Genomic DNA, 55,568 nt, shown 5'->3' with positions numbered 1-55,568 from the left:
CTGCTCGCCCAGGACCCAGCCCTCACGGTCGTCGGCGAGGCCGCCGACGGGCTGCAGGCCGTCGAACTCGCCCGCCGCCGGCGCGTCGACGTCGCCCTGATGGACATCAGGATGCCCCGTCTCGACGGCATCGCTGCCACCCGTCGGCTGCGCGAGCTGCCGGACGCCCCGCGCGTCATCGCACTGACCACCTTCGACCTGGACGAGTACGTCTACCAGGCGCTCGCCGCCGGCGCCGACGGCTTCCTGCTCAAGGACACCCCGCCCGCCGAGATCGCCCGCGCCGTCCACATCGTGGCCGGCGGCCAGGGCATGCTGCACCCGGCCGCCGCCCGCCGCCTCATCGACCGCTACCACCGCACGGGCGCACCCCGCTCGGTCTCCGCCCGCAGCCGGACGGCCCGGCTGACCCCGCGGGAGGCGGACGTCCTGCGCGAACTGGCCCGCGGACTCTCCAACGCCGAGATCGGCGCCGTGCTCGGGATGCGCGAGAGCACCGTCAAGGCGCATGTCAGCCGGATCCTCTCCGAGCTCGGCGTCGGCAACCGCGTCCAGGCCGCATTGCTCGCCCGCGACGCCGGACTCACCGACGACCTCGGCTGAGGATCGGCGGCCCCAGAGCCCCCCGGAGCGAGACTGAACCGGCCAACCCTCCACCCCCGCGCTGCCCCCGCCACCTTCACCCCCGCCACCTTCACCGCAGCCGCCCTCACCGTCACCGCCCACATCGTGGATTCCGCCGTGCGCTCCGCCGCCGCCCACGGCTGTCGCTCCCCGCCGTCGCCGACGACCATCTTCCTGGTACCGAACGCTGAGCCGCTGTCACCCATCCGGCGTGGAAAACCCGCGCCTTGGCCGTTTGCGCTGCCGAACCCGGACGCGGGGTCCATGGTGGAGATGGGCGCGATCCGGCGACCGCGCTCGCGTGCCGATCCAGGCCCGCGCGCCGTGCGCCCGCCGCTGTTCTCCGACGGGCGCCCGAGGCAGGGCCCGGCCCCGGCGCGCTGGGAGCAGGGCCACCTCGCAGGAAACCGAACGGTTCTTCTAGGCTCACAACTCGGCTTCCCTGCGGCGGTGCCGTTGCTGCGCCCGCCGCATCGAAGCCGCCGTCCACGGGGGCTCCGGGCCGACCGGGGCCTCCGGATCGAGCGAGGAGGACGCAATGCCAAGCATGCCGCCCAGCCGTTCCACCGTACTTGGGCCAGACGGGCCGACCTGGCGGCCCGTACGCAGGGCCGGGGCCGCGCGTCCCGGCTGGTCCGGACACCCGGGCTGGTCCGGCCGGCCGGTCCGGCCGCTGAATACCGGCGGCGGCCGCGGAGGCGAGCGTTGAGTCCCCAAACCGTCCGGCCGTCCGCCGTGCCGACCGTGACCGCCGAAGCCGCAGGCACCCCCGCATCGGCCAACACCCCTGTGATTCTGGCCTCAGCCCCGGTTGTCGTGGAGGCCGTACAGGCCGATCCGGCCCGGGCCACGACACCGCTCTCGACATCGCTCACGGCACCGGTCGTGTCCGCCCCGCCGGCCCGCCCCGCCGCGCCCGCCCCGACGGCCACCGTGTCGTCGCGCGCCCCGGCGACCACCGACGGTGACCCCCAACCCGGCCCCACCGCCGCGCTTCCCGGACTGCCCCAGGCCCTCAGCTCCCGCGCCCGCACCTTGGCCGGAGCCGTACGGCGCCGCTGCGCCGACCTCGCCCGCATCGAGTCGCCCAGTGGCGACGCGCCCCGACTCAACGCCCTCGCCGAGGAGTTGAGCGCAGGATTCCGCGCCACGGGCGCCACCGCCCGGCGCGAGCCCGGCCCCGCCGGTGACCACCTGGTGCTCCAGTGGGAAGGCCAGGACGAGAGCCTGCCTCATCTTCTCGTGGTCGGCCACCACGACACCGTCTGGCCGGTCGGCATCCTCAACGACTGGCCGGTCACCGAACAGGACGGCACTCTCAGTGGCCCCGGCGTCGTCGACATGAAGGGCGGACTCGCCGTCCTGGAGGGTGCGTTCGCCCTGCTGGCCGACCTCGGCCAGCGCCCGCACCGCACCGTCCGGCTGGTCGTGGTCTCGGACGAGGAAGTCGGCAGTCCCGACGGCCGCCGCCTGGTTGAGCGCCAACTGCGCGGGGCGGCTGCCGTCCTGGGGCTCGAACCGCCGCACCCGGACGGTCGCCTCAAGACTGCCCGCCGGGGCAGCACCCGGGTGCGGCTGACCGTCACCGGGCGGGAGGCGCACGCCGGCAACGACGCGGGCGAGGGCGTCTCCGCGGTGGACGAGCTCGTCGACCAGCTGGTTGCGGTCCGCGCTCTCGCCCGCCAGCCCGGCACTGAGCTCAACGCCGGGAGGATCAGCGGCGGTACCCGCGCCAACGTGGTCGCCGGCGGGGCCGAGGCCGAGCTCGGCCTGCGCTTCTCCACCGGTGAGGCGCAGCGCCGCACGCTCGACAGCCTGGCCAGGCTCACCGCGCTGCGGCCCGGAGCTCGGGTGCGGACGGAGGTGCTGTCCAGCCGGCCGGCGTGGCCGGAGCGCACCGCCAACCCGTTGCTGCGGCACGTCCGATCGCTCGCGGCGGTGCTGGGACAGCAGCTGGACGGCGGTCCGGCCGGTGGCGCGGGGGACACCAATCTGCCGGGCTCGCGCGGCCTGCCCACGCTGGACGGCTTCGGCGCGGTCGGGGCCGGGGCGCACGCCCGGCACGAGCACATCCGGATCGATCAGCTGGCCCCCCGGATCGCGCTGCTGGCGGCGCTCCTCGCCGTACCGTTGCCGCGCCTGCGGGACCGGTCGGAAGGGTGAGCGCGCCGCTGCCGCGGTAGCGGCAGGCCAGGCCCCCTGGGCCCGTCGTCCGAGCTGGTTCGGGCGACGGGCCCACCGTCGGTCGGGACGGCTACTTTGCTCACTGTCTCCAGCACGAGACCGACCACCTCCACGGCGGCCTCTACATCGACCGGCTCTCGCACCGCGGCCGCCGTGCCGCGCTGCGGCGCATGGAGGAGCGCAAGGAGCAGGTCTTCGCCAAGCGGGCCACCCGCGCGGAGGAGCTGGGCCGCCTTCGGGCCGGTCGGTACGGCCGGCCGATAGCGGCGGTCGGTCCCGGTCGACGGAACCGCTGAGCGGTCGATCCGTCGGTCGGTCCGGCGCCCGAGCAGGCGGTCGAACCCACGAGTGAGCCCACCGTGGTCGCTTCCGGTCGGGGGCGGTCGCCCCCGGAAGCCGGAAGACCTGGCCCCGCGGACCTGCGGCGGCCCGGTTCCCTTGTCACGGCGCCGCCTCACCACGCACAATGGTACCGACCGAACGGTCAGTCGGTTGCCGTGAGGGCGGCGGCCGGGTCCGGCACGGCGCGCTGCCGGACGCCGGTGCGCCGGACACACCGGAGCACCGGCTGCCGGGCGCGCGACGCAGGGACAGGACGCGAGAGGGGTTCGTGGTGACAACAGAGGTGGCCGAACCGGTCCCCGCACAGACGCAGGAGGAGCGGTTCGAGGCGGTCGTCGCCGCCGAGCAGCGGATCGAGCCCCGGGACTGGATGCCCGACGCCTACCGGGCCACCCTGATCCGCCAGATCGCCCAGCACGCCCACTCCGAGATCATCGGCATGCAGCCCGAGGGCAACTGGCTCACCCGCGCCCCGTCGCTGCGCCGCAAGGCGATCCTGCTCGCCAAGGCCCAGGACGAGGCCGGCCACGGCCTCTACCTCTACGCCGCCGCCGAGACCCTCGGGGTGGACCGGGCGGAGCTGACCGAGAAGCTGATCTCCGGCCGCCAGAAGTACTCCTCGATCTTCAACTACCCGACCCTCACCTTCGCCGACGTCGGCGTGATCGGCTGGCTGGTCGACGGCGCCGCGATCTGCAACCAGGTGCCGCTCTGCCGGTGCAGCTACGGTCCGTACGCCCGCGCGATGGTCCGGATCTGCAAGGAGGAGTCCTTCCACCAGCGCCAGGGCTACGAACTGCTGATGACGCTGATGCGTGGCACCGAGGCCCAGCGGCGGATGGTCCAGGACGCGGTGGACCGCTGGTGGTGGCCGTCGCTGATGATGTTCGGCCCCTCGGACGCTGAGTCGCCGAACACCGCCCGCTCGATGGGCTGGCGGATCAAGCGGCACACCAACGACGAACTCCGTCGGCGCTTCGTCGACATGACCGTCCCGCAGGCGGAGCACCTCGGGGTCACCCTCCCCGATCCCGAGCTGAGCTGGAACGAGGAGCGGGGCGGCTGGGACTTCGGCGAGCCGGACTGGTCCGAGCTGACCCGGGTCATCCAGGGCCAGGGCCCGTGCAACGCCCAGCGGGTGGACCGACGCCGTGCCGCCCACGAGGACGGCGCCTGGGTCCGCGAGGCCGCCACCGCCTACGCGCAGAAGCGCCGGGCAGAGAGCAGCCTCCCGAGCCGGCCGCAGGAGCCCGCCCCGAGCCGGCCGCAGGACCACGCCCGCCCGCAGGACCACGCCCCGAGCAGGCAGACCGCGCCGAGCGCGCAGAGCGAGGAGAACGGAAAGTGACCGAGTCCAAGGCCGGCTGGCCGCTCTACGAGGTGTTCGTGCGCCCGCGGCGCGGGCTGAACCACGTCCACGTCGGTTCGCTGCACGCGCCCGACGACCGGATGGCCCTGCTCGCCGCCCGGGACCTCTACACCCGGCGCAACGAGGGTGTCAGCCTCTGGGTGGTCCCCTCCGTCGCGATCACCGCGTCCACTCCGGACGAGCGCGACCCGTTCTTCGCCCCCAGCGGCGACAAGGTCTACCGCCACCCGACCTTCTACGACATCCCCGAGGATGTCCCGCACATCTGACGGGGAGCAGCAGAACCATGACAGACGACCACGTCTACCTGAGCCTCTCCGAGGCGTCCGCCGAGCCCGAGGGCGAGGGCCGCTGGGCCTACGGGACGGGCTTCGCCGACCCGCTGCTCGGCGTGGACACCGCCGTGCCGCCCGGACTGGACGGCACCGACCTCGCGGCCTACTGCCTGATGCTGGGCGACGACGCCCTCGTCCTTGCCCAGCGGCTCACCGAGTGGTGCACCAGGGCGCCCGAGCTGGAGGAGGAGGTCGCGCTCGCCAACCTCGGCCTCGACCTGCTCGGCCAGGCCCGCCAGCTGCTCACCCGGGCCGGTCAGGCGGACGGCTCCGGCCGATCCGAGGACGACCTGGCGTACTGGCGCGAGGAGCACGACTTCCGCAATGTCCGCCTGGTCGAGGCGCCGAACGGGGACTTCGCGTTCTCGACCGCCCGGCTGCTGGTCTTCGCCACCGCGCGCGGCGCGCTGTACGAGGCACTGGCGGGGCACCGCGACCCGGTGCTGGCGGCGGTCGCGGCCCGGGGCGTGAAGGAGCTGGAGTACCACCGCGAGTACGCCACCGCCTGGACGTTGCGGCTCGGCGACGGGACGCCGTACTCGGCGCAGCGGATGCAGGCCGGTCTGGACGCGGTCTGGCCGCTGGTGGAGGAGTTGTTCACGGCGCATCCGGTGGAGCTGCGGGTCGGGGTGGATCCGGCCACGCTGCGCGAGCCGGTGCTGCGCTCGCTGGCCGCCGTTCTCGCCGAGGCCGGGCTGACCGTGCCCGAGGTGCCGGGGCTGGCCCCGGTCGGCGGGCGGGCCGGGCGGGACGGCGTGCACACCGAGGCGCTCGGCCCGCTGCTGGCCGAGTTCCAGGTGGTGGCCCGCGCGCACCCGGGGGCGACATGGTGACGACCACGGGCAGCCGGGCCTGGGAGGTCGCGGCGACCGTCCCGGATCCGGAGCTGCCCATGCTCACCCTCGCCGACCTCGGAGTGCTGGCCGGGGTCGAGGCGGACGGCCCGACGGTGACCGCCTGGCTGACCCCGACCTACTCCGGTTGCCCGGCCGTCGCCGAGATGGCGGCCGACGTGGACCGCCGGCTGCGGGCGGCGGGCTACCCGGACGTACGGGTCCGGCTGCGGCTGGATCCGCCGTGGTCCACCGACCTGATCACCGAGGAGGGCCGCCGCAAGCTGGCCGAGGCGGGCATCGCCCCGCCCGGTCCCGCGTCGGCGCGCCAGTCGTCCCCCGGCCTGCTGGCCCTCGGCCCGACCCGTCACCTGGTGACCTGCCCGCTCTGCGGCGGCACCGACACCGAGGAGCTGTCCCGCTTCGGCTCGACCGCCTGCAAGGCGCTGTGGCGCTGCCGCGAGTGCCGCGAGCCCTTCGAACGCGTCAAGGAGATCTGAATGGTCGCCCGCCCCGATCAGGCTGACCGCCCCGGTCAGGCCGCCGGCCCGGCTTCGCCCGCCCGCCCGGCCCCCGCGGTCGGTCCGGACGCGGCCGTGCGCCCCGCCCGCCGCCCGGTCTTCCACCACCTGCGGATCGCCGAGGTGGAGCGGCTCTGCGAGGACGCCGTCGCGGTGACCTTCGAGGTGCCGGACGGCCTCGCCGAGGAGTTCGCGTTCCGTCCGGGGCAGACGCTGACGCTGCGCCAGGTGGTGGACGGCGTCGACGAGCGCCGCTCGTACTCGATCTGCGCCCCCGTCGGCGGTCCACTGCGGATCGCCGTCCGCGAGGTGCCCGGCGGGCTGTTCTCCCGCCGGCTGGTGCGGGACGCGCGGGCGGGCGACGAGGTCGAGGTGCTGACCCCGTCGGGGCTCTTCACTCCCGCGCTGGGCGAGCCCGCCGACCACGTCCTGCTGGCGGCCGGCTCGGGCATCACCCCGATGCTCTCCATCGCCGCCTCCGTGCTGGCCGCCGACCGCACCTCCACCGTCACCCTGCTCTACGGCAACCGGCGCAGCGACACCGTGATGTTCGCCGACGAGCTGGCCGACCTCAAGGACCGCTACCTCGGCCGGTTCCAGCTGGTGCACGTGCTGTCCCGGGAGACCCGGGACGCCGAGCTGCTCAGCGGGCGGCTGGACCCGGAGCGGGTCGAGGCGCTGCTGACCGCGCTGGTGGACGTTCCGGCGGTCGGTCACTGGTGGCTCTGCGGGCCGTTCGGAATGGTCACCGGGGCCAAGGAGCTGCTGGCCGGGCTGGGTGTGCCGGCCGCGCGGGTGCACCAGGAGCTGTTCCACGCCGAGGACGAACCGGCCGCCGAGCGCGCCGAGCGGCCCGAGCGGGCGGACGGCGTCGCGCACAGCGAGGTCACCGTCGTCCTCGACGGGCGCGGCAGCACGCTCTCGCTGCCGCGCGACCGCTCCGTCCTGGACGGGGCCCAGCGTTCCCGCCCCGACCTGCCGTTCGCCTGCAAGGGCGGGGTCTGCGGCACCTGCCGCGCCCTGGTCACCGAGGGCGAGGTGGAGATGCGCCGCAACTTCGCGCTGGAGGAGAAGGAGCTGGCCGCCGGCTACGTGCTGACCTGCCAGGCCCGCCCGCTCACCGACCGGGTGACGGTCGACTACGACCGCTGAGCGGGCACCGCGGCCTCGCCGGCCGGGGATCCGAGCAGCGCGACGATCTCCCGGACGGCGGCCCGGCCCGCGCGGTTGGCGCCGACGGTGCTGGCGGACGGGCCGTAGCCGACCAGGTGGACGCGGGGGTCGGCGGTGGCGCGGGTGCCGGTGAGGGCGATGCCGCCGCCGGGGGAGCGCAGGCCGAGCGGTGCGAGGTGGCCGACCTCGGGGCGGAAGCCGGTGGCCCAGACGATGGCGTCGACCGGCAGCTCCTGCTCGCCCCAGGCGACCCCGTGCTCGGTCAGGCGGTCGAACATCGGGCGGCGGTGCAGCGCGCCCAGCTCCTCGGCGCGGCGGTAGGCGACCGAGGGGCCGAGCCCGGTGACGCTCACCACGCTGCGCACCGGCAGGCCCTGGCGCACCCGCTCCTCGACCTTGGCGACCACCGCGCGGCCGTACTCGGGGGTGAACGGGCCCTCGTGGTAGACGGGCGGGGTGCGGGTGACCCAGACCGTCTCGCCGACGGCGGCGACCTCGGACAGCACCTGGACCGCCGAGGCGCCGCCGCCGACCACCAGGACGCGCTCGCCGGTGAACTCCTCCGGCCCCCGGTACTCGGCGTAGTGCAGCTGCCGACCGGCGAAGTGGCCGGGGTAGTGCGGCAGGAAGGGGCGGGTCCAGGTGCCGGTGGCGTTGATCAGCGCCCGGGTGGACCAGGTACCGGTGTCGGTCTCGACCAGCAGGCGGGCGTCCGGCCGGTCGGACGCCGAGCGCACCGCGCGGACGTGGACGGGGCGCACCACCGGGAGCGCGTGCTTCGCCTCGTACGCCGTGAAGTACCCCGGCACCACCTCACGGGCGGGTGCGCCGGGGTCGGGCTCGGGCAGTTCGAAGTCGGGCAGGTCGTGGAAGCCGTGCACGGTGGCCATCCGCAGCGAGGGTGCGCGGTGCGCCCAGGCGCCGCCGGGTCCGGCGCCGGCATCGAGGACGACGAAGCCGCCGTCGGCGTCGGCCCGGTAGGGCGCGAAGCCGCGGCGGCGCAGGTGGTAGGCGGCGGAGAGGCCGGCCTGCCCGGCACCCACCACCAGGACGTCGACTCGCCGGGTACCGCCGGTGGCGCCGGCATCGAGCGGGGCGGTCTCGCGCGGCGTGGCGCCGGCCTCGGTGGCCCCGGCAGTGGTTGCACCGTAAACAGTCACGCCGGTGAAACATACGGCGGTGAGGGAGTGTTCCCGGTCCGGGCCGCGGACCACCGTCCACCGGCCATGATCACGGACCCACGGACCGCCGAGCACGGACCACGGACCACGGATCACAGACCACCGACCGTGGGCCCTACGCCGGGCCGGACTCCGGCGAGCGGCTCCGGCCGTCGGCTCAGGTGACCGGGGAGATCACCACGGCCGTGCCGTAGGCGCACACCTCGGTGCCGGCGTCCGCGGCCTCCGTGACATCGAATCGGAACATCAGCACCGCGTTGCCGCCGCGCGCCTTGGTCTGCTCGACCAGCCGCTCCATCGCCTCGTTGCGGCTCTCCACCAGGGTCTTCGTCAGACCCCGCAGCTCGCCGCCGACCAGTGACTTCAGGGAGGCGCCGATCTGGCTGCCGATGTGCCGGCTGCGGACCGTCAGGCCGAAGACCTCGCCGATGACGTGGTCGACCCGGAAGCCGGGGATGTCGTTGGTGGTCACGACCAGGACCTGGGCGTCCGGGCGCTGCCCGCCGCCGAATTCGTCGATGTTAGCCATGGGGCCATCCTGCGGGCTGCGCACTGCCGGTGGGCAGAGGCATGGCCGGGAACCGGCGGAGAAGGCGTCGAGATGCTGGACGGACCGGTGATCGGGCGACGGAAAGGCCGTACCGTAGCCCCATGGGCGAGCGAAGCGATCATCCACAGGGGCCGGGCGCGGCGGAGGACTCCGGCGCGCAGGAGATCGAGGCGACGGTGGTGCTGGGCCTGCGGATCACCGACTGGCCGGCGTTGCGTGCGGCTGCGATCGCGGCCGTCGAGGAGCTGGACTTCGAGGGCGTCGACCCGGCCGGCCAGCGCCGTGAGCTGCTGCGCGAGGTGTCCGAGGACGCCAATGCGGCGCTCGGCGCGCTGCTGCACCCGGACCGGCTGGTGGCCGCGATTCCGGGCGTCGAGGCGATCGGCGGGACGCTGGAGATCAGCGTCACCGAGGACTTCGCGCCGGATTTCGCCGAGTTGTTCCCGCTGGACGGCGGCGAGGACGAGGACGGCGGCGGCGGGACCGGCGACTGGACGCTGACCCCGCGCACCGCCTGTCTCCTCCACGCCCAGCTGCTCGGGCTGGCCGACGCCGCGTACGACGACCTGGAGGAGCACGAGGACGAGCCGGTCACCGACGGCGACGAGGCGGACTGGACGGTCTTCGCCCGGCTGCCGCAGCGCACCTGGCGCCAGCACCGGAGCTGGCGCCGGGCGATGGCCCGCGCCTTCGACGACCTCGCCGACGACCTCGCGCTCGGCGAGTGGCCTCTGCCGCGCTGCCTGGCCGAGGAGATCGCGCTGCGGATGGCCCTGGTGGACGCCCGTACGCTGCTCGGCGCACAGCCCGAGTCGGTCGCCGACATGATGGGCGACCTGCCGGCCGACCTCTACGACTACGACTGGGACGGCTGCCACGACGAGCTGTTCGGTGTCTTCGGGCCGGACGACGGCGATCCGGAGCTGAGCGCCGAGCAGCGCACCGAGCTGCTGCTCACGGCGACCCACCCGGAGGGCTGGTTCCTGGTGTACGAGGACGCCGAGGAACGGGACCCGCAGCGCGGCTACCGGCGCTGACGCGGCGTACCGCCGGCGGCTCCGGTCGGCTGCGCTCCCGGTCATCGGCGGTAGGGGCACGGCCCGGCGAGGTGTGCGGGTGGCGGCTAGGCTGCGGGTATGTCCGATATGTCTGACATTTCTGGCGGATCCGCTACCGGGGGCGGTGTCACCGACGTCTCCGCCGCGCCCCCTGGCGCGGACGCCTTCGCCGCCGCCGCGTCGGCTGCCGACGACCGGGTGCTGGCGCGGCTCACGCTGGGCCTCGAAGGCGTCGAGGCTGCCCAGCGCGGGCGGACGGCGCAGGCCAGGGAGAGCTTCGAGCGGCTCTGGGACGCGCTCGGCGAGCGCGGCGACGTGTTCCACCGCTGCGTGCTCGCCCACTATCTGGCGGATCTGCAGGACGATCCGCGCGCCGAGCTGGAGTGGGACATCCGGGCGCTGGAGGCCGCCGACTCGCTGACCGCCGAGCGTGCGCAGACCTACGCCTCGGCCCTGCAGGTCCGGGCGTTCTATCCGTCCCTGCACCTCAACCTGGCCTCCGACCACCTCAAGCTCGGTGAGCCGGAGCGGGCGCGCGAGCAACTGGAGCGCGCGGTGCGGAGCCTCGACGCGTTGCCGGAGGATGCCTACAGCGCGGGCATCCGGGCCGCCGTCGACGAACTGCGCCGGCGCCTGCGCTGACCGCCCGCCCCCTGTTCGCCGCTCACCGCTCGCCCTCCAATCGCCCGCCGCTCGCCGCCCGCCCTCCAAGCGCTCTCCTGGCCCCCAGCCCGGCGCCCGGCGCCGAACTCCGCATCCCGCGCCCGGCCCTGCGGACCGGACCGGCCGACCTGTCGTGATCGCCGCGCAGTGGGTGCTGGCATGCTGGACGGGTGACTTCTCCGTTCGACGCCCCCGTCCCCGCCCCTGCTCCCGAGGACCGCGACGCCCGACCGCAGTACGTGCTGCCGCTGGTCGTCCGGCTGGAGCGGGCCGAGCCGCCCGGGCGGACCGACGCACTGGAGACTTCGGCGCGGGCCGTGCTCACCCTGCTGTCCGACCCCCGGGTCACCGGGCCGGACGGCGAGTGGGCCGAGCGGGTCGAGGCCTGGGAGGACGCCCGGATCCGCAAGGTCGTCCGGCGGGCGCGGGGCGGCGAGTGGCGCCGGGCGGGCGAGCTGCCGGGCATCACGGTGGCCGGTCAGGAGGCCGAGGTGCGGGTCTTCCCGCCGGTTCCGCTCGACGGCTGGCCCAAGGAGCTCGCCAAGCTCCAGGTCTCCGGCACCGATCTGGAGGAGAGCGGCCCCGTCCCCGCCGCCGGGGACGGGCTGCCGGTGCTCTGGCTGAACCCGGAGCTGGAGATGAGCGCGGGCAAGACGATGGCCCAGACCGGGCACGCCGCCCAACTCGCCTGGTGGCGACTGGACGACGCGCAGCGTAAGGAGTGGGCCGAGTCCGGCTTCGCGCTGGCGGTCCGGACGGCCACCCCCGAGGCGTGGGCGGAGCTGGTGGCGAGCGGTCTGCCGCTGGTCCAGGACGCCGGGTTCACCGAGATCGCCCCGGGGAGCTGCACGGTGATCGCGGAGCACCCGGCACTGCGCGGCTGAGCGCGGGGCCGGGCGGGTGACGGGCACGGCCGCCGTCCGTCACCCGCTTCGGACCGCGTACCGCCGTACCGAGCGCAGGCCGGCGTACGCGGCCGCCCAGAGTGCCATGATCAGCAGGCCGGTCCAGTGGCCGTAGTGGACCGTCGGGTCCGCCTGGGTGCGCATCGCGTGGAAGCCGGCCCGGTCGGGCAGGAACTGGCCCGCCTCGCGCACCCCGGGGATCGCCGCCAGCAGAGTGGTGCCGAGGAAGAGCATCGGGGTGAGCAGACCGAGCGCGACACCGAGGTTGCGCAGTACGGCGGTCAGGCCGAGGCAGAGCACCACCAGCAGCGGGTGGTAGAGCACACCGGCGAGGAAGCTGCGCCCCGTGCCGAGGGCGGACAGGTCGACCCCCGCGGTGGCGGCGACGACCAGGAACGAGCCGACCGTGGAGACCAGCCCCAGCAGCAGCCCGACCCCGGCGCCGAGGGCCAGTTTCGCGCCGTAGAGCCGGCCGCGCCGGGGGACGGCGGTGAGCGAGGTGCCGATCATGCGGGTGTCGAACTCCTGTCCGATCAGCAGGATGCCCACGCAGGCCACGGCGACGTGGCCGAACTGCAGGCCGTAGTAGATCCCCTCGGACTGGTCCTCGCCCGGGGTGTGGTCCACCTGCCCGTACGCGGCATTGACGGCGGTGGTGATGCCGACGGTCAGCGCGAGGGCGACGAGCGGGGCGATCCACTGGGAGCGGAGGGTGGCGAACTTGATCCGTTCCGAACGGAGTGCGGCGACGATGGTCGTCGTCATCGGAGGGCCTCCTCAGGCGTCGGTGCGGCGCAGGGCGCGCAGGCCGGCGTACGCGGCCGCGCCCGCCCAGAGCGCCATGATCAGCAGGCCGGTCCAGTGGCCGTAGGCGACCTGCGGGTCGTCGCCGTAGTGCAGCGCGTACTGGCCGGCCCGGTCGGGAAGGAACTGCACCACGCGACGGACACCGGGCACGCCGCCGAGCAGCGGGGAGAGCAGGAAGACGGTCGGCACCAGCAGGCCCATCGCGGCGGTGAGGTTGCGCAGCACGGCGGTGAGGCCGAAGCAGAACACCACGAGCAGCACCGGGTACAGCACCCCGGCAGTGGCGCTGCGGAGCAGGGCGGGGCCGTGCCAGGCGCCGGGGGAGAAGGCCGCGTTGCCGGCGATGGAGCCGGCGGTCCCGAGCAGGCCGGCGGCGAGGGCGACGAGCGCGCCGAGGGCGAGCTTCCCGGTGTAGAGCCGGTCGCGGCGGGGGACGGCGGTGAGCGAGGTGCCGATCATGCGGGTGTTGAACTCCTGCCCGATCAGCAGGACGCCGAAGCAGGTCAGGGCGGCCTGACCGAAGTTGAGGCCGTAGTGGATCCCGAGGCCGGGATCGTCGGACAGGCCGGCGTCCCGGTCGCCGAACGCCGCGGCTGCGGCGGTGCCGAGCCCGGCGGTCAGCAGCACTGCGAGGACCGGGGTCAGCCAGAGCGAGCGGAGGGTGGTGAGCTTGATCCACTCGGACCGCAGGACGTGCGCGAGGCCCGCCCCGGTGGACTCCGGCGCGGCGGTGGCGGCGGCGGTGGCAACGGCAGTGGCAGTAGCGGTGCAGGCGTCGGTGCGGAGCGGGTGGCCGGTGCTGCTCATGCCGCCACCGCCCGGTACTCGACGCTGTCGGCGGTCATCCGCATGAACGCCTCCTCCAGTGAGTCCTGTCGGACGGTGATCTCGTACAGCACCACACCGTTGGCCGCCGCCAGTGCGGCGATCCGCTCCGGGGTGGCGCCGCTGACCTCCCAGGCGCCGCCGTCCACCGGTTCGGCGGCCAGGTCGGAGCCACCCAGCAGGGTGGCCAGCTTCGCCGGGTCCACCGCGCGGACCCGGACCCGGGTGCGGCCGTGGCGGTCGATGACGTCGGAGGTGGCCGCGTCCGCCAGTAGCCGGCCCCGGCCGATCACCACCAGATGGTCGGCGGTGAGCGCCATCTCGGTCATCAGGTGCGAGGAGACCAGGACCGACCGGCCTTCGGCGGCGAGCCCGCGCAACAGGGTGCGGATCCAGCGGATGCCCTCCGGATCGAGGCCGTTGACCGGCTCGTCGAGCATCAGCACCGGCGGATCGCCGAGCAGCGCGGCGGCGACGCCCAGGCGCTGGCGCATGCCGAGCGAGAATCCGCGGATCCGGCGGCCGGCCGCGTCGCCGAGGCCGACCTGGTCGAGTACCTCGGCCACCCGGCGCTCCGGCAGGCCGCCCGCGGCGGCCAGCCAGCGCAGGTGGCCGCGGGCGGTCCGGCCGCCGTGCAGGGCGTGGGCGTCGAGCAGTGCTCCGACCTGCCGCAGCGGATCGGCCAGTTCGGCGTAGTGGCGGCCGTTGACCAGGGCGCGGCCGGCGGTCGGCCGGTCCAGGCCGAGGACCATCCGCAGGGTGGTGCTCTTGCCCGCGCCGTTCGGCCCGAGGAAGCCCGTGACCACGCCGGGCCGGACCTCGAAGTCGAGGTCGTCGACCACGCGTGTGCCGTCGTACTCCTTGGTGAGGCCCTGAACCTGGATCACGGCTGCCTCCCTCTCTGTCGATGGCCCTATTCGACCGGAGCGGGCGGCCGCGACGGATCCCGCCGGGGAGTGGCGCGTCCTCCCTCTCGGGAGGGAGTCCCTCCAGCCCGCTGAGCTGGCAGGATGACCGAGTGTCCAGGATCCTCGCGCCCCTGCTGAGTGGTGCCACCTATGTGCGGTGGCTCCATCTGATGATCGGTCTGGTCTTCGCCGGGGCCGTCCTGACGGTCTACCCGGGGACGGACGGGTGGAGCCTCACCGAGGTGCTGGTGCGGGCCGTCCCGGTGGATGCCGGGCTGCTCGCGGTGGCTGCGCTGGTGCCCGCGATGCGCCGGGCCGAGGGCGTTCAGGCCCGGCTGCTGCTGATGCCCGCGCGGGAGCAGGACATCGCCGCCGAACCGGCCCGCACCTGGGCCGACCGGCGCCGGACGGCGGCGTGGCTGCTCGGGCGGGTGGCGCTCGGAGTGGCCGTCGGCAGCCTCTCCGTGCTGGTCCCGGCCGCCGCCTTCGACCTGCTCCTCCACCCCGCGCCGGAGGTGTTCGGCCACCGGCTGCCGGAGTCCGGGGGGATCCGCTGGTACCCGCTCATGGCGCCGCCGCTGCTGATCGCCCTGGGCTGGCTGATCGTCTGGGCCGGCCGCTTGCAACTCGTCATGGCGGTACGGTTGCTGGGGCCATCTCCGGCGGAACGGCTGGCCGCCGCCGAGCTGCGGGCCGAGCGGCTGCTGGAGCGCAACCGGTTGGCCCGTGAGCTGCACGACTCGATCGGCCACGCGCTGACGGTGACGGTCATTCAGGCGGGCGCGGCGCGGGTGGTCGACGATCCGCAGTTCGTCGCCAGGGCGCTCGAGGTCATCGAGGAGACCGGTCGGCAGGCGATGGAGGACCTGGAGCGCACCTCGTCCTGCTCCGCGAGACCCGTGACGGAGCCGGTGCGGACGGTGCTCCCGGGAGCGCGGACGCCGTGGCCACCGAGCGTCCCGGCATCGACCAGGTGCCCGCGCTCCTCGACACCGCGCGCTCGGCCGGCAGTCCGGTCGAGGCGTGGATCGACGTGCCGGCGGCGAACCTGCCCGGGGTGCTCTCCCGCGAGGGCTACCGCATCGTCCAGGAGGGCGTCACCAACGCCCTCAAGTACGCGCCCGGTGAGCCGATCACCGTCCGGATCGCCCTGCACGACGGACAGTTGGAACTGCGCTGCGTCAACGCGCTGGTGCCGGCCGCCGCCCGTGCGACACCGCGCCGGGGCGGCAAGGGGCTTCGTGGCATCCGCGAGCGGGCCGCGTTGCTCGGCGGCGAGGCCTCGGCCGGGGCCGAGTCCGGGCAGTGGGTGCTGGCCGTGCGGATGCCCCTACGCTTGGGCGCGTGATGATCGACATTCTGCTCGCCGACGACGAGGAGCTGGTCCGGGCCGGGCTGCGGGCCGTCCTGGAGGCGCAGGGCGACCTGCGGGTGGTCGGCGAGGCGGCGGACGGGGCCGAGGCGGTCGCCATGGCGCGCCGGCTGCGCCCGCACGTGGTGCTGATGGACGTGCGGATGCCGCGGCTGGACGGGCTCGCGGCGACCCGCGAGCTGGTGCGCCCAGTGGCACCCGAGGTACCCGAGGCACCCGAGGTACCGGACGCACCCGAGGCGCCCGGTGGGCAGCCGCCGAAGATCCTCGTCGTCACGACCTTCGAGAACGACGACTACGTCTACCAGGCCCTGCGGGCGGGTGCCGACGGCTTCCTGCTGAAGCGCTCCCGGCCCGCCGAGATCGCCCACGCCGTCCGTCTGGTCGCGGCGGGCGAGTCGCTGCTCTTCCCCACCGCGATCCGCCGCCTCGCCGCCGGTCAGGGCAACCGGGCGGCCCGGGACGCGATGGCCCGCGCCGCGCTGACCGAGCGCGAGAGCGAGGTGCTGCGCCTGGTGGCCCGGGGGCTGACCAACGCCGAGATCGCCGGGCAGCTGTTCCTCGGCGTGCAGACGGTGAAGACGCACGTCAGCAGCGTGCTGGCGAAGCTCGGGGCCCGGGACCGCACCCAGGCGGTGATCGCCGCGTACGAGTCCGGCTTCGTGGAACCCTCGGAGTAGCCCGCTGCGCCGGGCCGGGTCGGCGCGGGGCAGGGCAACCGGGCCGTGGTGGCTCAGGCCGGGTAGGCGTGGGTCTGGACGGCCTTGACCGAGGCCCAGACGGTCGTGCCGGTCGCCAGGTCCAGTTCGGCCGCGGCGGCGGGGGTGAGGTCGGCCGCCATCGGGAGGGCGCCGACCAGGTCGGCGCGGACCTGGTCGCCGTGCAGGTCCAGGCCCGCGACCTCCAGCTCCCACACGTTGCGCGCGCTGCCCTTGGGAGCCTCCCGGTGCAGCGTCACGGCGGCCGGTGGGAAGGCCACGAACGCCGGGCCGGTCAGCTCCTCGGAGGTGGCCAGCACGGCGCCGTCGGCCAGGGTGACCCGGTGGCCGTCCGCGCGGCCCTGGTAAAGGTTGAGGCCGACCAGGCGGGCGATGTAGTCGGTACGCGGCCGCCGGGCGATCTCGGCGGGGCTGCCGGACTGCACCTCGCGGCCGTCCTCGATCACCACCAACCGGTCGGCCAGCACCATCGCGTCCAGCGGATCGTGCGTCACCAGCACCGCCACCGCCTCGAACCCGGCCAGGTGGCGCCGCAGTTGCGAGCGGACGTCGAGGCGGGTACGGGCGTCCAGGGCGGCGAGCGGCTCGTCGAGCAACAGCAGCCGGGGCCGGACGGCCAGCGCCCGGGCCAGCGCGACCCGCTGCGCCTGGCCGCCGGAGAGCCGGCCGGGGCGGGTGCCCGCGTGCTCGGCCAGGCCCATCCGCTCCAGCCAGCCGGCGGCCTCGGCCCGGGCCTCGCGCTTGGGCCGGCCCTGGCAGCGCGGGCCGAACGCGACGTTGTCGAGCGCGCTGAGGTGCGGGAAGAGCAGGTAGTCCTGGAACACCACGCCGACCGGCCGCTCCTCGGCGGGGGTGTGCAGCCGCCGGGCCGGGTCCTCCAGCACGCGGCCGTCCAACCGCAGGTGGCCGCCGGTGAGCGGGAGCAGCCCGGCGAGCGCGCGCAGCGCGGTGGACTTGCCGGCGCCGTTAGGCCCGAGCAGGGCGACCACCTCGCCGGGGGCGGCGGTGAGCGCGAGGTCGAGGCTGAAGGCGGCGCGGTCCACCCGCAGCCGGGCGTCGAGGGCGTGCTTCGCGGCAGTCATCGTGGCGGTGTCCTGGGGGAGGTGCGGGGCGGCGGCGCGCCCACGGTGACGGCGGCAGGCACGGCGCGTACGGCGGGCCGGGGGCGGGCGGCGGGTACGGTGCCGCTCACGGCGCGGACAGCCAGCGGTCGCGCAGGCCGGCCAGGACGGCGACGGAGACCACCAGCAGGACGAGTGACAGCGCGATCGCCGCCTCCGGGTCGGACTCCATGGCCAGGTAGACGGCGAGCGGCATGGTCTGCGTCCGGCCCGGGAAGTTGCCCGCGAAAGTGATCGTCGCGCCGAACTCGCCGAGCGCCCGGGCCCAGGCCAGCACCGCGCCGGCCCCGATGCCGGGGGAGATCAGCGGCAGGGTCACCCGGCGGAAGGCGGTCAGCCGGGAGGCGCCCAGGGTGGCGGCCGCCTCCTCGTAGCGGGGGTCGGCCGCCCGGAGCGCGCCCTCGACGCTGATCACCAGGAAGGGCATCGCGACGAACGCCTCGGCGACCACCACACCGGTGGTGGTGAACGGCAGGGTGATCCCGAAGGCGGAGTCCAGCCAGGACCCGACGATTCCGCGCCGTCCGAGCACCAGCAGCAGCGCCACACCGCCGACCACCGGCGGCAGCACGAGCGGCAGCGTGACCAGCGCCCGGACCAGCCGGCGGCCGGGCAGTTCGGTCCGCGCCAGTACCCAGGCCAGCGGCACCCCGAGCACCAGCGACACCCCCGTGGCCGCCGTCGCGCAGAACAGCGAGAGCCGCAGGGCGTCCCACACCTCGGTGCTGGTGAGCTGTTCGGACAGGGTGCTCCAGGGGGCCCGGACCAGCAGCCCGACCAGGGGCAGGGTCAGGAACGCCAGCCCGAGCAGCGCCGGGAGCAGCAGCGCGACCGGGACGCGGCGCGCGCGCCGCCGCCGGTGCGGCAGGCCCGCTTGCCCGGGCTCGGCGCCGGAGACGGCGCGCGCGCCGACGCCGGACGCGTGGCCCCGGGTGGTGCGGCGGCTCACGGCGTCTGGAAGCCCGCCGCGGTGAGCACCTGCTGTGCCTCGGGTGAGCGGACGTACGCGACGAAGGCGGCGGCGGCGTCCTTGTGGGGAGCCTTGGCGAGGGCGGCGATCGGGTAGTCGTTCACGGCCTTGGCGGCCTCGGGGAAGTCCACGCCGTCGATCTTCGCAGCATCGGCCTTCACATCGGTCCGGTAGACCAGCGACGCGTCGACCTCGCCCAGTTCGACCTTGGTCAGGGCGCCCTTGACGTCCTGCTCCAGGGTGACCGGGGTGAGGTTGACGCCGGCCGCCTTGAGCGCGGTCCGGGCGGCGTCGCCGCACGGCACCTCCTTCGCGCAGAGCGCGACCTTGACGCCGGGGGCGGCGAGGTCGTTCAGCGCGGCGAGGCGCTTGGGGTTGCCCTTGGGCACGGCGATGGTGAGCGTGTTCCTGACGAAGGTCTTCGGCTCGCCGGTGGCGCCGCCCGCGTCGGTGACCGTCTTCATGGTGGCGGGGCTGGCGGCGGCGAAGACGTCGGCGGGAGCTCCGGAGTTGATGCTGGTGGCGAGGCTGGAGCTGCCGCCGAAGTTGAACGTGACCTTGGCGCCCGGGTGCGCCGCCTCGAACTTCCTGCCGAGGTCGGTGAAGGCCTCCTTGAGCGAGGCGGCGGCGAAGACGGTGATCGGACCGGACACCTCGGCGGCGCCGGACGACGCCCCGGTGGACGCCGCTCCGGTGGTCGATGCCGTGTCGGACGAGTCGCCGGAGGCCTGGTCGCCGCCGTCGCCGCCGCAGGCGGTGACCCCGAGGCCGAGGGCGAGGGCCGCTGCGGTGGCGACGGCGAGTCTGCGGGTGCCGGCGGTACGGGTGCTCATCGGTCCTACCCCTCCTGGGTGCGCCGGAAGGGCGCGGGACGCTGCCGCAAGTGCGGCTATTACGCCGATCATAGTGCCGCAAATACCAGCAGAAAATCGCCTGTCACATCGCACAGGCGAATGCCATCGGCCTTGCCGCCCGAACTGTGGCAAGGCTCAAACGGCACCCGGGCAGGCCTGCCCGGGCGGCGTCGACGGCACCGGAAAACCCTTGGCGTGCGGGCACCCCGAGAGGCGAGAGTGAGCGCCGGGCGTGAGCGCGGAGGGGTCGCCCGACCGCGCAGCCGTACGTCCGGGCAGCCGTAGGTCCGCGTACCCGCCGTAGGTCCGCGTACTCGCCCGATGTCCGCGTACCCGCACGCACCGCACCGCACCGCACCGCCGGCCGACCGGCCGAGCCAAGGGGAGGAGCCCACCCATGTCCACACTGCGTGTCACCGCCGAACGGCTGACCATCCTGGCGCATCCGAATGCCGACGCCCTGGAGCTGGCGCAGGTCGGGCTCTACCGGGCGGTGGTGGCCAAGGGCGCGTACCGGACGGGTGACCACGCCGTCTACATCCCCGAGCAGGCCGTGCTGCCCGCCGCGCTGATCGAGGAGCTGGGCCTGACCGGGCGGCTGGCCGGGAGCGGGGCCGACCGGGTCAAGGCCGTCCGGCTGCGCGGCGAGCTCTCCCAGGGCATCGTCTGCCGGCCCGGCGCGCTGGCGGGCACCGATCTGGCGGCCGCCGCCGAACGCGGCGAGGACTTCGCCGAGCGGCTGGGCGTCGTCAAGTGGCAGCCGCCGATCCCGACGTCGATGAACGGCGAGGTGGTCCGCGCGCCGGACCTGCTGCCGTGGGTGGACATCGAGAACCTCAAGCGCTTCCCCGGAATCTTCGAGCCCGGTGAGCCGGTCGTGCTGACCGAGAAGCTGCACGGCAGCTGCTGCCTGGTCACCTACCACGCCGCCGGGGGCGAGGTGCAGGTGTCCTCGAAGGGCATCGGCGCCCAGGGACTGGCGCTGGTCGAGGACGAGCGGAACCTGTACTGGCGGGCCGTGCGGGCGCACGGCATCCCGGCGGTGGCCGCCCGGCTGGCGGAGCGGCTCGGGGCCGAGCGGGTGGGCGTCTTCGGCGAGGTGTTCGGCGCCGGCGTGCAGGACCTGACGTACGGCGAGTCCGGCCGTTCCGAGCTGCCCGGCTATGCCGCGTTCGATGTCTCGGCGGTGGTGGACGGGCAGCTGCGCTGGCTGTCGGCGGCCGAACTGCTCGACGGCGAGCTGCCGTTGGTGCCGGAGCTGTGGCGCGGTCCGTTCGATCCGGACACCGTGCTGGCGCTGGCCCAGGGGCGCGAGACGGTCTCCGGGCGTGAACTGCACCTGCGGGAGGGGGTGGTGGTCCGTCCGGTGGTCGAGCGGTACAGCCCGGTGGTGGGCGGCCGGGCGATCGCCAAGGTGGTCGGCGACGCCTACCTGACCCGCAAGGGCGGCACCGAGTACGAGTAGGCCGTCGATGGCCCGCCCGGTGCGCGGCCGGGGCCCGGGGTCCGGGGCGCCGGGTGCCGTTCGTCGGCGGTGCCCGGCGGCACAGGACGGACCATTCGAGCACAGTGCCCGCACCTCGGGGGCGGCTTTTCACATGTTCGGGTGACGAATTCCTGTCCCCGGATAGCGTCCCACGCACCCCGGACCGGAAGCGCACGTGCTGCCGGCATATGACGGGTGATCGATCCCCCGGACCGGTCACCCGTCGGCCGGCCGCGCGGAGTCCGCCCGGTCCAGGGAGCCCGGACGCGGCGCGAACCGCCCCGGGCCCGACCGGTCGACCGGAGGTCCCATGGGCACCACGAGCCATCTCGGTTCCGGCTGGCTGACGCCCGCGCTCTCCTACGTGGTGGCGTGCGCCGGCGCGGCGATCGGCCTGCGCTGCACCCTGCGAGGCCTCGCCGCGACCGGTGCCGCCCGCCGGAACTGGCTGCTCACGGCGGCCGCCGCGATCGGCTGCGGGGTCTGGACGATGCACTTCGTGGCGATGTTCGGCTTCACCGTCGACGGCACCGAGCTGCGCTACAGCGTCCCGCTGACGGTGCTCGGTCTGCTGGTGGCCGTCGTGGTCACCGGTCTGGGGGTGTTCGCCGTCGGGTACGGGCGCCGCTGCGGCCCCGCGCTGCTGACCGGCGGGCTCGTCACCGGACTCGGCATCGCCGCGATGCACTACGTCGGCATGGCGGCCCTGCGGATGCACGGCGGCCTGCGGTACGACCCGGGCACGGTGGCGCTGTCCGTCCTCATCGCGGTCGGCGCCGCCACCGGCGCGCTCTGGGCCGCCGTCACCATCCGCAACGTGGCTGCCGCGACGGCCGCCTCGCTGGTCATGGGCCTCGCGGTGAGCTGTATGCACTACACCGGGATGGCCGCCGTCCACGCCTACCTGGACCCGGGCCGGACCGGGCTCGACGGGGCCGGTCCGATGGAGTTCGTCTTCCCGCTCGTCGTCGGGATCGGGTCGTTCCTCTTCATCACCGCGGCCTTCGTCGCACTCTCCCCGACAACCCGCGACCGCGCCGTGCGCCGGGAGGCGGGCGAGCTGACCATCGAGGAGTTCCCGGCGCGGCCTGCGCGCCCGACGCCGGAGCAGCACCACCGCGCGGCCTGACGCCCTCGGCCCGGCCGCCCGATGCTCTGTCAAGTCTTGTTCGTGACCTTCGGCCGAGCTTCGGTGAGACGGGTAGGTTCTTCACGTGACCTTGATGGAGACGCAGGGTCTCGCGCCGATGAGCGACGAGGCCCGGGTGTACTGGACAGCGCTGGGAGACACGACTCGGAAGCCGCCCGTGGTCATGCTTCACGGCGGTCCTGGTCTGCCGGACTATCTGGCCGATGTCGCCGCGATGGTCGGGGACCTTGCGCCCGTGTATCGGTACGACCAGCGTGGCACAGGCCGGTCCCCGTGGCGGGGGCGCCACTCCCTCGCCCGGCATGTCGACGATCTCGCGGAGTTGCTCGATGCATGGGACGTACCCAAGGCCGTGCTGATCGGACACTCGTACGGCACCGATCTGGCGAGCCGGTTCTGCCTCACCCACCCCGACCGAGTCGCCGCGATGCTTCTGATGTGCGGGCCGTTCGTCGGTGACTGGCGACTTGGTTACCGAGCGGAGCGAGGCCGCCGCATGTCCGGAGCGCAGCAGGAGCGACTCCGTGCGTTGCAGGAGGTGCCGGACCGCACGGAGGAGCAGGAAGTCGAACTTCTCACGCTGGCTTGGTTCACCGACCACGCGGATCCGGAACATGGGTGGCACCGGGCCGCACAGGACGCCCGGCGGCGTCGCCCCGTCAACTGGGCCATGAACGCCGAACTTGGCGGGGAAGGACGCGCGGACCCGCTCGATGCGCATCTGGCCGAGCTGCGCGCGTGCCTGCCCGCGCGAACGGAGCTCCTCGCCGGGGCCGATGATCCTCGTCCTGTGGCGGCACTGGAATCACTCGCGCTCCGGCTCGATCGTCCGCTGACGCGGATCGAGGGCGCCGGGCACGAACCCTGGTTGGAGCAGGCCGACGCCGTGCGTGCGCAGCTTCGGCGATTCGTGCAAGGCGCGGTGGGCGGATAAGCCGCCCGCCCGTGCGGGAGTACCGGGAGCGGCGCAGGGCGCGCCCGCGGGCGGGCGGCACCCTGCGCCGTGGTGCGAGGAGGGTCAGCCGCGGGTCTGGAACACGATTCTGGTCCAGCTGGAGTTCGGGCAGTTGCCCCAGACCGCCCACGGCTCCGACCGGGCGCCGATCCAGAGCCCGGTGGTGGAGGTGCCGTTGGCGCAGTAGGTGATGGTGCGCAGCTCGCCCGAGTAGATCCGGCAGTTGCCCTCCCAGCGCCAGCCGTAGTCGGCGGTGATGGTGCAGCGGTAGGAGGCGGTGACGGCCTGGGCCGAGGCGCCCGAACCGGCGGAGATGGACTGGTCGGCGGCGGTCGGCGCGGCGACGGCCGGCAGGGTGGTGGCGCCGAGCGCGCCGAGGGCGGCCGCGGCCACCATCCCGAACTTGGCGATGTTCCTGGCGATACAACCGGACATGGATGCTCTCTCCTCGCTCATGGTGCTTCGCCCCGGCCGGGTGCGTCGGAGTCCGGAACGCCCCGACCCCGCCCGACTGGTGACGCATTGCATACGAATGACTGCGAAGAGTGAGACGACGAACTATGATGTGATGCGCGTCACAGGTGGGTTGCCGGTCGGGTCGTCAACCACGCCTCCGGGTGCCGATTTCCGAGGGGGCGGCATGGAATTCAGCGGTCGGTGCCGGGGCGGGCGGGATCCGGAGTTCGGATCCGCTCCCGACTCGGCCGAATTCAACCGGGTGTTCACGGATCTGTTGCCCCGGCTGCGCCGTGCGGCCGTCACGCTCACCGGCAGCCGGATCGCCGCCGACGACGTCGTCCACGATGCGTACCTGCGGATCGCGCGCCGCCCCGAGCGGTTCCTCGGCCATCCGCAGCCCTATGCCTATGTGTTCACCACCATGGCGAACCTCGTGCGCGACCAGTGGCGGCGCGAGCGCCGCCGGGTGCTGCTGTCCGAGCCGGTGCCGGACGACCACGCCTCGGTCGACCCGCGTGGCGGAGGGCTGGGGGAGTTGCTGGCGCGCTGGGAGGTGGTCCGGTTGCTGAGCTGTCTGACGGCCAAGCAGGCCCGGGTGGTGCAGCTGGTCGACCTCGACGGGTACAGCGTCGACGAGGCCGCCGCCCTCCTGGGCCTGCACCGCTCCACGCTGGCGGTCACCCGGCGGCGCGCGCTGGCCCGGCTCCGGGTGGTCCTCGAAGACGAGGGCGGGCACGGCGAGCGCGGGCCCGAGGGCGGCCGTGAGGCGGGGCGGCCGGCCGGGCGCGGGGCCGGCTGTCCGGGTGGGCGTCCCGACCGGAACGCGGTCGAACACCCGGACGGGCGCGACCGTGGGCGCCGCCACGAGGCCGGCCGGGCCCGCCCCGTCCACGACGGCCCGCCGCATGCCACCGGGCGGCGGCGGGGAGGGGCCGACGCACCGACCTGACGGTGCGTCAGCTGATGCGGACGCCTCGGCCCGTACGCTGCGCATCGTGATCGCCTACGAGGAGCAGCGGCTCCGCACCCTGGCCGAGGACGGCCGCTGGTCCGAGCTGCTCGGCCACTACCGGCGGGCCCGGGCCCTCGCCGTGGCACGCGACGGCGAGTCGCGGGCGGCGGCGGAGACCGCGTCGCTCGGCCATCTGATCGCGTACGCCGCGCCTCCCGAACTGGCCGTCCGCCTGTTCGACCACGACGGGGGTCCCGGTACCGCCGCCGGACCGGCGGACCACGACGCCGGGCCGCTCTGGGAGGTGCTCGCCACCCGGCACTCCTGGCTGCGGCTGGCCCCGCTGCTCGGCCCGGCGCCGGTGCGCCGGCTGGTCGCGCACACCCGGATCCTGATCGGTGAGGACCTCTCCTACGGCGCCGAGCCGGATCTGGAGGGCGTCCCGCTGCAACTGGAGCCCTGGGAGTCGGCCGGCTGGGGCGAGGGGGTGCGGGTCCGGGAGTACCTGCCGGCCGGCGGGTCGCGCAGTGCGCTGCTGACGCTGCCCGCCACCCGGGAGGGCCTCGGCCCGGTCCTGTTGCCCGAGCCGGGCGGCCGGCTGCGCGGGCAGCGGGCGACCCGGGCGCTGGCCGCGCTGGCGGACTGGGTGGAGGTGGTCTGCGCCCGGGGGCCGGCGTCGCAGGCCGCCGCGCTGCTGGCCCCGGAGCGGCGGGTCACCGGCGGGTACCTGCCCTTCGCGCTCGCCTACCCGGTGCTGCTCCAGGCCGGTTCGGCGGACCGGGCGCACGGCTCGGCGCAGGGCCGGCTGGCACTGTGGCGGGCGCTCGGCGCGATGGCCGGCGCCGGCGGGCCGCACCGCCCGGAGGTGAACGCCCTGGTGGCCCGGATGCGCTGCTTCACCTGGTGCGATCCGGAGGACGGGCTGCGCCACCTGCATGTCGCACTGGAGGATCCGGCGAGCGGCCTGAGCTGGGCGGTCAGTGGCTCCGACGAGCTCTGACGAGCCTTGACGGCTCCGGAGGGCTCCGGAGGGCTCCGGAGGGGGCGGACGGCCTCCGCCGGGTGGACGTGCGAATCCCCGGCCCGGCGCCGCTCGGGGGAGTTGAACGAGGCGCCGGACCGGGGGCTTGGGGAGCCGCAGCGGGCTCAGGCGGCCGTCTTGCTCGGGGCGCCGCCCTGGGCGGGGACGGGTTCCGGCCGCGCGTCGGCGGCGCCGGCTTCCGGCGCACCGGGCGCACCGTGGGAGTCCACCAGCGTCCGCTCGTCGAACGGCAGCCCGCCCGCCAGCACCTGCCGGGCCCGCTCCCGGTCGAACTCGCCGGTCCAGTGCCCGATCAGCACGGTGGCCACCGCGTTGCCCGCGAAGTTGGTCAGCGCGCGGGCCTCGGACATGAAGCGGTCGATGCCGACGATCAGGCCGACCCCGTCCACGAGTGCCGGCTTGTGCGACTGCAGCCCGCCCGCGAGGGTGGCCAGCCCGGCGCCGGTGACCCCGGCCGCGCCCTTGCTGGCGATCACCATGAAGACCAGCAGCGACAACTGCTCGCCCACGGACATCGGCTTGTCCATCGCCTCGGAGATGAAGATCGAGGCCATCGTGAGGTAGATCGCGGTGCCGTCCAGGTTGAAGCTGTAGCCGGTCGGCACGGTGATGCCGACGACCGGGCGGCTGACGCCCAGGTGCTCCATCTTGGCGATCAGGCGGGGCAGTGCGCTCTCCGAGGACGAGGTGGAGAGGATCAGCAGGAACTCGCGGCCGAGGTAGCGCAGCAGGGTGAACACGTTCACCCCGGTGACCAGCCGCAGCAGCGTGCCGAGCACCACGACGACGAAGAGCCCGCAGGTGAGGTAGAAGCCGATCATGATCACGGCGAGGCTCTTCAGGGCGGCCGTACCGGTCGCGCCGACCACCGCGGCCATCGCCCCGAAGGCGCCGATCGGCGCCACCCACATGATCATCGACATGACCCGGAACACCAGTCGCTGCAGGTGCTCGATCCCGCGCAGCACCGGCGCGCCGGCGGAGCCCATCGCCTGGAGGGCGAAGCCGGCCAGCAGGGCGACCAGCAGGGTCTGCAGCACCTTGCCCTCGGTGAGGGCCGAGAACATGGTGGTCGGGATCATCCCGAGCAGGAAGTCGGCGGTGGACTGGGCGCCCCCGGCGGCCGCCTGGGCGTGGCCGGACTTGGCCAGCGCGGCGGTCAGGTGCAGACCCCCGCCGGGCTCCAGCAGGTTGCCGACCAGCAGGCCGATGGCCAGTGCCACGGTGGACATGGTGAGGAAGTAGCCGAGGGCCAGCCCGCCGACCTTGCCGACCTTCGCGGCCTTGGTCACCGAGCCGATGCCCAGCACGATGGTGCAGAAGATCACCGGGCTGATCATCATCTTGATCAGATTGACGAAGCCGGTCCCGATCGGCTTCAGCTCCACCGCGAACGACGGCGCGGCCAGTCCGACCACCACGCCCGCGATCACCGCCGCGATCACTGCGAGGTAGAGGTAGTGCGTGCGGTCCCGGCGTCTGCCTCCCGCCTGCGGTCCTGCTTCGGTGATCGACATCTGCGGCTCCTTCGCCCTGCAGTCCTGGCGGCCCCGGGTGGAGGGCCGCTCTGACTATGGGCCGCGGCCGTGACGGAGGTCACGTTTGCGTTCATAGAGTTCACACCCCGCACCGGGGTGGGCCGGACCGGGCGTGGCCCTCGCCGGACCCCGGCGGTGGTGCACACTGTCAGGCATGTCCGCGCGCACCCTACCCTCGCCGCGCCGGCCGGTGCGCAGCCTGGCCGGACAGCTCTTCGTCGTCCAGGTGGTGATCGTCGCCGCCGTGGTGGCCGGCGGCGCCTTGCTGGCCTACCTGTTCACCGCCGACCGCACCGAGGACGCCGCCCGCCGCCAGGTCACCGCCGTCGCCCGCTCGGTGGCCGACTCGCCGTCGGTGCGGGCCGCCGTCACCGGACCGGACCCGACCGCCGTCCTCCAGCCCTACGCCGAGCAGGTCCGGGTGGACACCGGGGTCTCGTTCATCACGGTGATGGACACCGCGGGGGTGCGCTGGACGCACCCACTGCCCGAGCAGATCGGCAGGACCTTCCTCGGGCACATCGACTGGGCGCTCGCGGGGGAGACCCGCAGCGAGACCTACACCGGCACGCTCGGGCCGTCAGTGCGGGTGGTCACCCCGGTCCTGGACGACCGGCACCGGGTGGTCGCCCTGGTCAGCGCGGGCATCACGGTGCAGTCCATCTCGGCGCAGCTGCGCGGGCCGCTGCTCGCACTGGTCGGCGTCGCCGTGGCCGCGCTCGCCGTCGGCGGGCTCGGCACCTACCTCGCCAACTCCCGGCTGCGGCGGCACACCCACGGCATGGGGCCGGCCGAGCTCAGCCACCTCTACGAGTACCACCAGGCGACCCTGCACTCGGTGCGCGAGGGCCTGGTGCTGCTCGACCGCAAGAACCGGGTGGTGCTCTGCAACGACGCGGCCCGCGAACTCCTGGCGTTGGCGGGCGAGGTGGAACGGCGGCCGGTCGACGGGCTGGGACTGCCGGAGGCCCTGGTGGCCGCCGTGCTGGGGGACGAGCCGGTCCGGGACGAGGTGCACCTCACCGCCGAGCGGGTACTGGTGCTCAACACCTCCACCATCGGCACCGGCCTCGGTCGCGTCGTCACCCTCCGCGATCACACCGAGCTGCAGTCCCTCACCGGCGAGTTGGACTCCGTGAAGAGCTTCACCGAAGCGCTCGGCGCTCAGGCGCACGAGGCCGCCAACCGGCTGCACGCCGTCGTCTCGCTGATCGAACTCGGGCGCCACGAGCAGGCGGTGGAGTTCGCCACCGCCGAACTCGCGCTCGCCCAGCAGCTCACCGACCGCGTCGTCGCGGCCGTCGGCGAACCGGTGCTGGCCGCCCTGCTGCTCGGCAAGGCGGCCCAGGCGGCCGAACGGGGCGTGGAGTTGGCGCTCACCGAGGACAGCCGGATCGACGACGGCGTGCTGCCGCCCGGCCTCGCCGCCCGCGACCTGATCACCGTCCTCGGCAACCTGATCGACAACGCGGTGGACGCCGCGATCGCCGGCGCCGCCGAGCACCCGGCCCAGCCCGAGGTCACCGTCACGGCCCGGGTCGACGGCGGCCACCTGCTGCTGCGGGTCGCCGACACCGGCGCCGGGATCGACCCGGGCGCGGTGGAGGACGTGTTCCGGCGCGGCTGGAGCACCAAGCAGGACGGCCGGGGGCACGGCCTCGGGCTCGCCCTGGTCGCCCAGGCCGCCCGGCGCAACGGCGGCACGGTCGAGGTCGGCCGGGACCGCGGCGCGGTGCTCACCGTCCGGCTGCCGCTGAGCCGGCTGCCCCGGCGCCGCGAGGCGGCCGAGGCGGTGGTGTCGTGAACCGCCCCGCCGACCGGCCCGCCGCGGACCGGCCCGACATCTCCGTCCTAGTGGTCGAGGACGACCCGGTGGCCGCCGCCGCCCACACCCTCTACGTCCAGCGCGAACCGGGCTTCCGCGCCGCCGGGACGGTGCACAGCTGCGCCGACGCGCTGCGCTTCCTGGACCGCGCCCGGGCGGCCGGCCGGCCCGTCGACCTCACCCTGCTCGACCTCTACCTGCCGGACGGGCACGGCCTTCAGCTCTGCGGCACGCTGCGCGCAGCCGGCCACACCACCGACGTCATCGCCGTCACCTCGGCCCGGGACCTCGCGATGGTCCGCCAGGCCGTGTCGGCGGGCGTCGTTCAGTACCTGCTGAAGCCGTTCGGCGCCGCCGCCCTGCACGACCGTCTGGAGCGCTACGCCCGCTACCGCGACACCCTGGGCCGCACCGGCGAGGCCACCGGCCAGGACGAGGTCGACCAGGCGCTCGCGCTGCTGCGCACCCCGGAGCGCTCCGCTCTCCCCAAGGGGCTCAGCGCCCCCACCCTGGACACCGTCGCCGCCGTCCTGCGCGAGGCCCGCACCGGGATCTCCGCGGGGGCCGCTGGCACCGCCGCCGGGGTCTCCCGGATCACCGCCCGCCGCTACCTCGAACACCTCGTCGACATCGGCCTGGCCGCCCGCGAGCCGCAGTACGGGAACGTGGGCCGCCCGGAGCTCTGCTACCGCTGGACGGGCGGCGGCGGGGGGGCGGGACCGGGCCCGGCGCCCGTCCGGCGCTAGCAGAGCTCCGGGGCAGGAGGCGGACCCCGGTGTCGGCCTGCCGGTGGCTCGCCGGCTCCAGCCCGCCCGCTCGCCCGCTCGCCGTCGCGACGGACGTGGACACGTGGTCAGGCGACCACCGGTGGTGTCACCTACGGATCGACCCGGGTCGCCCGGGCGAGGTACTGGTCGTCCGTGTCCGAATAGCTGTCCAGTCGCCACCCGTTGGCGGCCAGCAGCGGGCGCAGGTTGGGCTCGGCGCGCAGGTCGTCGGGGGTGAGCTCGCGGCCGTGGCGGGCGGCCAGGGCGGCTCGGCCGACGGGGTGGAAGAGGGCGAGCGCGCCGCCGGGGCGGGTGGCGCGGGCGAGTTCGCGCAGGGCCCGGGCGGGGCCGGGGAGGTGGGAGATCAGGCCGGCGGCGAAGACGGCGTCCAGGGTGGCGTCGGGCAGTGGGAGCCGGGCGCAGTCGGCGAGCAGCAGGGACGCGGTGCCGGGGTGACGGGCGTCGGCCTCGTGCAGCATCTCGGGGGTGATGTCGGCGCCGAACACCCGGCCGTCGGGGCCGACCGCCGCGCGCAGCAGGGGGAGTGCGCGGCCGGTGCCGCAGCCGGCGTCCAGGACGGAGTCGCCCGGGTGCAGGCCGAGTTCGGCGATCGCGGCGGCGTAGCGGGGGCCGTCGCCGGGGAACCTGGCGTCCCAGCCGGCGGCGCGGGTGGCGAAGAACGCGCGGGTGCGGGCCAGTTCGGCGGCGTGCTCGGAGTGCTCGGCGTATTCGGCGTCGGGAGCGCCGGGTGAGGGGGCGGGGGAGGGCGACATGGGGCCGAGGGTAGCGCGCGGGCCGTAACCCGTGGCCGCTCCGCTCGTTGGGGAGGCGAGCCCCGCGTCACCCGCTCGGGTGGTTCTCGCCGCCCGGGGCGTATCCGGCCAGGCCAGGGAAGTAAAGTTAGGCTTACCTAATTTCTTGGGAGTTCGCCTTGACGCTCGCCGCCGTCCCCGCCGCCGGGTCCGCTGCCGTCCCCGCCCAGGCCCCGGGCGACGCCATCCTGCGCCGCCAGCGCGTTCGTGAGTCCGCCGCGCGCACCTATGCCCGCTCGTTCCCGATCGTCCCGGTGCGCGCCAACGGCATGACGGTCGAAGGCGCCGACGGCCGCCGCTACCTGGACTGCCTCTCCGGCGCCGGCACGCTCGCACTCGGCCACAACCACCCGGTGGTGCTGGAGGCGATCCGTCGCACCCTGGACAACGGCGCGCCACTGCACCTGCTGGACCTCGCCACCGCCGAGAAGGACGACTTCACCACCGCCCTGTTCCAGACCCTGCCCGAGGAGTTCGGCCGGCAGGCCCGGGTGCACTTCTGCGGCCCCGCGGGGACGGACGCCGTCGAGGCCGCGCTCAAGCTGATGCAGACCGCCACCGGCCGCTCCGGCGCCCTCGCCTTCACCGGCGCCTACCACGGCATGACGGCCGGGGCCCTCGCGCTGACCGGCAACGTCGCCGTCAAGGAACCCCTGCCGGGCGGCGGCGAGGTGGTCCGGCTGCCCTACCCGTACGGTTACCGCTGCCCGTTCGGGGTCGGGGGCGAGGCGGGCACCGAGCTCGCCGAGACCTACGCCGAGCGGCTGCTGGACGACCCCTCGGGCGGCGTGGTCCGGCCCGCCGCGATGATCCTGGAGGCGGTCCAGGGCGAGGGCGGCGTCGTCCCCGCCCCCGACGGCTGGCTGCGCGCGATGCGCCGGATCACCGCTGAGCGAGGCATCCCGCTGATCGTCGACGAGGTGCAGACCGGGGTCGGCCGCACCGGCGCGATGTGGGCGGTCGAGCACAGCGGCATCGTCCCGGACGCCATGGTGCTCTCCAAGGCGATCGGCGGCAGCCTGCCGCTCGCCGTCGTCGTCTACCGCGAGGAGTACGACGGCTGGCGGCCCGGCGCGCACACCGGCACCTTCCGCGGCAACACGCTCGCCATGGCGGCCGGCGCGGCCACCCTGCGGTACGTCACCGCGAACGGCCTGGCCGAGCGCGCCGAACTGGTCGGCGCCCGGATGGTCGAGCGGCTGCGGGCACTGGCCGGCGAACTGCCGGTGATCGGCGACGTGCGCGGCCGCGGACTGATGCTGGGTGTCGAACTCGTCGACCCGGCCGCCGAACCGGACGCCTGCGGGGCCCGCCCGGCCGCGCCCGCGCTCGCCGTCAAGGTCCGCGAGGCCTGCCTGGCCCGCGGCCTGATCGTCGAACTCGGCGGCCGGCACGACGCCGTCCTGCGGCTGCTGCCGCCGCTCACCATCACCGACGAGCAGGCCGCCGCCGTGCTCGACCGCCTCGCCGACGCCATCGCGGCGGCCGCGGCGGAGGCACGGTGACCACCCCGGGCGGCCCCGGCCACCCCGCCGACGAGCCCGCCGCACGGCTCGCCGCCGTTCCCCGGCCCGCCCCGGCAGCCCCCCCGGACGCACTGGCCGGCGGCGCCGCCGGCCCGGCGGCGCTCGCTCCCCTGCTCGCCGACGTGCTGGACGCGCTGGCCGCCGGAGCCGCCCGCCGGGCCGGGCCGCTGCCCGCCGGCTCGCCCGACGAACTCGCCGCCCTGGCCGTCGCGGGGCTCGCCGACGCCCACGGCCCGCAGGCGCTCGCCCGGCTCACCGAACTGCTCGCCCACGGCGCCGCCGACCCCGCCGACCCCGCCTGCGCCGCCCACCTGCACTGCCCGCCGCTGGCCGTCGCGGCCGCCGCCGACCTCGCCGTCAGCGCCCTGAACCCCTCGCAGGACTCCTGGGACCAGGCCCCCGCCGCGACGGCGCTGGAGACGGCGCTGCTCGCCGAACTGGCCGCCCTGGTCGGTTACGACCCGGCCGGTGCGGCCGGGGTGCTCACCTCCGGTGGCACCGAGTCCAATCTGATGGGCCTGATGCTGGCCCGCGACCAGAAGCTCGACGGCATCGTCGAGCTGGACGGCATCCCGGCCGGCGCCGAGCCGCGGATCATCGCCTCCCGTGCCGCGCACTTCTCCGTCCAGCGGGCCGCGGCGCTGCTCGGCCTCGGGGAACGCGCCGTCGTGCCCGTCCCCGTCGACCGCGAACTGCGGATGGACCCGGCCGGGTTGGCGAGCGCCCTGGCCGAGGTCAGCTGGGCCGGACAGACCCCGATCGCGGTGGTGGCCACGGCCGGCACCACCGACACCGGCGCGATCGACCCGCTGCACACCGCCGCCGACCTCGCCGCCCGCTACGGCGCCTGGCTGCACGTGGACGCCGCGTACGGGGGCGGCGCGCTGCTCTCGGACCGCCTCGCCCCGCTGCTCGACGGCATCGCCCGCGCCGACTCCGTCTCGCTCGACTGGCACAAGCTCGGCTGGCAGCCCGCCGCCGCCGGGATCTTCCTGGTCCGCCGCGCCGAGACCTACGTCTCGCTCGCCCGTCGCGCCGAGTACCTCAACCCGGCCGACGACGAGCAGGCCGGCTACCCCAGCCTGCTGGGCCGCTCGTTGCGCACCACCCGGCGGGCCGACGCGTTCAAGATCGCCGTCACCCTGCGCACCCTCGGCCGCGCCGGGCTCGGCCGCCTGGTCGACGCCTGCCACCGGCTGGCGCTGGACGCCGCCGAGGCCGTCCGGGCGGAGCCCGAGCTGGAACTGCACGCCGAACCGGTCCTCACCACCGTGCTGTTCCGCTACCGCCCGCCGGGCCACCCGGACCGGGACGCCGCCGACCGGGCCGCCGTCGACGGGATCAACGGCGAGCTGCGCCGGACGCTGCTGCGCACCGGTCGTGCCGTCGTCGGCCGGACCGAACTGCCCGGCGACGGCCCCGGCCGGGTCCGGCTGAAGCTGACGCTGCTCAATCCGCACACCACCGCCGCCGAGGTCGGCGCCCTGCTGGGCCGGGTGGTCCGGACCGGGCGGGAAGTCGCGGCCCGCTAGCCGCCGCGCGCATCAAGCGCCTGCCGGAGCGGCTCCCGGTGCTCCGTTGGCCGGGCCCGGCTGCCGCACCGGCCGGGCCTGCCGGACAGGGCTCGGCAGCGGGGCAGGACTCGGCGGCGGGACAGAGCTCGGCGGCCGGACAGGCCTCAGCGGCCGGGCTGGGTTCAGCGGCCGAGCAGGACGGCGCGGGTGCGCTCCCAGCTCTCCGGGTCGGCGGTGACCAGCAGGCCGTCCTGGCAGCCCGGGGCCTCCGGCCGGTAGGGGGTGCCGTCGAGTCGGGCGGAGACCCCGCCGGCCTCGGTGACCAGCAGCGAGCCGGGCGCGTGGTCCCAGGGCAGGGTGCGCCAGTAGAGGATGAAGTCCAGCGCGCCCTCGGCGACGTCCGGGTACTCGACCCCGGCGGCGTTGCGGCCGGGGGTGATCTCGCCGAGGCCGGCCGCCGCGTTCGCCTCCAGGGTCCGGCGCAGCTCCGGCTCCAGGAAGCGGCTCTTCAGCGCGCCGCGCCACCGGGTGGGCGCGCCGGCCGCGGGGGTCCGGGTCAGGCGGTGGCCGTTGCGCCAGGCGCCGGAGCCCAGCTCGGCGGTGTAGCAGGTGGCGGTGGCCGGCTGCCAGATCCAGGAGGCGACCGTCTGGCCGGAGCGGACCAGCGAGACCATCACGGCGTAGTCGGGGCGGCCGGCGATGAAGTTCGAGGTGCCGTCGACCGGGTCGACCAGCCAGGCGGCGGGCTCAGAGTGCAGCGCCCGGGCGAGCTCCGGGGCGGCGGCGACGGCCTCCTCGCCGACCACCGGGACGGGCAGCAGCTCGCGCAGCCGCCGCGCGATGATCACCTCGGCCTCGCGGTCGGCGATGGTCACGACCTCGCCGGGGGCCTTCTCCATCACCTCGCCGGCGGCCAGGGCGCGGAACCGCGGCTCCACCACCTCGGCCGACGTCTCGGCGAGAATCTCCGCCACCCTGTCCATCAGCACGTTGCGCGCTCCCTTCGCTGGCTACCACTTTCGCACGTCAGTGCGGTGTGGACGTTCGCCAGCCCCTGGAGCGCCCGCCGCCGGGGCCCCGGCGGCGCTGGCCGGTCCGGGTGGCAGGCGGGGGCGCCACCGCCGCCGGGGCCCCGGACGGCGCCGCGGTCAGCCGCCGGTGCGCCGGTCCGCCGCGCGGCCCTCGTCCAGGTAGTGGAAGCCCGGGCGGGGGTGCATGAGGAACTCGTGGTGGGAGATGTTCCACGCGTACGCGCCGGCCATCGCGAAGAGCACCCGGTCCGCCGTCCGCAGGCCCCGCGCCGCCGGGGCGGCGTGCGCGAGGACGTCCTTCGGGGTACAGAGCTGGCCGGCCAGGGTGGCGCGGCCGGTGGTGACGGCCGGGCGCGGCCACGGGTGCGGCCAGGCGTCGACCGGCAGGACGGCGAACGGCTGGTCGTGTCCCCGGGTGGCCGGTGTGCGCAGGTGGTGGGTGCCGCCGCGGACGACCGCGAAGTCCTCGCCGTGGCTCTGCTTCACGTCCAGCACCTCGGTGGCGTACCAGCCGGCGTGGGCGGTCAGCGCGCGGCCGGGCTCGATCCGCAGGGTCAGCCCGGGGTGGCGGTCGAGCAGCTTCGCCAGGCCCTCGCCGAAGGCCGTCCAGTCGAAGCGCGCGTCCGGGTCGGCGTAGTCGACGGCCATGCCGCCGCCCACGTTGACCTCCGTCAGGGCGAACCCGTGCCGGTCCGCCGTCCGGGCCGACCAGTCGACGATCTGCCCGGCGACGGCCAGCTGCTCCGCCGCCGCCAGGCCGCTCGCCAGGTGGGCGTGCACGCCGCGCAGCCGCAGCCGCGGGAGCAGCGGACCGAGCGGCCCGAGCGGGTCGGTCAGCAGGCGGGCGCAGGCCTCGGCGCGGTCCGGGTCCAGCCCGAACGGGGTCGGGCGGCCACCCATCGCGAGCGCCACCGCGTCCAGGGCGCCCGCGCCCACCGGCAGGTTGACCCGCAGCAGGACGTCGACCCCGGCGTCCGGGCGCTCGGTCAGGGCGGCGGCGAGCCGGTGCAGCTCCTGCTCGCTCTCGACGTGCCAGCGGTGCACGCCGGCGTCGAGGGCGGCCGCGATCTCGGCGGGCGTCTTGCCCGGCCCGCCGAAGGCCAGCGGGGCGTCCGGAACGGCCTGCCGGACGTGGGCCAGCTCGCCGCCGCTGGAGACCTCGTAGCCGTCGACCGAGGCGCGCAGCGCCGCCAGCACGGGCGCCTCCGGGTTCGCCTTGGCGGCGTAGTACAGCTCGACGCGTGCCGGCAGGGCGGCCCGGACCGCGGTGGCGTGCGCACGCAGCGCCGCCAGGTCGTAGACGTACGCGGGCAGCTCCTCCGGGGCGAGCGCGGCGACGTGCCGGCGGACGGCGTCGGTCATCGGGTACTCCAGGTGGGGACGGGGGCGATGGGTGCCCGGGCGGGGCCGCGCGGGTGGACGGCGGTGCTCACCGGCTGCTCCAGGCCGGCGTGCGGGTGGCCTCCAGGGGCAGCCGCGCCGCCTCGGCCTCGGCCAGGACGCAGCCGGCGAGCGGGGACGGCAGGCGGACGTAGCCCGCCTCGCGGTCGGGCCGGCGCTCCCAGCGGGTGAGCAGGTTGGCCTTGGCGGGCAGCGGGACCCCGGCCAGCAGGGCGCGCAGCCGGGGCGGGCGGCCGTGCGCGTCGGCGTACTCCTCCAGGGCGCCCCGGACGGCCTCCCACAGGGCGGCCTCCGCCTCCGGGTGGCGGTCGGCGAGTGCGGCCAGCAGTTCGGCGACGTGGTTGACCAGCAGGCAGTAGACCACCCGGTCCCAGCCGCGCTCGGCGTCGTAGGCCATCGGGCCGGCCACCTCGGCCGGCAGTGCGGCGAGCAGTGCGGCGTTCCGTTCGGGGACGAGCTTGGTGCCCTCCAGATCGCGGAAGAGCACCTGGGCGGGCCGCCCGGCGTCGTCGACGCCGATCAGCACGTTCTGCAGGTGCGGCTCCAGCACCACGCCGTGGTCGAAGTAGGCGGCGAGCACCGGGGGGACGAGCAGCCGCAGGTAGTCCGTCCACCAGTCGAGCGCCTCCTCGACGCCGGCGTCCGGCCCGAGCAGCCGCGAGATGTGCGCGGAGCTGGTCGGGTGCTCGTCGGCGACGGCGGCGGCCAGCAGCGGGGTGACGCCGGGTCGCAGCACGCCGGCGAAGCCCTCGCGGACGATCAGGCCGAAGCCCTCGAACAGGGCCCGGTCCGGGAGGCCGTCCGCGCCCGGCAGGGCCAGCGTGCGGAAGGCCGGCTCGCGCAGCATCGCGGCGTCGGGGTAGCGCTCGGCGAGGTCGCCCAGCGCGGGGGCCAGCAGCCGGGTCAGCGCGACGGCGCCGGTCAGCTCGTAGGCGGCGTTCTTGCGCAGGCAGTTGGTGATCCGCACGTTGAGGCTGAACTTCAGGAACGCGCCCGCGCCGTAGAGCGTGCGCACCGAGGCGGTCGCGGCGAACGGCTCACCGCCCGGCCCGAGGTCCAGGATGTCCCCGCGCTCCAGGGCGCCGCGCAGCAGCGGGTGGTCGGCGAGCAGCTCGTACTGCCACGGGTGGGCGGGCAGCAGCCGGTAGCCGGCGGGGACCTCGCCCAGGCCGTCCAGCAGCGCCGTCGCCGAGGCGTCCAGCGAGGACTGCGCGATCAGCTCCTGCCGCACGGCGAGGTGGCGCAGCCGGAATTCGGCGCGCGACTCGGGGGCGTAGGAGCGCCAGTCGCCGTGCTCGGCGGAGCGGGACTTGGGCGCGGGGTGGAAACGGTGGCCGAACAGCAGGGCCTGCTCGGACTCCAGGTAGCGGTCCGGGCCCGGGGCCGGCCGGTCCTCCAGCCCGGCCCGCACGCCCGCGTGACTGGACGCGAGCTGGTCCAGGAACTCCTCGTTCACCGTGCCGGTGCGCAGCTCCAGCTCGTCCTGGACGTGCCCGGCGAGCTCCTGCCAGGCCAACGGCGCCCAGCCCGAGGCTCGTTCCTCCTCCACCGGTCCGGTGAAGCGGTGCGCGCCGAGCAGCGAGGTGCGGCGCAGGGCGACCCGGAGCAGGACGCCGCTGCGGGGCAGGCGCAGCAGCAGCCGGCCGTCGGTGACGGCGGTCTGGTGCTCCGGTCCGGAGACCTCGCGCAGCAGGCAGTTGAGCAGGGTGTGGACCACCGCGTGGTCGGGGGTGGGCAGTTCGTGGGTCATCGGCGACTACTCCAACGCATGCGGGACGGGAAGACGAGTGCGGTGGCCGCGGCGGCGGCCAGCAGTGCGGCGGCGGTGCCGACCAGCACGGGGGCGGCGGCGCCGAACCGGCCGTTGGCCAGCGCGGCGACGGCTCCGGCGGCCACGGCGCCGCCCTTGGAGATGAATTCGAGGGTGCCGAACATCCGCCCCGGCGCCCGGCCCCGGGCGGCCTCGGCGGCCAGCACCGAGAGACAGACCAGGCCGAGGGTGAGCCCGGCGCCGAGCAGCAGTCGGACGGCGACGAACGCCGCCAGCGAGTGGGCGACGGCGTGCCCGGCCAGGCCGAGGGCGACGAAGCCGAAGCCCAGCGCGATGCCGGTGTGCGGGCGGGTGAGGAAGGCGGCGTGGGTGCGGGCGGCGAACGCCAGGTAGCACAGGTGCGGCAGGGCGAACAGGATGCCGGTGGTGGTGCCGGAGACGCCGGGGAGCCGCTCCTGCGCCAGGGATATCAGATAGGGGAAGGAGATGATGGTGGCGAAGACGAAGGCGAACTCGAAGGTGTAGAGCAGGCCGATCGGGGCCGGCCGGGCGGCTCCGACGGCGGGGGCCGTCGCGTCGCCGCCGCGGGTGTCCGGGTCGGTGCCGGCGTCCTCGTCGCCGCTCCCGGCGGGCCGGGTCGGCTCCGGCAGGAGCGAGAGGAACACGGCGGCGGTCAGCGGCAGTACGGCCATCAGCAGGTACTGCCGGTGCGGGTCGATCCACGGGGAGAGCGCGCCGACCAGGATCGGCGCGGCGACCAGCGCGGCGCGGGCACTGCCCTGCATCAGGGTCAGGGCGAGGGAGAGCTTCGAACCGTCGAGCGCGGCCGCGAGGTAGCCGTTGGTGGCGGCGAAGGTGCCGCCGAGGAAGCCCTGGAGGACGAGGGCGAGCGTGAACGCGGGCAGGCTGTCGGCGGCGCCGGCGAGCAGGAACGAGACGGTGAGCCCGAGTTGGGCGCGGAGCAGCAGCCGCTTGCGGCCGTAGCGGTCGGCGAGCCGGCCCCAGAGCGGGGCGCCGAGGGCGCTGAACACGGTCGGGACGATGTAGAGCACGCCCGCCCACCGGCCCTGCGGGTCGCCGAGGGCGGGCAGGATGGCGGTCAGGTACGGCGGCAGGCCGAGGGCGGCGAAGGAGGCGACGAAGTAGCAGGCGGCCACCGCGTGCACCTGGCGCCGGCCGAGCCCCTGGGGGCGGACGGTGGTGCTGCCGGGGTGCTGCGGCAGGGTGTCGACGCTCATCGGGTGGCTCCGGCGGTGCCCGGGGCGCCGGTGCGGAGGTAGTTGGGCCCGTCCGTGTAGTGCTTGTTGATGTCGGCGGCGCCCGAACGCTGCTTGGTGAGCAGGGTCCCGGCCGTCACCATCGCCTTGACCGGCAGCCGTTCGGCGTCCAGCAGGGCCGCCCGCAGGGGCTCGCCGGCCGGCCCGATGCGGTCGGTGGCCTCGGCCAGCCGCTTGCGCAACAGGGCCAGTAGGTCGTCGAGTTCGGCGCGGCCGTGGGCGGCGAGGCCGAACGCCAGCGCGCCGGTGCAGAGGTGGCCGGTGATGGTGGTGAAGAGGTCGGTCAGCGGCCCGTCGCCGTCGCCGAAGATCCGGGCGTCGTCGAACTCCGTACGGTCGGGCGCGCTGTCGCCCAGGGTGGCGGCGAGCCGGCCGGTGTGGACCCGCGGCCCGTCGTCGTCCTTGTAGAGCAGCCGCAGGCCGCCGTCCCGGTCGAACACCAGCGAGGTGTTCTGCTGGTGGGACTCCAGCGCGACGCCGTAGGCGAAGAGGGTGGCCTGCCAGTCGAGCAGCAGCTCCAGCAGGGCGTCGTAGAGGGCGACCGGGTCGCCGCCGTGGAAGCGGTCGGCGAGGTGGTCGATCACCAGGCGTCCGCCGGGGGCGGTGGCCAGCAGGGCGGCCAGCGGGACGGTGACGGCGCTCTCCAGACCGGCGTCGGCGGGGTGGCGGCGCAGCAGGACGGCGAGCAGTTCGTGGCCGGCGTGCGCCCAGCTCTGCTCGTCGGCGTGCAGGATCCGGTCGGCGAAGCGGGGCTCGCGGGCCAGTACGGCCTCGATCAGCCGCTGGCCGGCCGCGCCGTCGAGCAGCGTGCCGGGCTTGATGGTGCGGCGATTGAGCCGGCCCAGGGTGGCGGTCGCGAGCGGGAGCTTGAGGTGGTGCGCGGGGTCGTCGGCGACGGCCACCGTGCGCATCGAGAGGGTGGGCACGACGGTCAGGTACGGCTGGTCGGCGAGGACGGCGCGGCCCTCCAGGCCGGTGGCGCGCAACGCCTCGGCGAGCGGCTCGCCGACGGTGAGCGGGTGCACGGGCAGGGTGGTCCAGGCGTCGTCGCCGCCCGCCAGGTCGAGGCCGAGCCAGCTCGGCGTGGGCCACCAGCTGGGCAGCGGCCGGTCGCCGTGCACGGTGAGGGTGCCGGCCGGGACGGCGAGCCAGCGCAGCTCGAACGCGGGGTGGAACTCCGGCGCGTAGGCGCGCAGTTGGGGCTCGGTGAGGCCGGAGCGGCCGCGCGCCGTGGGATAGACCGGGTGGTCGAGGTGGGCGGCGAGGGCGTCGTGCCCCAGGGCGGCGGCGGGGCCGCTCCAGTGGGCCGGGTCCGCGCCGTACAGGTCGGTGAGGGCGGTGTGCACCTCCGCCCGGGCGCGCTCGTGCAGCTCCATGGTGGCGAGGGTCTGGCGGCACTCCTCGGCGAAGGCCGCCCAGCCGGGCCGGTCCTCGGCCTCGGCGAGGCCGGTCAGGGCCGCCAGGACGGCGTCGAGGCCGACCAGCGGGGCGCCGTCCAGCTCCAGCAGCGGGAGCCGGGCCGCGTACTCGCTCTGGAAGCCCTCCGCGGCGACGGGCAGGGCGAGCGCGGCGTCCGTCAGCACCAGCCACCGGCCGTCGGCCCGGTCCTGCGGGGTGCTGCGGGTGCGCAGCCCGAGGACGTCCTCGCGCAGCAGTGCGGAGAGGACCCGCAGGGTCAACTGCTCGGCAGCGGACGGGGTGTCGGGCAGCGCGTCGGAGCGGGTGGCGGTGCTCACGGGGTGATCTCCCAGCGGTTGGCCGCGACGAAGCGGGCGACGGCGGCGTCCACGGCGCTCTGGTCGGTGCCGACGGCCCAGATCACGCCGAGGTAGTCCCGGTTGGTGCGGTAGTGCTCGTGGCGCTCGCCGAGCTCGCGCAGGGGCCGGTAGGCGAGCCGGACGCCGTCGCGCTGCTCGTCGTGGGGGCCGGGCGCGGCGGTCAGCGTGCCGGGCCGGTCCGCGCAGACCGCCTCGTTGCGGGCCCGTCGGGGGGTGGCCGCGCAGTGCTCGGCGAGGTCCTCGGGCAGCTCACGGCCGAGGTGCGCGGCGAGGATGTGCTCGAACAGCGGGATGTCGAGGATCTCGGCGAGCATCAGGTCGCACTGGTCGCCGATGGCACGGTAGTTGACCTCGATGATCCGGGCCCGGCCGTCCGGCTGCAGGACGAACTCGGTGTGGCAGGCGCCGAGTCCGACACCGATGGCGTCGAGCTGGGAGAGGATCTGCTCGACCACCGGCTGCGGGTGGGCGGGGACGAACTCCAGTACCTCCTCGATGAAGTCCGGGGGAGGGGAGAGCCTGGTCCGGAAGCCGCCGAGGACGTGGCGCCGTTTGGCGTCGCCGAGCGTCTCCAGGGTGCACAACTGCCCGTCCAGGAACTCCTCGACGACCAGGGCCGCGCCGGGGCGCCGGTGCTGGATCTCCGTGCAGCGCCGCTCCAGCTCCTCGGCGTCGGCGACCAGCGAGACGTCCTCGCTGGCGACGCCCTCGCGCGGCTTGACCACGACCGGGAACGGGATGGCGGACTCCCTCAGCACGGTCGGGTCCTGGCCGGGGTCGAGCTCGAAGGAGCGGACGGCGTCCAGGCCGCCGGCGGCCAGGTGACGGCGCAGCTCGCCCTTGTTCTTGGCCCGCAGGGTCGCCTTCCAGTCCTTCGCGGCCAGCCCGAAGTACTCGGCGGCCAGGGCGGTCTGGGTCTGCAGGTGGTCACTGTTGCTGAACACCGCGTCGGGCGCGTCCCGCCGGGAGATCAGCCCGATCACCTCGCGGAAGTCCCGGACGTCGCACTCCACCACCTCCGGCGCGGTCGCCAGCGCGGCGTAGGCGCGGCGGTGGGGCTCGGCGTGGTCGGTGAGCACCGTGACGTCGAGCCCGAGCCGCGCGGCGGCCGGCAGGAAACCCTGGGTGACCGAGTCGGTCGGGTTGAGGGCGAGCAGGTAGAGCCGCATGTCGGGCCTCTCCGTGACTGGGGACGAGGGGACTGGGAGCCGGGCGGGGAGGCCGGCCACGAGGGTGCGAGGGGCAGGGGGCGAGGGGGCGGGGCGGGGTGGGTGCCCGCCCCCTCGCCTCCGGGGGGTGGGGCTACTTGGGCGCGTCGACGCCGGCGGCCTTGGCGATGTCGCCGAGCATGGCCTCGGCGGCCTGGACGCCGATGCCCGACATCCAGGTCTCGTCCGGCACGTTGAAGACCTTGCCGTTCTTGACGGCGTTCAGGCCCTGCCAGACCGGCGTGCCCTGGACCTCGCTCTGCTTGGTCTTGGTCGGGTCGTCGGCGACGGTGACGAAGACCAGGTCGGCGTCGGCCTGGCTGATCTGCTCGGCGCTGACCTCGACGATGTTCTCGTTCACGTCCTGGGAGGCCGGGCGGCCCAGGCCGACGTCCTTCAGCACGACGCCGCTGTAGGAGGACTTGGCGTACAGGCGGGTCGGGCCGGCCACGAAGCGGACGACCGAGGCGGTCGGCTCCTGGCCGTCGTTCTTCGCCTTGATCGCCTCGCCGAGCTTGGCCGCGCGGGCCTCGTAGTCGGTCAGCGCCTTCTTGGCCTCGGCCTCCTTGCCGAGCGCCTGGGCGTAGAGGGCGAGGTTCGCCTTCCAGGGGAAGCCGGTGGTCTCGGCGAGCACGGTCGGCGCGATGGCGTTGAGCTTGTCGTAGACCTTGGCGTGCCGGACCTTCGAGGAGAGGATCAGGTCGGGCTTCAGGGAGGCGATCAGCTCAAGGTTCGGCTCGTTCATCGGGCCGACGTCCTTGGTGTCCTTGATCTTGTCCTTGAGGTAGCTCGGGAAGCCGCCCTCGGTCTTCATGTGCGGGGAGACCGCGCCGACCGGGGTGATGCCGAGCAGCGTGACGTCGTCCAGCTCGCCGCTGTCCAGGACCACGACGCGCTTGGGCTGGGCCTTGATCTCCGCGGTGCCGGCGGCGTGCGTGACGCTGCGCGGGAAGCCGGCCGCGGCGGGCGCGGAGGCGGCGTCCCCGGCGGGCTTGGCGCCGTCGCCGCCGTTGCTGCCGCAGGCGGCGAGGAGCGTGGTGGAGAGCGCGGCGGCGAGGACGGCGGCGGGGAGTCTGCGGGCGCGGGCGGAGCGGGTCATGGCGGTTCCTTGTCTCTGGTGCGGGGGTGCCGGGCGGTTCCGGGCAGGGCAGGGCGACGGCGCGGCCCACGGGTGAGCGGGGCCGGCCGCAAGGCGGTGGGGCGGGATCAGCGGGCGGCGGCGGCCCGCCTCGTCCGGGCTCTCGGGACGACCAGCGGGGTGCCGGTCTCCGGGTCGGGCACGACCTGACAGGGCACCTGGAAGACGGCCTCCACCAGGTCGGCGGTCAGGACCTCGGCGGGGGGCCCGGCGGCGGCCAGCCGGCCGTCCTTGAGGACGACCAGGTGGTCCGCGTACCGGGCGGCCTGCCCGAGGTCGTGCAGCACCATGACGACGGTGCGCCCGGCCTCGGCGTGCAGGTCGGCGACCAGGTCGAGGACGTCCAGCTGGTGCCGGAGGTCCAGGAAGGTGGTCGGCTCGTCGAGCAGCAGCAGGTCGGTGTCCTGGGCGAGCGCGAGCGCGATCCAGGCGCGCTGGCGCTGGCCGCCGGAGAGCCGGTCCACCTGCTGGTCGCGCAGCTCGGCGGTGCCGGTGCGGGCCAGCGCGCCCTCGACGGCCGCCTGGTCGGCCTTGGACCAGGGGCTGAGCATCCGTTGGTGCGGGAAGCGGCCGAGCCGGACCAGCGACTCGACGGTGATCGCCTCGGGGGTGACGGGCTGCTGCGGGAGCAGGCCCATCCGCTTGGCGAGCGCCCGGGCGGGCATCCGGTGGATGTCGGAGCCGTCCAGGGTGATGCTGCCGGCAGACGGGTCGAGCAGCCGGACCAGGCCGCGCAGCAGAGTGGACTTGCCGCAGGCGTTCGGGCCCACGATCGCGGTCACGGCGCCGCCGGGCAGCTCCAGGTCGAGGCTGTCCACGATCACCCGGTTGCCGTAGCGCAGGTGCAGGCCGTGGGCGGCCAGGCGGTTGGCCGCCGGGTCGAGGGCGGTGGAGGCGGTCGCCACGTCGAGGGTCATCGGTTGCTCCTCTGGGGAAGCCGGCCCTGGCGGATCATCAGCACCAGGAGCCAGGGCGCGCCGAGGGTGGCGGTGACGGCACCGACCGGCAGGCCGTGGACGGGGATCACATGGAGCACGAGGAGGTCGGAGGAGAGCAGCAGCACGGCGCCGGTGAGCGCGGTGAGGCCGAGCGTGCCCAGCGTGGGCGGTCCGGCCAGCAGGCGGACCAGGTGCGGTACGGCGAGCGCCACGAAGGCGACCGGTCCGGTGAGCGCGGCGGCCAGCGAGGCCAGCGCGATGGAGAGCAGGAGCAGCAGGATCCGGTCGCGGTTCGGGCTCAGACCGAGCCCGCCGGCCGAGTCGTCGCCGAGGTCGAGCACGGCGACCCGGCGCCGGCAGAGCACCACGGCGACGGTGGTGAGCGCGATGGCGGTGCCGCCGATCCACACCTCGGTCCAGTCCCGCCCGTACAGCGAGCCGGTGGTCCACTGCATGGCGGAGGAGGCGAGCTCGGCGGGGAACCGGACGATCATCAGGTTCACGGCGGCGGCCAGGCCCTGCTGGACCGCCAGACCGACCAGTACCAGCCGGGTGACGGCCATCCGCGAGCGCCAGGCGAAGCCGCCGAGCAGCAGCGCGGCGAGCAGTCCGCCGCCGAGCGCGGCGAGCGGGATCAACTCCTGCGAGGCGCCGGTGGCGAGCATCAGCACCGCGCCGAAGGACGCGCCGCCGGTGACGCCGATGGTGTCGGGCGAGGCCAGCGGGTTGCGGAAGAGCCGTTGCAGCATCGAGCCGGCCACCGCCAGCCCGGCGCCCGCGATCAGTGCGGAGACCACCCGGGGTGCGCGGAACTCCTGCACCACCAGGACGTTCCCGGCGTCGCCGAGCCCGACCAGGGCGCGCAGTGCCTCCCAGACCGACATCTTCACCTGGCCGGTGCCGAGCGCGACGCCGGTCAGCAGCACCAGCAGCGCGGCGGCCAGCAGCGACCACGCGGCGGTGCGGGCCCGGCGGCGGGCCGCCGTGCTCACGACGGCGGTGGGCACTGCGGAGGTCAGGGCGTTCACCGGGCCACCTTCCGGGCCAGCACCGCGAGCAGCGGCGCGCCGAGGAAGGCCGTCACGATGCCGACCTCGATCTCCGACGGCCGGGCCACCAGCCGGCCCAGCACGTCGGCCGCGAGCAGCAGCAGCGGACCGGTGATCAGAGAGCCCGGCAGCAGCCAGCGGTGGTCGTTGCCGAGCAGCGGCCGCACCAGGTGCGGGGCGGCCAGCCCGACGAAGGCGATCGGCCCCGCGACGGCGACCGCGCTGCCGGCCAGCAGGACCACGCTCAGACCGCCGACCACCCGGATCCGGGTCACCGGCACACCGAGCGATTGCGCGGCCTCGTCACCGAGGGCGAGCGCGTTGAGCGAGGGGGCGACGGCGAACGCGCCGACCAGCCCGAGCACGAGGAACGGCAGCAGGGGCACCAGGGTGTCCAGGTGCCGCCCGGCGATGGAGCCGGCCAGCCAGAACCGCGCCTCGTCCAGCGTGCGGTGACTGGCCAGCATCAGCGCCGAGGTCCAGGAGGTGAGCACGACGGTGAGCACGGTGCCGCCGAGGGCCAGCCGGACCGGGTCGAGGTCGCCGCCCCGGCGGGACATCGCGTAGGCGGCCACCGCCGCGAGGGCGGCGCCGGCGAAGGCGAACCAGAGGTACTCGATCGGCCGGGTGAGCCCGAAGGCGTAGATCGCGGCGACGACGGCGAAGCCCGCCCCGGCGTTGATCCCGAGCGTGACGGGCGAGGCGAGCGGGTTGCGGGTGACGCCCTGGGCGACCGTCCCGGCGACGCCGAGCGCCGCCCCGATCGCCAGCCCGATGACCGTCCGGGGGACCCGAAGGCCGGTCACCACGTCGGCGTCGCCGCCGTGTCCGGCGCCGGTCAGGGCGTCGATCACGGTCGACAGCGGGATGGAGCGGGAGCCGAGCGCGAGGCTCAGCGCGGCGCACAGCACGAGGGCGCAGACGCCGGCGGTCAGCAGCAGCGGCCGCCGCGCCGTCGAGAGTCGGGGTACCGCCGGGGCCGTGGAGGCCGGCGGTTCGGTTTTCCACACAAGGCGAAATATTAGGTTAGGCATGCCTTATTTCGTCAAGTCCTGGTCGGCTTGGCCTGGAATCGCGTCAAATCCCGGCCGACTTGGCCCGGGTGGGGGTGTGGCCTGGTCCCGAGGGTGGCATGCCACGTATAAGGTGAGCCTCACCTTAGCCGATCTCGGGGAGTACCGATGATCTTGGGGGCCACACCCATGCCCTCCGCCCCTTGCGCCCCCTGTCCTCTCTACGCGGACTACCGGCGGCTGCTGGACCTCGGTCCGGCCCTGCGGGTCGACGTCCTCGCGGACGGCGTCCCCACCCCCGAGCGCGCCCGGGGCTGGTACTCCGCCGCCGAACTCGCGGCCGACCCGACCGCCCTGGCCGACGCGCTGGCCGGCGAGGAGGCCCGGATCGCCGCCGAACACGGCAGCGCCCCGCGTCCCCACGTCACCGCCTCCCGGCTGCTGCACCACTACCTCTGGTCGGTCTGCGTCCTGATCGCCGGCCCCTGGCACCTCGCCCGGCGGGTGCCCGTCATCGACCGCGCGGATATCTGGCTGCACGCCCCCACCGGTGACTTCGCGCTCCGCCCGCGCGCCCACAGCACCCTCCCGGGCGACGACGAGCTGCGCGCCGAGCTGCGCGCCAGCGTCGTCACCCACGTCGAGCCCCTGCTCACCGCCTTCTCCGGTGCCACCCGGCGCGGCACCCGGGCCCTGTGGGGCATGGTGACGGACGACCTGGCCTCCGCCGTCTGGTACCTCGGCCGGATGCTCGGCGAGGAGTCCGCCGCCGTCGCCGCCGCCGGGGCCGTCCTGCCCGGCGGCACCCAGCCGCTGCCCGGTGCCGCCGACTTCCGCCACCTGCACGGCGAGGACGGGCGCAGCCACCCGACCCGCACCCGGCTCGGCTGCTGCCTCTACTACGCGATCCGGCCGGACTCCGCCTGCATCACCTGCCCCCGGACGCCGGACGAGGAGCGCCTGCGGCGGCTCTGACGCGGCGGTTCCGCTACGCGGCCCTGATGCGGCGGCCCTGATGCGGCGGCTCTGATGCGCCGGTTCCGGTGCGGCCGTTCCGGTACGGCGGTTCTGATGCGGCGTCGGGGCGGGTCCGGCGGACGGGTACGCTCGCCCGCATGATCGATTCGACGATGCGGGTGCGGGTCGCCCGCCCCTCCCGGGACCTCGCCGCCGCCGAGCGGTTCTACGTCGACGGCCTGGGCCTCGACATCCTCTGGCGCAGCACCGAGCGGGTCTCCGGCGAGCACGACCTGCTCATGGTCGGCCCGGCCGGCGGCAGCTGGCACTTCGAGCTCACCCACGACCCGGAGCACCCGCTGGAGCCGACGCCGACCGTCGACGACCTCTTCGTCGTCTACCTGGGCGCACCGGTCGACGAGACCGCCGTGGCCCGGCTGGAGGCCGCAGGCGGTACCCGGGTCACCGCGCACAACCCGTACTGGGACGAGTTCGGCGTGACCGTCGCCGACCCCGACGGCTACCGGCTGGTGCTCTGCAGCCGCAGCTGGAACGCCTGACCCGGGGCCGGTCCGGGGCCCGGCGCGGAGCCGGTCCCGGTGCCCGGCAGACACCCTGACGCCGTGTCGGGCACGGCATGCGGTCGGTAGCCTGCGGGGCGACGACCGTACGACGAGCTGAGGAGCACCGATCGTGAGCACCCCCGTGCGCGGCACCTCCGTGGACATCCCGACGGCCGACGGCATCGCCGACGCCTACCTGGCCCACCCGGACGACGGCCTGGCCCACCCCGCCGTCCTGCTGTACATGAACGCGTTCGGCCTGCGCCCGTTCCTGGAGTCGATGGCGGACCGGATCGCGGCCGAGGGCTACACCGTGCTGCTGCCCAACGTGTTCTACCGGCAGGGCCGCGCTCCGCTGGTCGAGCTGCCCGCGCCACCCGCGCTGATCGACCCGGCCACCGATCCCGTACTGCTGGAGCGGCTGGGCGCGCTCATGCAGGGGCACACCGCCGAGGACGCGGTGCGGGACGCCGACGCCTACCTGCGCTGGCTCGCCGACTCCCCGCTGACCGTCGACGGGCCGGCCGGCATCACGGGCTACTGCCTCGGCGCCATCCTGGCGCTGCGCACGGCCGCCGCCCACCCGGACCGCGTCGCCGCGGCGGCCGGATTCCACGGCGGCCTCCTCGCCCCCGAGGCCGCGGACAGCCCGCACCTGGCCGCCCACCGCGTCACCGGCGAGCTGTACTTCGGCCATGCCGACCAGGATCCGTCGCTGCCCGCCGAGCAGATCGAGCGCCTGGCGAAGGCCCTGACGGAGGCCGGCGTCCGCCACACCTGCGAGGTGTACGAGGGCGCGCCGCACGGGTTCACCCAGGCCGACTCCACCGCGTACCGCGCCGAGGCGGACGCCCGGCACTGGGCGGCCCTGCTGGCGCTGCTGAAGCGCGCGCTCTGAGCGGACGCGGGGTGCTCCCGGAGTGGGAAGTCGGCCCTGTCGACTTCCCGCTCCTCGGCGGTGGGCTCCGGGGCGGTGGGCCCCGGGGGAAGGACCGGAGCCGCTGTTCCACCCATGTCGGCTCACTCCAGCCAGGCCGCCGGGCGGCCCGGCCCGCCCGGCGGCCCGCTCCCTGCTCACGCGTCTGCGGACCGGCTGGCGTTCCGTCCGCCTCGTGGTCGGCCAACTCGGCCGGCATTCCGGTACGTTGGCCTGGTAGCGATGGGCGCCGGGGGAGGGCCGAGTCGTGCGGTGGGTGTTCAGGGTCGCCACTCTGGTGGCCGTGCTGGCGGTGCTGGCCGGTTCGCTCTGGCTGGTGTGGGCCCTGGTGGGCGTACGGATCGTGGCGGCGGCCGGCATCGGGCCGGTCGACGGGGTGGTGACCGTGGTGAGGTGCTACCAGACGACGGACTCCGACGGCAATGACGACGGCATCGACTGTCAGGGGCAGTACACGCCGGCGGACGCGGTCGGGCCCGGGCGGGCGATCACCTTGAGCGATGCCAAGGAGTCCTATCCGGCCGGGCAGCGGGTGGAGGTCCGGCTGGCGGGGGGCCGCGCGTTCCAGGACTCCGGGTTCGCGCTGATCAAGTACGGCATGTTCGCGGCCGTCCTGCTCGCCCTCGGGGTGTCCGCCGCGGGCTGGCTGGTCGACACGGTCCGGCGCGGCGAGGCCGGGTCCGACGGCTTCCTGCCGGTGTTCTGCATCGGCCCGCTCGCCGTGGTGGCCGCCGCCGTGCCGGTCCTGCTGATCGTCGTCGGGGTGCGGGCGCTGATCCGGTGAGCGGTCGGCACCTCGCGTCCTCCGTGGGAGGCGGTCCGTTCGGGCCGGTCCTCGCCGTGCGTCGGTCGATGCCCTCCCAGACGACGGTCGTCCTCGCCTCCGGCGGATCGGCGTCGAGGTCCACGACTCGGAGCCGCAGCGGGCCTTGTGTCCCGGGCCGTCCGAAGAGGGAGACTTCCGCCCGTGGAGCAGCCGTTGTCCGCGATCGACGCGGCATCGGTGATCGATGTGGCATCGCCGCCCGGACACCGGTCGGGGCGTCGGCCTTGTCGGTGGTGCGTGCGAGGATCACCGCCATGACCGAGGAGACCTTCGAATGGCGCCCCTTCCTCACCCGGTGGAGCGAGGAGTGGGCCGGTGCCCGCGACGACTCCGCCGCTTCGCGACCGGAGGACGAAGCGGCGCGCCGTGCGGGCTGGTTGGGCTTCGAGCCGGCCACCGCGGAGCGACTGGCGGCGGCCGAGCGGCGGCTGGGGCGGCGGCTGCCGCCGTCGTACCGGGCGTTCCTGGAGGTCACCGACGGGTGGCGGCACGCGGGCGGCTCCGTGTACCGGCTGGCCGGTACGGAGGGCGCCCGCTGGCACGAGGACTCCTCGGGATTCAGCGAGTACTTCGACGGCGAGCTCGAAGGCATGTGGGAGCGGGCGCTCCAACTGGACACGGAGTCGGACCTGACGTTCGTCCTGCTCGATCCGTCGGCGGTGGACGACGACGGCGAGTGGGCGGTCTACTGCCACAAGGTGTGGGCGCACAGCGAGCCCACCCGGTACGGCTCCTTCCGGGAGTTCATGGTGGCGATGTACCGCGAGTTCCACCGGCTCACCGCCCACCGCACCGGGGACGCCTTCGAGAACGGCACCACCCGCCGGCTGGACGCCTGCGTCGAGGTCGCCCGGCTGGACGCGCTGCGCGGGGCGTACGGGCAGGCGGCCGCGGCGCTGGCGGAGGCCGTGGACTTCGGCCGGCCGCGGGCCGTCGGCATGCTCGACCAGCTCCGCCGCCTCCAGGGCGAGACCTACACGGTGAGTTACGGCGAGCTGCCGCCCGACCCGCTCTACTCCTCCGAGGTGGTGCCCGTGCTGGCCCTGGAGCAGGTGCACTCGCACCACGACGCGGCGGTCTGGGGCTTTCGCGTGCGGCCCGCCTCCGACGAGGCGCGCGCCGAGGCCGACGTGATCCTGCGGGAGGTGGCGGAGCTGACGTACCGCTACACCGCACCCGGCCCGTTCGGCGCGGCCGTCGACCAGGCGCGCGAGCTGGCCCGCTGGGGCGCCGCGGAGGCCGCCTGGCACACGCTGCTCGCCGCGCTCCCGTACTGGACGCCGGTCGGGCCGGACCACCTGGCGCCGATCGGCCTGCTGGCGGATGCCGTACTGGGACCGCTGGTCACGCCGGAGCGCGGGCGTGAGCTGCTGGCCACCGCGAGGGGTACCGGTGCGCCCGCCGTCGAGCGGTCCGCGGGGCCGGCCGGGCAGCGGTTCGACGAGGACGGCCTGGAGTGGCTGGCCGGCCACCGGCCGGGCAGCGCCCGCCCGGCCGCGTACCGCTTCGTGCTGGTGGAGGGTGCGGCGCCGGACGAGCTGCCCGCTCGCCTCGGCATCGAGCCGGCCGAGGGAGCCGAGGGGTCCCCGGGCGCCGCCCTGAACGCCCCGATGGGGAGCCGGGAGGCATGGCAGCACCGGTACGGCGGCGGAGTGAGTTCCAGCTACGACGACCGCGCACTGGCCGCGGTCGGGTGGGCGGGCGGCTCCGGCTGGAGCTTCGCCTTCGACGCGGAGCCGGCCCCGTACCACGGGCCCCGGTTCGAGTCCCCGGCGGCCGCCGCCTCGCGCGGTGGCGGCCGGGCGGTGGTGGTCTGGTCGGAGCCCGCGGGCGGCCTGTTCCACCTCTCCGTCGCCGACGGCGGGGCGGAGTGCTACGCGTTCACCGTCCAGGGCCCCGAGATCCGGCGCACCGGCGGCGCGATACCGCCCGCGCTCGACCCGGAGCGCCTCCTCTGCCCGCCCGCGCACGGGCCCCAGGACGAGTCGCAGCACGGGCCGCAGCGCGAGGGTGAGCGGCGCGCACTCGCGGCGGTGGCCGCCGAGTTCGGGGTGAGCCTGCCCCGGTTCGCCCTCACCGAGGGTCGGCTGCACACCTTCACCACCCGCTCCTGGACGCGCCCGCCGGGCCCCGGGGAGACCTACGTCGTGGCCACCGTCGGTCTGCCGTCCGCGCGCTGACGGCGCGCTGACGGCAGACCGGGGGCGGGCCGCGGCCCGCCCCCGTCAGCCGACGGTGACCCGGACGTCCTTGACCGCCAGCACCTTGCAGGAGGCGGCGTTGCCCGGCTCCCGGCAGGAGGCGCGGTCGACGTAGTGCCAGGTGAGCGTGGTGCTGCCGGCGGCGGTCGCGGTCCAGGTCTGGCGGACGGTGTGGCCGCAGCCGGCGGAGTCGGGCGGGCAGCTGCTCAGCTTGGCGTCGGCGCCCCGGCGCAGGACGGCCGGGTCTCCCTCGCCGGACAGCTGCCAGCCGTGCGGGAGCGGGGCGGAGGTCAGGCTGACGCCCACCGAGCCGCCGACGGCCAGGCGGACGTCGGCCGGCTCGAAGGCGGGCTTCCCGCCGGCCACGGCCTCCGCCTCCAGGTCGGCGGGCAGCGCGAGGGCGGTGTCCGGCTGCTTGTCGGACGACGATCCGCCGGAGGACGAGCAGCCGGCCACCGGCGCCAGCACCAGCAGGGCGGCCGCCGCGAGGGCGAGCGGGCGGGGAAGGGAGCGGACGGTCACGCGCTGCCCGCCTCCCGGGCGTTGCGCCGTAGCTCGATCAGCGCCGCGACCTCCGCCAGCCAGCGCGCGAACAGGTGCTCGCGCCCGAGGTCGGCGCCGCTCGCGGCGGCGGCCTGCAGCCACTCGCGGACGACGGTCCGGCCGGGCTCGCCGATCACGGGCTCGGGCAGCGCGAGGGCGGCCGCGAAACCGCCGGCGCGGACGTGCTGGGCGAGGAAGCCCAGCGGGTACGGGCCGATGCTCGCCTCCTCGGCCCGGTGGGCGGCGGCGATGGCGGCCTCGGTGAACAGGGCCTGGCGCGGGCCGCCGGCGAGCAGCAGGCCACGGGTGATGGCGGCGGGGACGTCGAGGTCCGCGAGTTCGGCGTCCGGGCGGACGTTCGTCATTTCGGCAGCTCCAGCGCGGTCGACTTGTTCAGGGGGTGTTCGCCGGGGGTCAGTCCGCCGAGCTGGCTGTTGACGAACTGCTCCTCGGTCACCCAGGAGGTGAAGCCCCAGGGGTTGTAGACCTGCAGCTTGTCACCGTCCCGCCCGATGATCATCATCTGGTGGCCCGAGTCGTTGTTCCGCACGGTGATCGGGACGGGCAGGCCCTCGTCGACGGACTTCTCGATCCGTGCCAGCGCCTTCCGGCGGTCCTCGTCGCTCTCCAGCTCGACGTGCTCGTAGTCGGCGCCGGTGGCCTTGCCGAGGTCCTTGTCGGCCAGGTAGGTCTGGGCCTTGTCGCCGAGACCGCTGTCCACCTGCGGGTAGACCTTCTTGTTCCCGTCGACCCGCTGGCCGTCCTTGTACTCGTTGATGTACGTGTCCTGCAGCCGCTTCTCGAAGTTCTGCGGGGAGTCGGCGCCGGGGACGTCGGGCGTGCCGCCGGTGGTCAGCTGGAGCATCAGCATCGGGTCCAGCTTGGCCTGGGCGATCACCGTGGAGGCGGCCACGCAGTCGCCGACGTTGCGCTGCGAATAGAGGTTGTAGCCGTCGATGTTGACGTTCTGGCCACCGTAGGTGACGTCGATGTTGTCCGAGGACTCCCGGCCGGTGTCGCCGGTGCTGGTCGCCGGCACGAGGTGCTTGGCGAGCCAGGCCGGGTCGTCGCCGTGCGGGTGGATCTGGGCGTCGAACTGCTGGATGTCGGCGACCGAGTGCCCGGAGGCCAGCGCCTTCCAGAGGTAGGCCGCCTCCTCGGGGGACTTCGCGCCGGACAGCAGGGCGCGGAACGCCGCCTGGTCGGCACCGGTCATCACGCCGAGGGTCTGGGTGGCCCGGTCGAGCTGGTTGGGCGTGAGGATGTAGCCGCCGTCCTCGCCCGCGCCGGGGTTCTTCTCGGTGGCCAGGACCACCGCCGCCAGCGGGTCGAGCGAGCCCATGCCGGCGCGCGAGGCGCGCGCCATGGACGCCAGCTGGTTCAGCTTGCTGGCGGTGCTGGTACCGGTGTTCTCCACCCGCCGGGCCGCCGCGAGCCGGGCGTCGACGCCGGCCAGCGCGGTCGCCATCGCGTCCTGGTCGAAGCCGCCCGGATCCTCCCGGGCCCGCTCGTCGGCGGACTGCAGCTGCTGACGGCCCTGGGCGTCGGTCTTCTTCGCCCAGTCCAGCTCGCTCGCCCAGGTGTCCAGCAGGACGGCCGCCTGGGCGAGGGTCTGCTGGGAGGTGGTGGTCTCCTCCGACATCGCGTGGATCGCCTGGGTGGCGTGCTCCGCCACCGAGCCGCTCCAGACCGCGGGCAGCTGGTTGGTGGCTATCCCGGAGAGGTCCTGCGAGGCCTGGCCGAAGGAGGCCGCCGCCCGTGCGTAGTCCTTGGCCCGGGCCTGTACCGCACTCACGTCGCCGACCGGCTCCGGCACGGCCAGCGCCTGTTCGATCCCCTCCAGCAGATGGAGGTTGGCGAACATGAAGTTCACCTTCTCGATGGTGTGCCGGGCGTGCTCCAGATCCTTGACCTTGCTCACCGGCCGCCACCCGCCGGCACCAGCGAAGCCGTGATGGCCTTCTCCGCGTTGCGGTAGTTCGCCGTGGTGGTCGACATCTTCTGTGACAGCTCGTCGAGTGCGCGCTGCGTGACGGTGATCTCCTTCGACCAGGCGCTGTCGAAGGCGGACCACGCGTTGTCCACGCCGAACTCACCGAACGCGGTGGGCGCGTAGCAGACCGAGCCCGCGTATGCGGTCTTGGCCGCGGCGATGTCCGTCGCCGTCTTGTTCAGCTGCTCAGTGACGCCGCTCAGACCGGCCACGCTGACGCCGTATCCGTCCCCGCCGCCGCCGGCGCCCGGCGCTGCTCCGTCGCTCATGGTTCCCCGTTCCCCCGTCTCCCGGTCCGTCAGTCCACATGTCGCCGATGCCCGCGCGACGGTACGGCGCGGACACCGGGGGGAGAGCCTAACCCGTGGTGGGGGATCCGGTGTTACGCCCGGGAGGGTCGCACCGGCTTCTCGTTCTCTTCGCGGCGGGTACGCGTCGGCTCCATGTCCTGCGCGGAATCCGCGCCTCGGCTTGGGGTGGCCTTTCACATCGGCGCCGCACCCGGTACGGGGCGCGGGTCACGGGCCGGACCGGCGTGATCCGCCGGCGCCGCGTCACCCGCCGACCTCGCGTCACCAGCCGAGCCCGCGGCCGCCCTCGCGGCCGCCCTCGCGGCCGCTCCCGCCTCGCGGCGGGGGTAGCGGCGGTCGGTGGCCGTCGACGCGGCGAGCAGCAGGGCGGCCGCCGCGGCGACCACGGTGATCCGGAACGGCGCATCGGGCGCGAGGTGGTCGGCCGCCCAGCCGCCGAGGAACGTCCCCGCCGACTGGGCCAGGATGATCGCGCTGACCAGCGCCGCCATCGCCTCGCCGAGCCGCGCCGCCGGCACGGTCCGCTCCGCCAGGCCGAACATGGTGATCATCTGGGGCGCGACGGCCACGCCCAGACACCCCACGGCCGCGGCCAGGGCGGCCACGCCACCGCCGGCGAAGAGCAGCAGCACGGAGGTGGCGAAGAGCAGGAGCGTCCCGGCCCGCAGACGGGCCGCCAGTTCCCAGCGGGCCGGCAGGGCGGCGGTGGCGATGCCCGCGAAGGCACTGGTGAGGCCCATGAAGCCGTAGATCAGCCCGGCCGCGCCCGGCTGCCCGATCGCGTCCGTGGTGGCGGTGACCCCGACCTGCACCGAGCCGAAGCAAGCGCCCAGCAGAGCCATCCCGGCGAGCAGCAGTACGTACGGAGTGCTCACCAGGCGCTCGGCGGGGCGCAGTCGGGAGCCGCGTCCGGTCCCGGGCGGCGCGGTCGGGTGCAGCGCGAACAGGGTGGCGCCGACGCCGACCAGCACGGCCGCCGTGAGCAGTCCGACGGCCGGGGAGGCCAGCGTGGCGAGCAGGCCGACCAGGGCTGGACCGGCGGTGAAGCTGATCTCGTCCACGATGCCGTCGAGCGAGAGCATCGAGGACGTCAACTCCGCCTCCCCGCCAGCCAGCCGGACCCAGCGGCTGCGCGACAGCGGTCCGACCAGCGGGGCCGAGAGGCCGATCAGCGCGGCCGGGGCGATCTGCGGAGCGAGCGGCAGGCCGCTCTCGGACGCGGCGACCAGCCCGACGGTGCGCTGCCCGCGTCGGTCCGCGAGCCGGCCGACCAGCGGCCCGCCGACCGCCTGC

The 55,568-nt window shown here is 75.0% G+C and carries 53 protein-coding genes and 2 pseudogenes (2 of these 55 running past the window's edge); 28 read left to right on the top strand and 27 right to left on the bottom strand.

Going from position 1 to position 55,568, the window contains the following annotated elements:
• From AB0J08_RS14425 to paaE, 8 genes and pseudogenes are all read left to right on the top strand, one after another.
• Positions 1-603, top strand: the 3' portion of a protein-coding gene (locus AB0J08_RS14425; protein ID WP_360632316.1) for a response regulator transcription factor. 57 nt of this gene lie to the left of the window's left edge; 603 of the gene's 660 nt are visible here — the last part of the coding sequence; its start codon lies off the left edge, out of view; the stop codon is at positions 601-603.
• Positions 604-1,509: 906 nt separating this feature from the next.
• The gene (locus AB0J08_RS14420; RefSeq protein ID WP_360632313.1) at positions 1,510-2,787 is read left to right on the top strand and encodes a M20/M25/M40 family metallo-hydrolase; all 1,278 of its coding nucleotides are present in this window, start codon (positions 1,510-1,512) and stop codon (positions 2,785-2,787) included.
• An 89-nt stretch (positions 2,788-2,876) separates the two neighbouring features.
• A pseudogene (locus tag AB0J08_RS14415) lies at positions 2,877-3,104 on the top strand (peptide deformylase); the annotation flags it as partial.
• A gap of 314 nt (positions 3,105-3,418) precedes the next feature.
• On the top strand, positions 3,419-4,498 hold the full coding sequence (paaA, locus tag AB0J08_RS14410; protein WP_360632310.1) for a 1,2-phenylacetyl-CoA epoxidase subunit PaaA: 1,080 nt from the start codon (positions 3,419-3,421) through the stop codon (positions 4,496-4,498).
• Positions 4,495-4,788, top strand: a complete 294-nt coding sequence (gene paaB / locus AB0J08_RS14405; protein ID WP_360632307.1) for a 1,2-phenylacetyl-CoA epoxidase subunit PaaB — start codon at positions 4,495-4,497, stop codon at positions 4,786-4,788. Before paaA ends, paaB begins: the two co-directional genes overlap by 4 nt.
• Positions 4,789-4,805: 17 nt before the next feature.
• Complete coding sequence (gene paaC / locus AB0J08_RS14400; RefSeq protein ID WP_360632304.1) at positions 4,806-5,687, top strand: 1,2-phenylacetyl-CoA epoxidase subunit PaaC; 882 nt, start codon at positions 4,806-4,808, stop codon at positions 5,685-5,687.
• Complete coding sequence (gene paaD, locus AB0J08_RS14395; protein ID WP_360632301.1) at positions 5,681-6,187, top strand: 1,2-phenylacetyl-CoA epoxidase subunit PaaD; 507 nt, start codon at positions 5,681-5,683, stop codon at positions 6,185-6,187. Before paaC ends, paaD begins: the two co-directional genes overlap by 7 nt.
• Positions 6,188-7,360: a 1,2-phenylacetyl-CoA epoxidase subunit PaaE gene (gene paaE, locus AB0J08_RS14390; RefSeq protein ID WP_360632298.1), complete on the top strand. Its 1,173-nt coding sequence runs from the start codon at positions 6,188-6,190 to the stop codon at positions 7,358-7,360.
• On the opposite strand, the gene AB0J08_RS14385 is transcribed toward paaE, so the two are convergent.
• On the bottom strand, positions 7,348-8,430 hold the full coding sequence (locus AB0J08_RS14385) for an NAD(P)-binding domain-containing protein (protein WP_360632419.1): 1,083 nt from the start codon (positions 8,428-8,430) through the stop codon (positions 7,348-7,350). The genes paaE and AB0J08_RS14385 overlap by 13 nt on opposite strands.
• 289 nt (positions 8,431-8,719) lie before the next feature.
• A complete protein-coding gene (locus AB0J08_RS14380; RefSeq protein ID WP_360632295.1) occupies positions 8,720-9,091 on the bottom strand; it encodes a YbjQ family protein in 372 nt (123 codons plus the stop codon).
• Positions 9,092-9,213: 122 nt separating this feature from the next.
• Here AB0J08_RS14380 and AB0J08_RS14375 point away from each other — a divergent pair, with 122 nt between their 5' ends.
• From AB0J08_RS14375 to AB0J08_RS14365, 3 genes are all read left to right on the top strand, one after another.
• Positions 9,214-10,149, top strand: coding sequence for a hypothetical protein (locus AB0J08_RS14375; RefSeq protein ID WP_360632292.1), 936 nt, complete (start codon positions 9,214-9,216; stop codon positions 10,147-10,149).
• Between the two features lie 99 nt (positions 10,150-10,248).
• A complete protein-coding gene (locus tag AB0J08_RS14370; protein ID WP_360632289.1) occupies positions 10,249-10,812 on the top strand; it encodes a hypothetical protein in 564 nt (187 codons plus the stop codon).
• A gap of 191 nt (positions 10,813-11,003) precedes the next feature.
• Positions 11,004-11,717 (top strand): aminoacyl-tRNA hydrolase, encoded by a 714-nt coding sequence (locus tag AB0J08_RS14365; protein ID WP_360632285.1) that lies wholly within the window; start codon positions 11,004-11,006, stop codon positions 11,715-11,717.
• 39 nt (positions 11,718-11,756) lie between these two features.
• Here the strand turns inward: AB0J08_RS14365 and AB0J08_RS14360 are convergent, their stop codons facing one another.
• The 4 genes from AB0J08_RS14360 to AB0J08_RS14345 form a co-directional block, all read right to left on the bottom strand.
• A complete protein-coding gene (locus AB0J08_RS14360; RefSeq protein ID WP_360632281.1) occupies positions 11,757-12,503 on the bottom strand; it encodes a hypothetical protein in 747 nt (248 codons plus the stop codon).
• Positions 12,504-12,515: 12 nt separating this feature from the next.
• Positions 12,516-13,352, bottom strand: coding sequence for an ABC transporter permease (locus AB0J08_RS14355; RefSeq protein ID WP_360632278.1), 837 nt, complete (start codon positions 13,350-13,352; stop codon positions 12,516-12,518).
• Positions 13,349-14,257 (bottom strand): ABC transporter ATP-binding protein, encoded by a 909-nt coding sequence (locus tag AB0J08_RS14350; protein WP_360632275.1) that lies wholly within the window; start codon positions 14,255-14,257, stop codon positions 13,349-13,351. The genes AB0J08_RS14355 and AB0J08_RS14350 overlap by 4 nt, the downstream gene beginning before the upstream one ends.
• A 346-nt stretch (positions 14,258-14,603) precedes the next feature.
• The gene (locus tag AB0J08_RS14345; RefSeq protein WP_360632272.1) at positions 14,604-14,912 is read right to left on the bottom strand and encodes a hypothetical protein; all 309 of its coding nucleotides are present in this window, start codon (positions 14,910-14,912) and stop codon (positions 14,604-14,606) included.
• Between AB0J08_RS14345 and AB0J08_RS14340 the strand changes: the two are divergent.
• The 3 genes and pseudogenes from AB0J08_RS14340 to AB0J08_RS14330 all read left to right on the top strand — a co-directional run.
• Positions 14,845-15,096: pseudogene (locus tag AB0J08_RS14340) on the top strand (histidine kinase); the annotation flags it as partial. The gene AB0J08_RS14345 and the pseudogene AB0J08_RS14340 overlap by 68 nt on opposite strands.
• A gap of 125 nt (positions 15,097-15,221) precedes the next feature.
• A complete protein-coding gene (locus tag AB0J08_RS14335) occupies positions 15,222-15,626 on the top strand; it encodes a hypothetical protein (protein WP_360632269.1) in 405 nt (134 codons plus the stop codon).
• Positions 15,623-16,330 (top strand): response regulator transcription factor, encoded by a 708-nt coding sequence (locus AB0J08_RS14330; protein ID WP_360632266.1) that lies wholly within the window; start codon positions 15,623-15,625, stop codon positions 16,328-16,330. The genes AB0J08_RS14335 and AB0J08_RS14330 overlap by 4 nt, the downstream gene beginning before the upstream one ends.
• Before the next feature lie 53 nt (positions 16,331-16,383).
• Here AB0J08_RS14330 and AB0J08_RS14325 read toward each other — a convergent pair whose 3' ends face one another.
• The 3 genes from AB0J08_RS14325 to modA form a co-directional block, all read right to left on the bottom strand.
• Positions 16,384-17,451, bottom strand: coding sequence for an ABC transporter ATP-binding protein (locus AB0J08_RS14325; RefSeq protein ID WP_360632263.1), 1,068 nt, complete (start codon positions 17,449-17,451; stop codon positions 16,384-16,386).
• A 106-nt stretch (positions 17,452-17,557) separates the two neighbouring features.
• Entirely contained in the window at positions 17,558-18,358 is an 801-nt protein-coding gene (locus tag AB0J08_RS14320; protein ID WP_360632415.1) for an ABC transporter permease, read from the bottom strand.
• A gap of 77 nt (positions 18,359-18,435) precedes the next feature.
• Complete coding sequence (modA, locus tag AB0J08_RS14315; RefSeq protein ID WP_360632260.1) at positions 18,436-19,293, bottom strand: molybdate ABC transporter substrate-binding protein; 858 nt, start codon at positions 19,291-19,293, stop codon at positions 18,436-18,438.
• A gap of 418 nt (positions 19,294-19,711) precedes the next feature.
• Here modA and AB0J08_RS14310 point away from each other — a divergent pair, with 418 nt between their 5' ends.
• The 3 genes from AB0J08_RS14310 (at position 19,712) to AB0J08_RS14300 (ending at position 22,884) form a co-directional block, all read left to right on the top strand.
• Positions 19,712-20,779 carry an RNA ligase (ATP) gene (locus AB0J08_RS14310; protein ID WP_360632257.1) on the top strand — a complete coding sequence of 356 codons (1,068 nt, stop codon included), beginning with the start codon at positions 19,712-19,714 and terminating at the stop codon, positions 20,777-20,779.
• Positions 20,780-21,110: 331 nt separating this feature from the next.
• A complete protein-coding gene (locus AB0J08_RS14305; protein ID WP_360632254.1) occupies positions 21,111-21,929 on the top strand; it encodes an MHYT domain-containing protein in 819 nt (272 codons plus the stop codon).
• A 94-nt stretch (positions 21,930-22,023) separates the two neighbouring features.
• Complete coding sequence (locus AB0J08_RS14300) at positions 22,024-22,884, top strand: alpha/beta hydrolase (RefSeq protein ID WP_360632412.1); 861 nt, start codon at positions 22,024-22,026, stop codon at positions 22,882-22,884.
• 84 nt (positions 22,885-22,968) lie between these two features.
• On the opposite strand, the gene AB0J08_RS14295 is transcribed toward AB0J08_RS14300, so the two are convergent.
• Positions 22,969-23,340 carry a hypothetical protein gene (locus tag AB0J08_RS14295; protein ID WP_360632251.1) on the bottom strand — a complete coding sequence of 124 codons (372 nt, stop codon included), beginning with the start codon at positions 23,338-23,340 and terminating at the stop codon, positions 22,969-22,971.
• 205 nt (positions 23,341-23,545) lie between these two features.
• Between AB0J08_RS14295 and AB0J08_RS14290 the strand changes: the two genes are divergently transcribed.
• Complete coding sequence (locus tag AB0J08_RS14290) at positions 23,546-24,313, top strand: RNA polymerase sigma factor (RefSeq protein WP_360632247.1); 768 nt, start codon at positions 23,546-23,548, stop codon at positions 24,311-24,313.
• A gap of 46 nt (positions 24,314-24,359) precedes the next feature.
• Positions 24,360-25,316 (top strand): hypothetical protein, encoded by a 957-nt coding sequence (locus AB0J08_RS14285; protein WP_360632244.1) that lies wholly within the window; start codon positions 24,360-24,362, stop codon positions 25,314-25,316.
• A 146-nt stretch (positions 25,317-25,462) separates the two neighbouring features.
• Here AB0J08_RS14285 and AB0J08_RS14280 read toward each other — a convergent pair whose 3' ends face one another.
• The gene (locus tag AB0J08_RS14280; RefSeq protein ID WP_360632241.1) at positions 25,463-26,875 is read right to left on the bottom strand and encodes a cation:dicarboxylase symporter family transporter; all 1,413 of its coding nucleotides are present in this window, start codon (positions 26,873-26,875) and stop codon (positions 25,463-25,465) included.
• A gap of 175 nt (positions 26,876-27,050) precedes the next feature.
• Here AB0J08_RS14280 and AB0J08_RS14275 point away from each other — a divergent pair, with 175 nt between their 5' ends.
• Positions 27,051-28,700 carry a sensor histidine kinase gene (locus AB0J08_RS14275; protein WP_360632238.1) on the top strand — a complete coding sequence of 550 codons (1,650 nt, stop codon included), beginning with the start codon at positions 27,051-27,053 and terminating at the stop codon, positions 28,698-28,700.
• Positions 28,697-29,467 carry a response regulator gene (locus tag AB0J08_RS14270; protein WP_360632235.1) on the top strand — a complete coding sequence of 257 codons (771 nt, stop codon included), beginning with the start codon at positions 28,697-28,699 and terminating at the stop codon, positions 29,465-29,467. Before AB0J08_RS14275 ends, AB0J08_RS14270 begins: the two co-directional genes overlap by 4 nt.
• 131 nt (positions 29,468-29,598) lie before the next feature.
• On the opposite strand, the gene AB0J08_RS14265 is transcribed toward AB0J08_RS14270, so the two are convergent.
• A complete protein-coding gene (locus tag AB0J08_RS14265) occupies positions 29,599-30,261 on the bottom strand; it encodes a methyltransferase domain-containing protein (RefSeq protein WP_360632232.1) in 663 nt (220 codons plus the stop codon).
• Positions 30,262-30,485: 224 nt separating this feature from the next.
• On the opposite strand from AB0J08_RS14265, the gene AB0J08_RS14260 reads away from it, so the two are divergent.
• Positions 30,486-31,805 carry a diaminobutyrate--2-oxoglutarate transaminase family protein gene (locus AB0J08_RS14260; protein ID WP_360632409.1) on the top strand — a complete coding sequence of 440 codons (1,320 nt, stop codon included), beginning with the start codon at positions 30,486-30,488 and terminating at the stop codon, positions 31,803-31,805.
• Entirely contained in the window at positions 31,802-33,358 is a 1,557-nt protein-coding gene (locus AB0J08_RS14255) for a pyridoxal-dependent decarboxylase (RefSeq protein WP_360632229.1), read from the top strand. The genes AB0J08_RS14260 and AB0J08_RS14255 overlap by 4 nt, the downstream gene beginning before the upstream one ends.
• Positions 33,359-33,522: 164 nt before the next feature.
• Here AB0J08_RS14255 and AB0J08_RS14250 read toward each other — a convergent pair whose 3' ends face one another.
• The 10 genes from AB0J08_RS14250 to AB0J08_RS14205 form a co-directional block, all read right to left on the bottom strand.
• The gene (locus tag AB0J08_RS14250) at positions 33,523-34,323 is read right to left on the bottom strand and encodes an inositol monophosphatase (RefSeq protein ID WP_360632406.1); all 801 of its coding nucleotides are present in this window, start codon (positions 34,321-34,323) and stop codon (positions 33,523-33,525) included.
• 165 nt (positions 34,324-34,488) lie between these two features.
• Positions 34,489-35,733: a type III PLP-dependent enzyme gene (locus AB0J08_RS14245; RefSeq protein WP_360632226.1), complete on the bottom strand. Its 1,245-nt coding sequence runs from the start codon at positions 35,731-35,733 to the stop codon at positions 34,489-34,491.
• A 67-nt stretch (positions 35,734-35,800) separates the two neighbouring features.
• Entirely contained in the window at positions 35,801-37,522 is a 1,722-nt protein-coding gene (locus AB0J08_RS14240; protein ID WP_360632223.1) for an IucA/IucC family protein, read from the bottom strand.
• Positions 37,519-38,781 carry an MFS transporter gene (locus AB0J08_RS14235; RefSeq protein ID WP_360632220.1) on the bottom strand — a complete coding sequence of 421 codons (1,263 nt, stop codon included), beginning with the start codon at positions 38,779-38,781 and terminating at the stop codon, positions 37,519-37,521. Before AB0J08_RS14235 ends, AB0J08_RS14240 begins: the two co-directional genes overlap by 4 nt.
• The gene (locus tag AB0J08_RS14230; protein ID WP_360632217.1) at positions 38,778-40,556 is read right to left on the bottom strand and encodes an IucA/IucC family protein; all 1,779 of its coding nucleotides are present in this window, start codon (positions 40,554-40,556) and stop codon (positions 38,778-38,780) included. The genes AB0J08_RS14235 and AB0J08_RS14230 overlap by 4 nt, the downstream gene beginning before the upstream one ends.
• Entirely contained in the window at positions 40,553-41,767 is a 1,215-nt protein-coding gene (locus AB0J08_RS14225; protein ID WP_360632214.1) for an ATP-grasp domain-containing protein, read from the bottom strand. The genes AB0J08_RS14230 and AB0J08_RS14225 overlap by 4 nt, the downstream gene beginning before the upstream one ends.
• A 133-nt stretch (positions 41,768-41,900) precedes the next feature.
• Entirely contained in the window at positions 41,901-42,905 is a 1,005-nt protein-coding gene (locus AB0J08_RS14220; RefSeq protein WP_360632211.1) for an iron-siderophore ABC transporter substrate-binding protein, read from the bottom strand.
• A 107-nt stretch (positions 42,906-43,012) separates the two neighbouring features.
• Positions 43,013-43,861 carry an ABC transporter ATP-binding protein gene (locus AB0J08_RS14215; RefSeq protein ID WP_360632208.1) on the bottom strand — a complete coding sequence of 283 codons (849 nt, stop codon included), beginning with the start codon at positions 43,859-43,861 and terminating at the stop codon, positions 43,013-43,015.
• The gene (locus AB0J08_RS14210; protein ID WP_360632403.1) at positions 43,858-44,814 is read right to left on the bottom strand and encodes an iron ABC transporter permease; all 957 of its coding nucleotides are present in this window, start codon (positions 44,812-44,814) and stop codon (positions 43,858-43,860) included. The genes AB0J08_RS14215 and AB0J08_RS14210 overlap by 4 nt, the downstream gene beginning before the upstream one ends.
• A gap of 92 nt (positions 44,815-44,906) precedes the next feature.
• Positions 44,907-45,872 (bottom strand): iron ABC transporter permease, encoded by a 966-nt coding sequence (locus tag AB0J08_RS14205; protein WP_360632400.1) that lies wholly within the window; start codon positions 45,870-45,872, stop codon positions 44,907-44,909.
• Positions 45,873-46,133: 261 nt separating this feature from the next.
• On the opposite strand from AB0J08_RS14205, the gene AB0J08_RS14200 reads away from it, so the two are divergent.
• The 5 genes from AB0J08_RS14200 to AB0J08_RS14180 all read left to right on the top strand — a co-directional run bounded on the left by AB0J08_RS14200 (position 46,134) and on the right by AB0J08_RS14180 (position 51,407).
• The gene (locus AB0J08_RS14200) at positions 46,134-46,919 is read left to right on the top strand and encodes a (2Fe-2S)-binding protein (RefSeq protein ID WP_360632205.1); all 786 of its coding nucleotides are present in this window, start codon (positions 46,134-46,136) and stop codon (positions 46,917-46,919) included.
• Between the two features lie 140 nt (positions 46,920-47,059).
• Complete coding sequence (locus tag AB0J08_RS14195) at positions 47,060-47,461, top strand: VOC family protein (protein WP_360632202.1); 402 nt, start codon at positions 47,060-47,062, stop codon at positions 47,459-47,461.
• A 133-nt stretch (positions 47,462-47,594) separates the two neighbouring features.
• A complete protein-coding gene (locus AB0J08_RS14190; RefSeq protein ID WP_360632199.1) occupies positions 47,595-48,362 on the top strand; it encodes a dienelactone hydrolase family protein in 768 nt (255 codons plus the stop codon).
• A gap of 286 nt (positions 48,363-48,648) precedes the next feature.
• Positions 48,649-49,185, top strand: coding sequence for a hypothetical protein (locus AB0J08_RS14185; RefSeq protein ID WP_360632196.1), 537 nt, complete (start codon positions 48,649-48,651; stop codon positions 49,183-49,185).
• Positions 49,186-49,481: 296 nt separating this feature from the next.
• Entirely contained in the window at positions 49,482-51,407 is a 1,926-nt protein-coding gene (locus tag AB0J08_RS14180; RefSeq protein WP_360632193.1) for an SMI1/KNR4 family protein, read from the top strand.
• A 45-nt stretch (positions 51,408-51,452) separates the two neighbouring features.
• Here the strand turns inward: AB0J08_RS14180 and AB0J08_RS14175 are convergent, their stop codons facing one another.
• The 5 genes from AB0J08_RS14175 to AB0J08_RS14155 form a co-directional block, all read right to left on the bottom strand.
• Positions 51,453-51,950, bottom strand: coding sequence for a hypothetical protein (locus tag AB0J08_RS14175; protein ID WP_360632190.1), 498 nt, complete (start codon positions 51,948-51,950; stop codon positions 51,453-51,455).
• Positions 51,947-52,336: a hypothetical protein gene (locus tag AB0J08_RS14170; protein ID WP_360632187.1), complete on the bottom strand. Its 390-nt coding sequence runs from the start codon at positions 52,334-52,336 to the stop codon at positions 51,947-51,949. Before AB0J08_RS14170 ends, AB0J08_RS14175 begins: the two co-directional genes overlap by 4 nt.
• Entirely contained in the window at positions 52,333-53,892 is a 1,560-nt protein-coding gene (locus tag AB0J08_RS14165; RefSeq protein WP_360632184.1) for a hypothetical protein, read from the bottom strand. Before AB0J08_RS14165 ends, AB0J08_RS14170 begins: the two co-directional genes overlap by 4 nt.
• Entirely contained in the window at positions 53,889-54,233 is a 345-nt protein-coding gene (locus AB0J08_RS14160) for a type VII secretion target (protein ID WP_360632181.1), read from the bottom strand. Before AB0J08_RS14160 ends, AB0J08_RS14165 begins: the two co-directional genes overlap by 4 nt.
• A 215-nt stretch (positions 54,234-54,448) precedes the next feature.
• A protein-coding gene (locus tag AB0J08_RS14155) for an MFS transporter (RefSeq protein ID WP_360632176.1) crosses the window boundary here: on the bottom strand, positions 54,449-55,568 show its 3' portion. Its footprint extends 179 nt past the window's final position; 1,120 of the gene's 1,299 nt are visible here — the last part of the coding sequence; its start codon lies off the right edge, out of view; it ends in the stop codon at positions 54,449-54,451.

This window comes from Kitasatospora sp. NPDC050463, assembly GCF_040655255.1.
Classification (GTDB): domain Bacteria; phylum Actinomycetota; class Actinomycetes; order Streptomycetales; family Streptomycetaceae; genus Kitasatospora.
The sequence above is the reverse complement of the archived record's forward strand: the minus strand, read 5'-3'. Positions and strand labels throughout refer to the sequence as shown.

What these genes read in the sequence shown, in the direction of transcription:
- paaC (WP_360632304.1), top strand. Translation starts at nt 4,806, where the DNA reads ATGACAGACGACCACGTCTACCTGAGCCTCTCCGAGGCGTCCGCCGAG.
- paaD (WP_360632301.1), top strand. Translation starts at nt 5,681, where the DNA reads ATGGTGACGACCACGGGCAGCCGGGCCTGGGAGGTCGCGGCGACCGTC.
- paaE (WP_360632298.1), top strand. Translation starts at nt 6,188, where the DNA reads ATGGTCGCCCGCCCCGATCAGGCTGACCGCCCCGGTCAGGCCGCCGGC.
- AB0J08_RS14380 (WP_360632295.1), bottom strand. Translation starts at nt 9,091, where the DNA reads ATGGCTAACATCGACGAATTCGGCGGCGGGCAGCGCCCGGACGCCCAG.
- AB0J08_RS14375 (WP_360632292.1), top strand. Translation starts at nt 9,214, where the DNA reads ATGGGCGAGCGAAGCGATCATCCACAGGGGCCGGGCGCGGCGGAGGAC.
- AB0J08_RS14370 (WP_360632289.1), top strand. Translation starts at nt 10,249, where the DNA reads ATGTCCGATATGTCTGACATTTCTGGCGGATCCGCTACCGGGGGCGGT.
- AB0J08_RS14360 (WP_360632281.1), bottom strand. Translation starts at nt 12,503, where the DNA reads ATGACGACGACCATCGTCGCCGCACTCCGTTCGGAACGGATCAAGTTC.
- AB0J08_RS14355 (WP_360632278.1), bottom strand. Translation starts at nt 13,352, where the DNA reads ATGAGCAGCACCGGCCACCCGCTCCGCACCGACGCCTGCACCGCTACT.
- AB0J08_RS14345 (WP_360632272.1), bottom strand. Translation starts at nt 14,912, where the DNA reads ATGACGAGTTGCAAGCGGCCGGCCCAGACGATCAGCCAGCCCAGGGCG.
- AB0J08_RS14325 (WP_360632263.1), bottom strand. Translation starts at nt 17,451, where the DNA reads ATGACTGCCGCGAAGCACGCCCTCGACGCCCGGCTGCGGGTGGACCGC.
- modA (WP_360632260.1), bottom strand. Translation starts at nt 19,293, where the DNA reads ATGAGCACCCGTACCGCCGGCACCCGCAGACTCGCCGTCGCCACCGCA.
- AB0J08_RS14310 (WP_360632257.1), top strand. Translation starts at nt 19,712, where the DNA reads ATGTCCACACTGCGTGTCACCGCCGAACGGCTGACCATCCTGGCGCAT.
- AB0J08_RS14305 (WP_360632254.1), top strand. Translation starts at nt 21,111, where the DNA reads ATGGGCACCACGAGCCATCTCGGTTCCGGCTGGCTGACGCCCGCGCTC.
- AB0J08_RS14300 (WP_360632412.1), top strand. Translation starts at nt 22,024, where the DNA reads ATGGAGACGCAGGGTCTCGCGCCGATGAGCGACGAGGCCCGGGTGTAC.
- AB0J08_RS14295 (WP_360632251.1), bottom strand. Translation starts at nt 23,340, where the DNA reads ATGTCCGGTTGTATCGCCAGGAACATCGCCAAGTTCGGGATGGTGGCC.
- AB0J08_RS14290 (WP_360632247.1), top strand. Translation starts at nt 23,546, where the DNA reads ATGGAATTCAGCGGTCGGTGCCGGGGCGGGCGGGATCCGGAGTTCGGA.
- AB0J08_RS14280 (WP_360632241.1), bottom strand. Translation starts at nt 26,875, where the DNA reads ATGTCGATCACCGAAGCAGGACCGCAGGCGGGAGGCAGACGCCGGGAC.
- AB0J08_RS14275 (WP_360632238.1), top strand. Translation starts at nt 27,051, where the DNA reads ATGTCCGCGCGCACCCTACCCTCGCCGCGCCGGCCGGTGCGCAGCCTG.
- AB0J08_RS14265 (WP_360632232.1), bottom strand. Translation starts at nt 30,261, where the DNA reads ATGTCGCCCTCCCCCGCCCCCTCACCCGGCGCTCCCGACGCCGAATAC.
- AB0J08_RS14250 (WP_360632406.1), bottom strand. Translation starts at nt 34,323, where the DNA reads ATGGACAGGGTGGCGGAGATTCTCGCCGAGACGTCGGCCGAGGTGGTG.
- AB0J08_RS14245 (WP_360632226.1), bottom strand. Translation starts at nt 35,733, where the DNA reads ATGACCGACGCCGTCCGCCGGCACGTCGCCGCGCTCGCCCCGGAGGAG.
- AB0J08_RS14240 (WP_360632223.1), bottom strand. Translation starts at nt 37,522, where the DNA reads ATGACCCACGAACTGCCCACCCCCGACCACGCGGTGGTCCACACCCTG.
- AB0J08_RS14235 (WP_360632220.1), bottom strand. Translation starts at nt 38,781, where the DNA reads ATGAGCGTCGACACCCTGCCGCAGCACCCCGGCAGCACCACCGTCCGC.
- AB0J08_RS14225 (WP_360632214.1), bottom strand. Translation starts at nt 41,767, where the DNA reads ATGCGGCTCTACCTGCTCGCCCTCAACCCGACCGACTCGGTCACCCAG.
- AB0J08_RS14220 (WP_360632211.1), bottom strand. Translation starts at nt 42,905, where the DNA reads ATGACCCGCTCCGCCCGCGCCCGCAGACTCCCCGCCGCCGTCCTCGCC.
- AB0J08_RS14215 (WP_360632208.1), bottom strand. Translation starts at nt 43,861, where the DNA reads ATGACCCTCGACGTGGCGACCGCCTCCACCGCCCTCGACCCGGCGGCC.
- AB0J08_RS14200 (WP_360632205.1), top strand. Translation starts at nt 46,134, where the DNA reads ATGCCCTCCGCCCCTTGCGCCCCCTGTCCTCTCTACGCGGACTACCGG.
- AB0J08_RS14195 (WP_360632202.1), top strand. Translation starts at nt 47,060, where the DNA reads ATGATCGATTCGACGATGCGGGTGCGGGTCGCCCGCCCCTCCCGGGAC.
- AB0J08_RS14180 (WP_360632193.1), top strand. Translation starts at nt 49,482, where the DNA reads ATGACCGAGGAGACCTTCGAATGGCGCCCCTTCCTCACCCGGTGGAGC.
- AB0J08_RS14170 (WP_360632187.1), bottom strand. Translation starts at nt 52,336, where the DNA reads ATGACGAACGTCCGCCCGGACGCCGAACTCGCGGACCTCGACGTCCCC.
- AB0J08_RS14160 (WP_360632181.1), bottom strand. Translation starts at nt 54,233, where the DNA reads ATGAGCGACGGAGCAGCGCCGGGCGCCGGCGGCGGCGGGGACGGATAC.